Annotated in this window: 56 protein-coding genes (1 of these 56 running past the window's edge); 37 read left to right on the top strand and 19 right to left on the bottom strand. The window is 69.1% G+C overall.

Translation table 11 applies throughout. The annotated features are described in order from the left end of the window. Positions 1 to 261: 261 nt before the first annotated feature. Positions 262 to 951 (bottom strand): class I SAM-dependent methyltransferase, encoded by a 690-nt coding sequence (locus MHA02_RS18380; protein ID WP_147081417.1) that lies wholly within the window; start codon positions 949 to 951, stop codon positions 262 to 264. Positions 952 to 1,135: 184 nt separating this feature from the next. Between MHA02_RS18380 and mutL the strand changes: the two genes are divergently transcribed. After that, positions 1,136 to 3,055 (top strand): DNA mismatch repair endonuclease MutL, encoded by a 1,920-nt coding sequence (mutL, locus tag MHA02_RS18385; RefSeq protein ID WP_147081419.1) that lies wholly within the window; start codon positions 1,136 to 1,138, stop codon positions 3,053 to 3,055. A gap of 148 nt (positions 3,056 to 3,203) precedes the next feature. Then, a complete protein-coding gene (gene thrS, locus MHA02_RS18390) occupies positions 3,204 to 5,231 on the top strand; it encodes a threonine--tRNA ligase (protein ID WP_147081421.1) in 2,028 nt (675 codons plus the stop codon). 24 nt (positions 5,232 to 5,255) lie between these two features. Here the strand turns inward: thrS and MHA02_RS18395 are convergent, their stop codons facing one another. Next, positions 5,256 to 6,665 carry an aminotransferase-like domain-containing protein gene (locus tag MHA02_RS18395; protein ID WP_147081423.1) on the bottom strand — a complete coding sequence of 470 codons (1,410 nt, stop codon included), beginning with the start codon at positions 6,663 to 6,665 and terminating at the stop codon, positions 5,256 to 5,258. A 141-nt stretch (positions 6,666 to 6,806) separates the two neighbouring features. Between MHA02_RS18395 and MHA02_RS22870 the strand changes: the two genes are divergently transcribed. Continuing rightward, entirely contained in the window at positions 6,807 to 6,929 is a 123-nt protein-coding gene (locus MHA02_RS22870; RefSeq protein ID WP_280178007.1) for a hypothetical protein, read from the top strand. A 171-nt stretch (positions 6,930 to 7,100) separates the two neighbouring features. Here the strand turns inward: MHA02_RS22870 and MHA02_RS18400 are convergent, their stop codons facing one another. From MHA02_RS18400 to MHA02_RS18410, 3 genes are all read right to left on the bottom strand, one after another. Further along, positions 7,101 to 7,487 (bottom strand): hypothetical protein, encoded by a 387-nt coding sequence (locus tag MHA02_RS18400; protein ID WP_147081425.1) that lies wholly within the window; start codon positions 7,485 to 7,487, stop codon positions 7,101 to 7,103. Beyond that, positions 7,484 to 8,404, bottom strand: coding sequence for an RgsD C-terminal domain-containing protein (locus MHA02_RS18405; protein ID WP_147081427.1), 921 nt, complete (start codon positions 8,402 to 8,404; stop codon positions 7,484 to 7,486). Before MHA02_RS18405 ends, MHA02_RS18400 begins: the two co-directional genes overlap by 4 nt. Before the next feature lie 105 nt (positions 8,405 to 8,509). Further along, the gene (locus MHA02_RS18410) at positions 8,510 to 8,893 is read right to left on the bottom strand and encodes a hypothetical protein (protein ID WP_147081429.1); all 384 of its coding nucleotides are present in this window, start codon (positions 8,891 to 8,893) and stop codon (positions 8,510 to 8,512) included. Positions 8,894 to 9,120: 227 nt separating this feature from the next. Here MHA02_RS18410 and MHA02_RS18415 point away from each other — a divergent pair, with 227 nt between their 5' ends. The 4 genes from MHA02_RS18415 to MHA02_RS18430 all read left to right on the top strand — a co-directional run bounded on the left by MHA02_RS18415 (position 9,121) and on the right by MHA02_RS18430 (position 12,511). Further along, a complete protein-coding gene (locus tag MHA02_RS18415; protein WP_147081431.1) occupies positions 9,121 to 9,684 on the top strand; it encodes a nitroreductase family protein in 564 nt (187 codons plus the stop codon). 106 nt (positions 9,685 to 9,790) lie between these two features. Further along, entirely contained in the window at positions 9,791 to 10,399 is a 609-nt protein-coding gene (locus MHA02_RS18420) for a flavin reductase family protein (protein ID WP_147081434.1), read from the top strand. 266 nt (positions 10,400 to 10,665) lie between these two features. Beyond that, positions 10,666 to 11,454 carry a DUF2189 domain-containing protein gene (locus MHA02_RS18425; protein ID WP_147081437.1) on the top strand — a complete coding sequence of 263 codons (789 nt, stop codon included), beginning with the start codon at positions 10,666 to 10,668 and terminating at the stop codon, positions 11,452 to 11,454. A gap of 64 nt (positions 11,455 to 11,518) precedes the next feature. After that, positions 11,519 to 12,511, top strand: coding sequence for a UDP-3-O-acyl-N-acetylglucosamine deacetylase (locus MHA02_RS18430; RefSeq protein ID WP_147081439.1), 993 nt, complete (start codon positions 11,519 to 11,521; stop codon positions 12,509 to 12,511). 3 nt (positions 12,512 to 12,514) lie between these two features. Here the strand turns inward: MHA02_RS18430 and MHA02_RS18435 are convergent, their stop codons facing one another. Continuing rightward, positions 12,515 to 13,417, bottom strand: coding sequence for an aldolase/citrate lyase/malate synthase family protein (locus tag MHA02_RS18435; RefSeq protein ID WP_147081441.1), 903 nt, complete (start codon positions 13,415 to 13,417; stop codon positions 12,515 to 12,517). Between the two features lie 126 nt (positions 13,418 to 13,543). Here MHA02_RS18435 and MHA02_RS18440 point away from each other — a divergent pair, with 126 nt between their 5' ends. After that, entirely contained in the window at positions 13,544 to 14,707 is a 1,164-nt protein-coding gene (locus tag MHA02_RS18440; protein ID WP_147081443.1) for a lysozyme family protein, read from the top strand. Continuing rightward, positions 14,704 to 16,290, top strand: coding sequence for a DUF2336 domain-containing protein (locus tag MHA02_RS18445; protein ID WP_147081445.1), 1,587 nt, complete (start codon positions 14,704 to 14,706; stop codon positions 16,288 to 16,290). Before MHA02_RS18440 ends, MHA02_RS18445 begins: the two co-directional genes overlap by 4 nt. Positions 16,291 to 16,775: 485 nt before the next feature. Here MHA02_RS18445 and MHA02_RS18450 read toward each other — a convergent pair whose 3' ends face one another. Continuing rightward, positions 16,776 to 17,546: an NAD kinase gene (locus MHA02_RS18450; RefSeq protein WP_147081447.1), complete on the bottom strand. Its 771-nt coding sequence runs from the start codon at positions 17,544 to 17,546 to the stop codon at positions 16,776 to 16,778. A 92-nt stretch (positions 17,547 to 17,638) separates the two neighbouring features. On the opposite strand from MHA02_RS18450, the gene cutA reads away from it, so the two are divergent. Then, on the top strand, positions 17,639 to 17,965 hold the full coding sequence (gene cutA / locus MHA02_RS18455) for a divalent-cation tolerance protein CutA (RefSeq protein WP_147081449.1): 327 nt from the start codon (positions 17,639 to 17,641) through the stop codon (positions 17,963 to 17,965). A 3-nt stretch (positions 17,966 to 17,968) separates the two neighbouring features. On the opposite strand, the gene MHA02_RS18460 is transcribed toward cutA, so the two are convergent. The 4 genes from MHA02_RS18460 to MHA02_RS18475 all read right to left on the bottom strand — a co-directional run bounded on the left by MHA02_RS18460 (position 17,969) and on the right by MHA02_RS18475 (position 22,296). Beyond that, positions 17,969 to 18,559: a DUF805 domain-containing protein gene (locus tag MHA02_RS18460; RefSeq protein WP_147081451.1), complete on the bottom strand. Its 591-nt coding sequence runs from the start codon at positions 18,557 to 18,559 to the stop codon at positions 17,969 to 17,971. Between the two features lie 116 nt (positions 18,560 to 18,675). Then, entirely contained in the window at positions 18,676 to 19,806 is a 1,131-nt protein-coding gene (locus MHA02_RS18465) for a glycosyltransferase family 2 protein (protein ID WP_147081453.1), read from the bottom strand. Then, positions 19,806 to 20,621: a lysophospholipid acyltransferase family protein gene (locus tag MHA02_RS18470; RefSeq protein ID WP_238180508.1), complete on the bottom strand. Its 816-nt coding sequence runs from the start codon at positions 20,619 to 20,621 to the stop codon at positions 19,806 to 19,808. The genes MHA02_RS18465 and MHA02_RS18470 overlap by 1 nt, the downstream gene beginning before the upstream one ends. Before the next feature lie 136 nt (positions 20,622 to 20,757). Next, on the bottom strand, positions 20,758 to 22,296 hold the full coding sequence (locus tag MHA02_RS18475) for a phytoene desaturase family protein (protein ID WP_147081455.1): 1,539 nt from the start codon (positions 22,294 to 22,296) through the stop codon (positions 20,758 to 20,760). A gap of 158 nt (positions 22,297 to 22,454) precedes the next feature. On the opposite strand from MHA02_RS18475, the gene MHA02_RS18480 reads away from it, so the two are divergent. Further along, positions 22,455 to 22,709 carry a hypothetical protein gene (locus MHA02_RS18480; protein WP_147081457.1) on the top strand — a complete coding sequence of 85 codons (255 nt, stop codon included), beginning with the start codon at positions 22,455 to 22,457 and terminating at the stop codon, positions 22,707 to 22,709. Between the two features lie 14 nt (positions 22,710 to 22,723). On the opposite strand, the gene crtI is transcribed toward MHA02_RS18480, so the two are convergent. The 3 genes from crtI to croR all read right to left on the bottom strand — a co-directional run bounded on the left by crtI (position 22,724) and on the right by croR (position 25,718). Further along, positions 22,724 to 24,313 (bottom strand): phytoene desaturase family protein, encoded by a 1,590-nt coding sequence (crtI, locus tag MHA02_RS18485; protein WP_147081459.1) that lies wholly within the window; start codon positions 24,311 to 24,313, stop codon positions 22,724 to 22,726. Positions 24,314 to 24,415: 102 nt separating this feature from the next. Continuing rightward, the gene (locus tag MHA02_RS18490) at positions 24,416 to 25,237 is read right to left on the bottom strand and encodes a TrmH family RNA methyltransferase (RefSeq protein WP_238180507.1); all 822 of its coding nucleotides are present in this window, start codon (positions 25,235 to 25,237) and stop codon (positions 24,416 to 24,418) included. A gap of 7 nt (positions 25,238 to 25,244) precedes the next feature. Beyond that, positions 25,245 to 25,718 (bottom strand): 3-hydroxybutyryl-CoA dehydratase, encoded by a 474-nt coding sequence (gene croR, locus MHA02_RS18495; protein WP_147081461.1) that lies wholly within the window; start codon positions 25,716 to 25,718, stop codon positions 25,245 to 25,247. A gap of 326 nt (positions 25,719 to 26,044) precedes the next feature. On the opposite strand from croR, the gene MHA02_RS18500 reads away from it, so the two are divergent. From MHA02_RS18500 to MHA02_RS18530, 7 genes are all read left to right on the top strand, one after another. Further along, positions 26,045 to 26,278 carry a GCG_CRPN prefix-to-repeats domain-containing protein gene (locus MHA02_RS18500; RefSeq protein ID WP_147081463.1) on the top strand — a complete coding sequence of 78 codons (234 nt, stop codon included), beginning with the start codon at positions 26,045 to 26,047 and terminating at the stop codon, positions 26,276 to 26,278. Positions 26,279 to 26,381: 103 nt separating this feature from the next. Beyond that, the gene (locus MHA02_RS18505) at positions 26,382 to 26,987 is read left to right on the top strand and encodes a cation efflux transmembrane domain-containing protein (RefSeq protein WP_147081465.1); all 606 of its coding nucleotides are present in this window, start codon (positions 26,382 to 26,384) and stop codon (positions 26,985 to 26,987) included. Between the two features lie 7 nt (positions 26,988 to 26,994). Then, positions 26,995 to 27,840 carry a metallophosphoesterase gene (locus MHA02_RS18510; protein WP_147081560.1) on the top strand — a complete coding sequence of 282 codons (846 nt, stop codon included), beginning with the start codon at positions 26,995 to 26,997 and terminating at the stop codon, positions 27,838 to 27,840. A gap of 64 nt (positions 27,841 to 27,904) precedes the next feature. Then, the gene (locus MHA02_RS18515; protein WP_147081467.1) at positions 27,905 to 28,234 is read left to right on the top strand and encodes a hypothetical protein; all 330 of its coding nucleotides are present in this window, start codon (positions 27,905 to 27,907) and stop codon (positions 28,232 to 28,234) included. 444 nt (positions 28,235 to 28,678) lie between these two features. Next, entirely contained in the window at positions 28,679 to 29,029 is a 351-nt protein-coding gene (locus MHA02_RS18520) for a hypothetical protein (protein WP_147081469.1), read from the top strand. Positions 29,030 to 29,031: 2 nt separating this feature from the next. After that, positions 29,032 to 29,787 carry a precorrin-6A synthase (deacetylating) gene (gene cobF, locus MHA02_RS18525; protein ID WP_147081471.1) on the top strand — a complete coding sequence of 252 codons (756 nt, stop codon included), beginning with the start codon at positions 29,032 to 29,034 and terminating at the stop codon, positions 29,785 to 29,787. A gap of 201 nt (positions 29,788 to 29,988) precedes the next feature. Continuing rightward, positions 29,989 to 31,314, top strand: a complete 1,326-nt coding sequence (locus MHA02_RS18530) for a COG3904 family protein (protein WP_147081473.1) — start codon at positions 29,989 to 29,991, stop codon at positions 31,312 to 31,314. Here MHA02_RS18530 and MHA02_RS18535 read toward each other — a convergent pair. After that, entirely contained in the window at positions 31,311 to 31,895 is a 585-nt protein-coding gene (locus MHA02_RS18535; RefSeq protein ID WP_147081475.1) for a PAS domain-containing protein, read from the bottom strand. The genes MHA02_RS18530 and MHA02_RS18535 overlap by 4 nt on opposite strands. A gap of 433 nt (positions 31,896 to 32,328) precedes the next feature. On the opposite strand from MHA02_RS18535, the gene MHA02_RS18540 reads away from it, so the two are divergent. From MHA02_RS18540 to MHA02_RS18590, 11 genes are all read left to right on the top strand, one after another. Beyond that, positions 32,329 to 32,991 (top strand): division plane positioning ATPase MipZ, encoded by a 663-nt coding sequence (locus MHA02_RS18540; RefSeq protein ID WP_147081477.1) that lies wholly within the window; start codon positions 32,329 to 32,331, stop codon positions 32,989 to 32,991. Then, a complete protein-coding gene (locus MHA02_RS18545) occupies positions 32,975 to 33,280 on the top strand; it encodes a ribbon-helix-helix domain-containing protein (RefSeq protein WP_147081479.1) in 306 nt (101 codons plus the stop codon). The genes MHA02_RS18540 and MHA02_RS18545 overlap by 17 nt, the downstream gene beginning before the upstream one ends. Positions 33,281 to 33,619: 339 nt before the next feature. Continuing rightward, positions 33,620 to 34,930, top strand: coding sequence for a septal ring lytic transglycosylase RlpA family protein (locus MHA02_RS18550; RefSeq protein ID WP_147081481.1), 1,311 nt, complete (start codon positions 33,620 to 33,622; stop codon positions 34,928 to 34,930). A 112-nt stretch (positions 34,931 to 35,042) separates the two neighbouring features. Next, positions 35,043 to 38,273: an efflux RND transporter permease subunit gene (locus MHA02_RS18555; RefSeq protein ID WP_147081482.1), complete on the top strand. Its 3,231-nt coding sequence runs from the start codon at positions 35,043 to 35,045 to the stop codon at positions 38,271 to 38,273. 46 nt (positions 38,274 to 38,319) lie between these two features. Continuing rightward, positions 38,320 to 39,606 (top strand): efflux RND transporter periplasmic adaptor subunit, encoded by a 1,287-nt coding sequence (locus tag MHA02_RS18560; protein WP_147081484.1) that lies wholly within the window; start codon positions 38,320 to 38,322, stop codon positions 39,604 to 39,606. Positions 39,607 to 39,781: 175 nt separating this feature from the next. Further along, positions 39,782 to 41,017, top strand: coding sequence for a D-alanyl-D-alanine carboxypeptidase family protein (locus MHA02_RS18565; RefSeq protein WP_147081486.1), 1,236 nt, complete (start codon positions 39,782 to 39,784; stop codon positions 41,015 to 41,017). Positions 41,018 to 41,058: 41 nt separating this feature from the next. Continuing rightward, positions 41,059 to 41,775, top strand: a complete 717-nt coding sequence (gene tmk / locus MHA02_RS18570; protein ID WP_147081488.1) for a dTMP kinase — start codon at positions 41,059 to 41,061, stop codon at positions 41,773 to 41,775. Continuing rightward, positions 41,765 to 42,832 (top strand): DNA polymerase III subunit delta', encoded by a 1,068-nt coding sequence (locus tag MHA02_RS18575; protein WP_147081490.1) that lies wholly within the window; start codon positions 41,765 to 41,767, stop codon positions 42,830 to 42,832. Before tmk ends, MHA02_RS18575 begins: the two co-directional genes overlap by 11 nt. Positions 42,833 to 42,934: 102 nt before the next feature. Continuing rightward, a complete protein-coding gene (metG, locus tag MHA02_RS18580) occupies positions 42,935 to 44,500 on the top strand; it encodes a methionine--tRNA ligase (protein ID WP_147081492.1) in 1,566 nt (521 codons plus the stop codon). 33 nt (positions 44,501 to 44,533) lie between these two features. Continuing rightward, the gene (locus MHA02_RS18585) at positions 44,534 to 45,331 is read left to right on the top strand and encodes a TatD family hydrolase (RefSeq protein ID WP_147081494.1); all 798 of its coding nucleotides are present in this window, start codon (positions 44,534 to 44,536) and stop codon (positions 45,329 to 45,331) included. A 16-nt stretch (positions 45,332 to 45,347) separates the two neighbouring features. Next, on the top strand, positions 45,348 to 46,151 hold the full coding sequence (locus tag MHA02_RS18590) for an MBL fold metallo-hydrolase (RefSeq protein ID WP_147081496.1): 804 nt from the start codon (positions 45,348 to 45,350) through the stop codon (positions 46,149 to 46,151). Between the two features lie 93 nt (positions 46,152 to 46,244). Here MHA02_RS18590 and MHA02_RS18595 read toward each other — a convergent pair whose 3' ends face one another. The 4 genes from MHA02_RS18595 to MHA02_RS18605 form a co-directional block, all read right to left on the bottom strand. Further along, complete coding sequence (locus MHA02_RS18595; protein ID WP_147081498.1) at positions 46,245 to 46,652, bottom strand: group III truncated hemoglobin; 408 nt, start codon at positions 46,650 to 46,652, stop codon at positions 46,245 to 46,247. Between the two features lie 18 nt (positions 46,653 to 46,670). After that, positions 46,671 to 47,477, bottom strand: a complete 807-nt coding sequence (locus tag MHA02_RS18600; RefSeq protein ID WP_147081500.1) for an SGNH/GDSL hydrolase family protein — start codon at positions 47,475 to 47,477, stop codon at positions 46,671 to 46,673. A 279-nt stretch (positions 47,478 to 47,756) separates the two neighbouring features. Then, positions 47,757 to 47,909, bottom strand: coding sequence for a hypothetical protein (locus MHA02_RS22275; protein WP_210245089.1), 153 nt, complete (start codon positions 47,907 to 47,909; stop codon positions 47,757 to 47,759). Positions 47,910 to 47,988: 79 nt separating this feature from the next. Then, positions 47,989 to 48,339 carry a hypothetical protein gene (locus tag MHA02_RS18605; protein WP_147081502.1) on the bottom strand — a complete coding sequence of 117 codons (351 nt, stop codon included), beginning with the start codon at positions 48,337 to 48,339 and terminating at the stop codon, positions 47,989 to 47,991. Between the two features lie 96 nt (positions 48,340 to 48,435). Between MHA02_RS18605 and MHA02_RS18610 the strand changes: the two genes are divergently transcribed. The 8 genes from MHA02_RS18610 to MHA02_RS18645 all read left to right on the top strand — a co-directional run. Next, positions 48,436 to 49,869 carry a protein adenylyltransferase SelO gene (locus MHA02_RS18610; RefSeq protein WP_147081504.1) on the top strand — a complete coding sequence of 478 codons (1,434 nt, stop codon included), beginning with the start codon at positions 48,436 to 48,438 and terminating at the stop codon, positions 49,867 to 49,869. A 5-nt stretch (positions 49,870 to 49,874) separates the two neighbouring features. Beyond that, positions 49,875 to 50,696: an SDR family NAD(P)-dependent oxidoreductase gene (locus MHA02_RS18615; RefSeq protein ID WP_147081506.1), complete on the top strand. Its 822-nt coding sequence runs from the start codon at positions 49,875 to 49,877 to the stop codon at positions 50,694 to 50,696. A gap of 10 nt (positions 50,697 to 50,706) precedes the next feature. Next, positions 50,707 to 51,627: an alpha/beta hydrolase gene (locus MHA02_RS18620; protein WP_147081508.1), complete on the top strand. Its 921-nt coding sequence runs from the start codon at positions 50,707 to 50,709 to the stop codon at positions 51,625 to 51,627. Beyond that, a complete protein-coding gene (locus MHA02_RS18625; protein ID WP_147081510.1) occupies positions 51,624 to 53,102 on the top strand; it encodes a flavin-containing monooxygenase in 1,479 nt (492 codons plus the stop codon). The genes MHA02_RS18620 and MHA02_RS18625 overlap by 4 nt, the downstream gene beginning before the upstream one ends. A 61-nt stretch (positions 53,103 to 53,163) precedes the next feature. Further along, positions 53,164 to 53,448: a hypothetical protein gene (locus MHA02_RS18630; RefSeq protein ID WP_147081512.1), complete on the top strand. Its 285-nt coding sequence runs from the start codon at positions 53,164 to 53,166 to the stop codon at positions 53,446 to 53,448. 235 nt (positions 53,449 to 53,683) lie between these two features. Further along, a complete protein-coding gene (locus tag MHA02_RS18635) occupies positions 53,684 to 54,607 on the top strand; it encodes an aldo/keto reductase (RefSeq protein WP_147081514.1) in 924 nt (307 codons plus the stop codon). Further along, positions 54,597 to 55,331 (top strand): NADPH-dependent F420 reductase, encoded by a 735-nt coding sequence (locus MHA02_RS18640; RefSeq protein ID WP_147081516.1) that lies wholly within the window; start codon positions 54,597 to 54,599, stop codon positions 55,329 to 55,331. Before MHA02_RS18635 ends, MHA02_RS18640 begins: the two co-directional genes overlap by 11 nt. Next, positions 55,328 to 55,892 carry the beginning of an NTP/NDP exchange transporter gene (locus tag MHA02_RS18645; RefSeq protein ID WP_147081518.1) on the top strand. 740 nt of this gene lie beyond the right edge of the window, so 565 of the gene's 1,305 nt are visible here — the first part of the coding sequence; the start codon lies at positions 55,328 to 55,330; its stop codon lies beyond the right edge, outside the window. The genes MHA02_RS18640 and MHA02_RS18645 overlap by 4 nt, the downstream gene beginning before the upstream one ends.

Below are 55,892 nucleotides of genomic sequence, written 5' to 3' on the forward strand. Positions count from 1 at the left end.
ACCTAGCGACCATCCGCCCAAGCCCCCCGCCTGACGAGGGATCTGGACCTTGGCAGCGCGTTGCGGGATCAATGTGGAACTGACGGCCTTCCGCAACCGCTTCTCACGACCCGCGTCGCGGACCTCGCCGAGGCGGGCGCCTTCCGGTAGGCAGCGCGTGGCCATGATGGTCTGGTTCCTGTGCCCGGATCGGTTTGGGATCAGGCCGGCGCGGCTCCGAGAGGCGTTTGTCCCGCTACGTCCGACTAGCCGGGGGCGCGTTCAAGCCTTCCGCAACAGGGCAATGGACTGGCCCAGCACCTCCCCGGACGGCCAGGGTGCGGCAGAGCCGTCAATGAACGCGACCGAGGCGTAGCCGAGCCGCTCCGCCCAGAGCGTGATCTGGTTGCGCTCCGTGAACTGGTTGATGTGCGGCGTCGTGCTGGTGCGCTGCTGCTCCACCGTTTGGGTGAAGACCTCCCAGTGCGACCCCATGGCGAATTCGAGGAACGAGCACACCACCATCCCGCCGGGCTTGAGGCAGCGCAGCATCTCTTCGAGGTAGAGATAGGTCTCGGTGTGCAGGAGGTGTGTGAAGATGCTGAAGGCCGCAACGTAGTCGATCGAAGCGGTGTCCACCGGCAGCGTCAGCGTCGGGTTCAGCGCGAAGCGGTACGCGGCCGGGCAGCGCGTGCGGGCATAGTCGATCAGCGGCTTCACCACGTCGAGGCCGAGATAGTCGATCTGAACCTCGCGGGCGAGGCTCACGGCGAGGCGTCCGCTGCCGCAGCCGAAATCGACTAGACGGTGCCCGTCCCGCAAGCCCGCATGGCGCATGATCGCGCACTCGACGCGGCCGATCTCCTCGTATTTGCCGCCGACGGCGATGCTCATCGCCTCGTCGATGGGATGGTGCCGCATGAGCAGTTGGACGTAGCGCTCGTAATCTTCGACGAAGTGGAATTTCGCCATTGCTGGCGCGCCTCTCGGAATGTCGATCCGCGCCCGGCGCAGGCCTGACGGGTCTCGGGGATCGGTTCCTCTCGCATGATGGGGACGGTGTGTCAGCATGGCGGTGGCAGCAGCGTTGTACCCGGTCCAGCCTCGTCCTTGTCCTTTGAGGCCGCGCGGGGAGGGGCTATGGTCGTCGCCGATCATGTCAGCCCCCCTCGACCTCCTGCCTTCGCATGCATCCGTGCGCCGCCTCGACTCCATCCTCGTCGACCGGATCGCGGCGGGCGAGGTGGTCGAGCGGCCGGCCTCCGTCGTCAAGGAGCTCGTCGAGAATGCCATCGATGCCGGTGCCGTGAGCATCGAGGTGGCGATCGAAGCGGGTGGCCGGCGGCTGATCCGGGTGATCGACGACGGCCACGGCATGGGACCCGAGGACCTCGACTTAGCCGTCGAGCGCCACGCCACCTCGAAGTTGCCCGACGGCGATCTCGGCCGGATCGTCTCGCTCGGGTTCCGCGGCGAGGCGCTGCCCTCGATCGGCGCGGTGGCGCGTCTCGCGATCACCTCGCGCCGGGCCGAGGACCGCGCGGGCACGAACCTCGTAGTCGATGCCGGGATCAAGGCCACCCTGCGCCCGGCCTCCGGCCCGCGCGGCACCCGCATCGAGGTCACCGACCTGTTCTCTGCCACCCCGGCGCGGCTCAAGTTCCTCAAATCCGACCGGGCCGAGACGGCCGCCATCTCGGAGATCTTGCGGCGGCTGGCGGTGGCGCAGCCTGGCATCCGCTTCACGCTCCGCACCGAGAACGGCAACCCCACGGTGTTTCCCGCCGAGAGCGAGCCGGGGCCGGCGGCTTTCCTGCGCCGGCTCGGTGCGGTGCTCGGGGTCGATTTCCCACCGAACGCCGTGCCCCTCGCGCTCGCCCGCGAAGGCTTCTCGCTCGAGGGCCATATCGGCCTGCCGACCTTCCACCGGGGGACTGCGAGCCACATCCATTTCTGCGTCAACGGCCGCCCGGTGCGCGACCGGCTGCTGCTCGGCGCGGTGCGCGGGGCCTATGCCGACACCATGAGCGCCGACCGTCATCCGGTGCTGGCGCTCGCCCTCGCCTGTGCGCCGGACCTCGTCGACGTCAACGTGCATCCGGCGAAGACCGAAGTGCGCTTCCGCGATCCGGGACTGGTGCGCGCCCTCGTCGTCAGCGCGATCCACGAGAGCCTGCGCCGGGTCGGCGCGCGATCGAGCACCACCGGCGCGGCCCGCACCCTCGACGCCCTGCGGCCCGGCGGGGCAGGGGGCTTCTCGCTGCATTCGGGCGCCGCGGCCTATCCCCGCCCGGCCGGTGCCGACACGTACCGCGTCGCGACGCCCTCTTTCGCCGCGCCGGCGGGCTGGCGCGCGCCGGATCGGGACCGGAGCGGCTTCTCGGACACGCCGCAGGCGTCCTTCGCCGCCGAGTTCGTTCCGCCCGGCGCCGATTCGCGCGCGAGTGCGGAGCCGCAGGAGCCGGTCTCCGACCACCCGCTCGGTGCCGCCCGCGCCCAGCTCCACGAGACCTATATCGTCGCCCAGACGACGGACGGCATCGTCATCGTCGACCAGCACGCGGCACATGAGCGGCTGGTCTACGAGCGGCTGAAGCGCGAGCGCGCGGAGGGCGGTGTCGCGCGCCAGGGGCTGCTGATCCCGGACGTCGTCGAGATGGCACCGGCCGAGGCCGACCGGCTGATCGCGGCGGCGGAGGATCTGGAACGCCTCGGCCTGACGCTGGAGGCGTTCGGGCCGGGCGCAGTGCTGGTGCGGGCGGTCCCCTCCGCCCTCAGCGGCGGCTCGGTGAAGAACCTCGTCCTCGACGTCCTCGACGCGCTGGACGCGAGCGGCGTGGAGGAGGGCGGTCTCGTCGGCACCGGCGACCCGCTGTCCCGGCGCCTCGACGCGATCCTCTCGCGCATGAGCTGCCACGGCTCGATCCGGGCCGGGCGGCGCCTGCGCGCCGAGGAGATGAACGCGCTGCTGCGCGAGATGGAGGCCACCGAGAATTCCGGCCAGTGCAACCACGGCCGCCCGACCTTCGTGACGCTGAAGCTCTCCGACATCGAGCGCCTGTTCGGCCGCCGCTAGACGGGCCGTGCCTCCGGCCCGTGCCGCAGCGCGGGCGTTTTCCTCGGGCGCGAATTCGGTCTAAACCCCGCCCCCGCACCGCGACACGAAACTCCGGAAAACCGCTTACCTGCCGCGTTCGCAGGAGTGAGCAAGGATCTCGAAAACAATGCCCATCCTGACATTCCCCGACGGCAACACGCGCGCTTTCGAAGAGGCCGTGACCGGGCGCGCCGTGGTCGAAGGCATCGCCAAGTCGCTGGCGAAGCGCACCGTCGCCATGGCGCTCGATGGCGTCGTCACCGATCTCGGCGACACGATCGAGCGGGATGCCGCCATCGAGTTCCTGGGCCGCGACGACCCGCGCGCGCTGGAGCTGATCCGCCACGACACCGCGCACGTGCTGGCCGAGGCGGTGCAGGCCCTGTGGCCGGGCACGCAGGTCACGATCGGCCCGGTGATCGAGAACGGCTTCTACTACGACTTCGCCAAGGACGAGCCGTTCACGCCCGAGGACTTTCCGACGATCGAAGCGAAGATGCGCGAGATCATTTCGCGCGACGCCCCATTCACTCGCGAAATCTGGAAGCGCGACGACGTCAGACAGCTCTTCGCCGACCGGGGCGAGGCCTACAAGGTCGAGCTGGTCGATGCGATCGCAGTCGGCGAGGACCTGAAGATCTACCGCCAGGGCGAGTGGTTCGATCTCTGCCGCGGCCCTCACATGACCTCGACGGGCAAGATCGGCACGGCCTTCAAGCTGATGAAGGTTGCGGGCGCCTATTGGCGGGGCGATTCCAACAACCCGATGCTGACGCGCATCTACGGCACGGCCTGGGCCACCAAGGAAGACCTAGACGCCTATCTCCACCGCCTGGAGGAGGCCGAGCGCCGCGACCACCGTCGCCTGGGACGCGAGATGGATCTGTTCCACTTCCAGGAGGAGGGACCGGGCGTCGTGTTCTGGCACGCCAAGGGCTGGACGATCTTCCAGGAGCTCATCGCCTACATGCGCCGCCGCCTGAAGGGTGAGTACCAGGAGGTCAACGCCCCGCAGATCCTCGACAAGGCGCTTTGGGAGACCTCTGGCCACTGGGACTGGTACCGCGAGAACATGTTCGCGGCCCAATCCGCCGGGGATGAGGCCGAGGACAAGCGTTGGTTCGCGTTAAAGCCCATGAACTGCCCGGGACACGTGCAGATCTTCAAGCACGGCCTGAAATCCTACCGGGACTTGCCGCTGCGCATGGCCGAGTTCGGCGTGGTCCACCGCTACGAACCGTCCGGCGCCATGCACGGACTGATGCGCGTGCGCGGGTTCACGCAGGACGACGCGCACGTGTTCTGCACCGAGGACCAGCTCGCCGACGAGTGCCTGAAGATCAACGACCTGATCCTCTCGACCTACGCGGATTTCGGCTTCGACCGCATCGTCGTGAAGCTCTCGACGCGGCCGGAGAAGCGCGTCGGCTCGGACGCGCTCTGGGATCATGCCGAGGCGGTGATGACACGCGTGCTCGCGCAGATCGAGGAGCAGTCGAATGGGCGCATCACCACGGCGGTGAACCCGGGGGAGGGCGCCTTCTACGGCCCGAAATTCGAGTACGTGCTGCGCGACGCCATCGGCCGCGACTGGCAATGCGGCACGACGCAGGTCGATTTCAACCTGCCGGAGCGCTTCGGCGCCTTCTACATCGACGGCGAGAGCAACAAGATTCCGCCGGTCATGGTCCACCGCGCCATCTGCGGCTCGATGGAGCGGTTCACGGGCATCCTGATCGAGCATTTCGCGGGACATTTCCCGCTCTGGCTCTCGCCGGTACAGGTGGTCGTCGCCACGATCACGCAGGAGGCCGACGCCTATGCCCACGAGGTGATCCGCATGCTGCAGCGGGCGGGTCTCCGGGTCGAGGCGGACCTCAGAAACGAAAAGATCAACTACAAGGTCCGCGAGCACTCGCTCGCTAAGGTGCCGGTGCTGCTGGCGCTCGGCCGCCGCGAGGCCGAGGAGCGCACCGTCTCGATCCGCCGTCTCGGCAGCCAGCAGACACGGACGCTTTCATTGGCCGAGGCCGTCGCCTCCTTCGTGGACGAGGCGACGTCTCCCGATCTGCGTCGGGCGGAGGCCGTGATGGACTCGGTGCCGAGCGAGAATGTGACGCTCGACGGGCACCACGAGGAGCGGGCGGCGCCATAGGAACGGACTGGCGATGGTGGGGCTTCACCCCGCCATCGCCTGCTCCAACACGTCGAAAACCCGCTTCTCCGCGCATTGCGCCACGTTGAAGCGCAGATGGTCGGCGGCGTTCTGGCCGAGGCTGAAGACGTTGCCGGGCGCGAGCACGACGCCCTTGGCGAGCGCCCGGCGCGAGACTTCCGCCGCGTCGAGGCCGTTCGGCAAGCGAGCCCACAGGAACATCCCGGCGGTCGGCACGAAGGGGACGCTCAGCCCTGCCGCGGCAAGGCGCTTCAGCGTGGTCCCCCGGCATTCCGCCAGCCGGGTGCGGACCGATTCGAGGTGGTGCCGGTAGCTGCCGTCAACGAGGAAGCGGTGGATCAGGGCAGCCGAGAGGTGACTGTTGCTGAGGCAAACCGCGAGCTTGAGGTCGACGAGGCGCTCGACCCAGTCCGAGCGGATCGCGATCACCCCAATGCGGGCGGCGGCCGAGAGCGTCTTCGAGAAGCCGCCGATATGGATCACGCGATCGAGACCGTCGAAGCCGGCGAGACGCGGGCCGGGCTCGGCCTCGAAGTCGGCATAGATGTCGTCCTCGACGATCAGCGTGTCGTGGGCCTCGGCGAGCCGCAGGATCCGATGCACTGCGGCCGGGCCGAGCGAGGCGCCGTTCGGATTGTGGAGCCCGGAATTCGTCAGGTAGAAGCGCGGCTTGTGCTCCCGCAGCGCCTGCTCGAAGGCGGCGAGATCCGGCCCGGCATCGCCGAACGGCACGCCGGCCACCTTGACCCGATGCGCCCGCAGCAGGGCGTGAAAGTTGAAGTAGCAGGGGTCGTCGACGAGCACCGTGTCACCGGGCTCCACCAGGAACCGGCAGATCAGATCGAGGGCGTGCGTCGCCGAATCGGTCAGCACGATCTGGTCGGGATGGGCGAGGATGCCGTGCTCGGTGAGTCTTCGGGCGAGTTGCTGGCGGAGCGGCGGGAGGCCCAGCGGCGTGTCGTAGCAGGTCAGGCTGGTTCCGCGGTCGCGGGCGATTTGGCGTGAGGCCCGGCGCAGGCCCTCCTCCGGCATCCAGTCGGGCGGCAGCCAGCCGCAGCCGGGCTTCAGCACGTCGTCGCCCGTCTCCAGCGATTGCCGGGCGATCCAGAGCGGATCGACCTCACGGTCCAGACGCGGACCGATTGCGGCGAGGCTGAGCGGCTGCGGCTTGCCGGCGACGTAGAAGCCGGAGCCCGGCCGCGAGACGATCGAGCCCTGGGCCAGCAGCCGGTCGTAGGCCTCCACCACCGTGGATTTCGAGACCTGCATGGTCTCGGCAAAAGACCGCACCGAGGGCAGCCGAGCACCGGCCGCCATGGCGCGCCCGTCGATGCGCCGCTCGATCGCCGCCATCACGGCCTCGACGCGGGTCAGCCCCGGCTCGGCGAGAGTGGCCAGTGCACCGTCCGCCATCGCCGTCATTCCCACATCGCGTCGACGACTGTACGGACATTTGTCCCGTACAGTTTGGTCGAATCGTACTGCAACCGTGCCTGTCGGGAAAGGTGCAGTAGCGGCATGGTCCGGTCGTCGACGAACGACAGGAGATGAATCGTGACACCTACCGACGCCAATTCTGCCGGACGCAGCGCCTGGGTCGCCCGGCGCCTCGCCGACGTTCTGATCCTCGCCGCCGGCATCGCGCTGGCGCTGCCGCTGATCGTCCCGTTTTCGTAGGGTGAGCGCTGCGAGCGCCCGCGCCCTTCCGAACCCGAGTCTTACGGGGGCGGTCGAGCCCGAAGCGTCGGCCGCCTCTTCGATGTGGAACGTTCCAATCGAAGACCTCATCGAAATTTCGATCGTCGGCGCGTTACGGCCCGGCGGCAGCGCTCTCGTTTGCCTCGAACTCTACTCGGCCGCGCAATTAGCCCGGTGCAGGTCGAGCACCCGTTGCATCGCCTGATAACGCGCCGTGCTCGATGGATTTCGCAGCTCGGGCGCGTCCGGGAGGATGCCGCCGAAGCCCATCGACAGATCGGCCACGAAGGGGCGCGGACCCGTATGTGCGCCCATACGGTTGGTGGCGTCGACCGCACCGCAGAGCGCCCCGGACCGCCCCTGCCGCAACTGCGCATAGAGGGCCGAAGCGGGGTCCTTCATGCCCTTGCCGATGAGCGCGAAGACGGCCTTGGCGTCCTCCGCGCCGACGGCGGAGTCCGAGCCGTCGGTCACGGACTGGGCCAATGCGGGCGCAGCGCCGAGCAGGGCAGCCGTCAGAAGAAGGGGGGCTTTCACGACGCCTTCGCCACCACTTCGATGTCCCGGTCCATGCCGCTCTCGACCTTGAACTCGCGGGTGAACACCTGCCCCTCATGACGGGCGATCAGGACGTAGTCGCCCTCGGCCAACGTCACCGAGGGAAAGGCGCCGATCGCCTCGCGGATGGTGTCGCCGCCGGGCGTCAGCACGCTGAAGGCAGTGCCGGCGAAGGCCTCGGAGCCGGGGGCGGCGACGAGCTTCAGGGTCACGGTGGCGGCGCGGTGGTTCAGCGTCGCGTCGGTGACCTTGGCGTTCTCGACCTTGAGGTCGGCGCGCTGGATCGCGTTCGATTCCCCGTAGGTCGAGACCACGTGATAGGTGCCCTCCGGCAGCCGTACGACCTCACCCGCCTTGACGCCGCTCCGCACGAGACGGCCTTCCGAGTTGGTGCCGATGGGCACGAAGATCGAGAAGGCGAGCTGGGCCGGGGCGATCTTCTGGTCGCCGATCGCCCCCGAGAGCTTGAGTGCCCCGGCGCTCACCTTCAGGTCCTCGCTCGCCGGCGAGCCCGACATGGTCAGCCGCTTGGAGGCGCTGGCGAAACCGTAGGTGACGGTGGCGACGTAGCTGCCGGGCGCGAGCTTGAAGCTCGGCGTCGGATCGCTGGAGCGGGCGACGATCGCCGGCCTGCCGGCCATACCGCGATCCTCGTAGACCCGCCAGGCCAGCCCCGAACGCAGCGGCTGGCTGCTGCCGGCGAGGGTTGCGGAGAGGGACAGGTCGGCCTCGCTCTCGGCAGGCGCGGGCTGCGGCAGCATCGGGCTGGTGATGCCGGGCGAGGGAAGGGGGCCTCCGACGGGGTTGGCGAAGGGATCGGCTGTCTGTGCGCGACCGGCCCCCGGCAGCAGCGCCATGAGCAGCAGGAAAGCGCCCCTCGTTCCTCCGATCCTCATTCATGACTCCATAGGCCGCGACGGTCGGCCCAACCGTGTCATACCCCGAGGCTTCTGAGTTCGGACCATGGCGGCGAAATGGCGCTGCCGCGCCGAATCGCAGCCTCAACGAATCTCGACGAGTGCCCGACCGTTCCACCTATAGCGCGACGGACCGTGCCGGCCCGGCAAGACGAGCGTCACGCGCCCCTCGCGCTTGCTGATCGAGGATTGAAAACCCAATCGCTGAAGATTGGCGCTGCGATACGTCCCGGCCGGCGTCGAGAGATAGACTTCGACAGCGCATCCGCCCGAGCCGCAGTTGCGGTTGTAGCCACCTTTGCACTCCAGACCGTTGTCGTCGATGACATAGTCGGGCTTGCCGTCACCGTTGAAGTCGGCTGCGCGAATGAAACCTGCTCGAAAGATCGGAGGCTCGTTCTGACATCCGTCCTTGACGCTGATGTCCCGCAGCTTTGCTATCTCGGCAGGAAGCTCCAAGGCGGACACCACTGAAGGTCCCGTTACAAAAAGCAATCCGATCGTCGATAGCGCTATCCGCCTCACGGCTTTCTCCAATGATCGTCGATCCGGATCTGTCGATAAAGGATATGATATCAGAGTATCCGAAACTCGTACCATTGCCGAAAAGCTCGGGCGCCACGCGCGATACGACGGGATTCGGATCGGACCACGAGACGCTGGAGGCCGGCCGATCGATGGCATAAGTCACCGTCATGAACGCCACCCTCGACATGCTCCGCATCCGCCGCTCCGTACCGCCTGCGCGGCTCGAAGGGCCCGGCCCGTCGCGCGAGGAGCTCGACGATCTCCTGACCATCGCCGCACGGGTGCCAGACCACGGCAAGCTCGCGCCCTGGCGCTTCCTCGTGATCGAGGGCGAGGCGCGGCTGACTGTCGGCGAGACCATTGCCGCCGCCCACGCCGCCGATTTTCCCGATGCCGATGCCGGACGGCTCGACCTGGAGCGCAGGCGCCTCGCCTACGCGCCAGTCGTGGTCGGCGTCGTTTCCCGCGCCGGCCCGCACATCAAGATTCCGGAATGGGAGCAGGTGCTCTCGGCCGGCGCCGTCTGCACAAACCTCGTCATCGCGGCCAACGCCGCCGGCTACGCCACCTCCTGGCTGACGGAGTGGTACGCCTACGATCGCCGCGTGCTCGACGCCCTCGGCCTCGAGCCCTCGGAGAAGATCGCCGGCTTCATCCATATCGGCCGCCCGCAGGAGGTGCCGAGCGATCGCCCCCGCCCGGCGCTGGCCGACATCGTCACGCGGATCTGAGACCGGCCGACGGATGTCGGCCGCAAGCGCGACAGCGCACCGCCGCCGCTGCGGCGGACAGCGATGCTGCCAATCGGGAGCATCGCCAACCTGCAAGGGCCAAATAATGCATTACGATGCCGAGACGCGGACGCTGCCGCACAATCCGCTCAAGGCGATCGTCGCCCCGCGGCCGATCGGCTGGATCAGCGCGATGGACAAGGCCGGCCGGCTCAACCTCGCGCCGTACTCGTTCTTCAACGCCGTCTCGGGCGAGCCCGACATGGTGATGTTCTCCTCCACCGGCCGCAAGGATGCGATGACCTTCGCGGAGGCGGGCGGGGAATTCGTCTGCAGCCTCGCGACCTACGATCTGCGCGAGGCGGTCAACGCCACCTCGGCGCCGCTGGAGCGCGGCGTGAGCGAGTTCGACCATGCCGGGTTGGCTACGACCCCATCGCGAAAGGTGCGACCGCCGCGCGTGGCCGCGTCGCCGGCCGCGCTCGAATGCAAATGGCTGCAGACGGTGCCGCTGGTCCCCCTGGGCGGGGGCAAGGCGACCAGCTTCCTGGTGATCGGCCAGGTGGTCTCGATCTACATCGACGATCGCTTCGTCCGCGACGGCCGCGTCGACACCGCCGCCATGCGCCCGATCCTGCGCGGCGGCTATTTCGACTACTTCACCGTCGAGGCCGAAACGCGGTTCGAGCTGAAGCGGCCGAAGGGCGGCGCTTAGAGCCGTCGCGCGGGTCACCCTCGCGAGCCATGCCTGCACCGCGTGCGGCGATCGGAACCGCTCTCTCGCAGCCTCTGTTTTTACAGAATGGCGCGTTCCCGGGTGAAACCGCACGGCTTTCCGCGACGAACACGATCAGGCGCACCGGCGCTCCGCCGGACGAGACGACGAGGACCACGACCATTCGGACGATCGATCCCACCCGCTCCTGACGGGCGATGTCCCGAAATGCCCGTCCCGAGCGCAGCCCTCCCGGAGGATTTGCGATGACGACGGCGACCGCCTTGTTTTCCAGCCATTCTCACCCGCTGCCACGGATACGCCGGCTCGGCCTGCCCGACCTCAGGGCGGCGCTCGCCGCCGGCATCGACGATTTCCGAGCGATGCCGACGCACGTGCTGTTCGTCATCCTGATCTATCCGGTCGCCGGCCTGGTGATCGGCGCTGCGACCTTCAACAGCGGCCTGATCCCGCTGCTGTTTCCGCTGGCGTCGGGCTTCGCGCTGGTCGGCCCCTTCGCGGCGCTCGGCCTCTACGAGATGAGCCGGCGGCGGGAGCAGGGTCTCGACCCGTCCTGGATGCGCGCCTACGGGGCACTGCACACGCCCTCGGCCGGAGCGATCTTCCTGATCGGCCTGCTTCTGGCGGCGATTTTCCTCGCGTGGCTGGTGACGGCGATGGGGCTGTATTGGGCACTCTACGGAGGTCAGGCCCAGGACTCGATCCCCGCCTTCGCGCGCGAGGTTCTGACGACCGGGCGCGGCTGGACCATGATCCTGATCGGCAACCTCGCCGGCTTCGCCTTCTCGCTGCTGGCGCTGGCGGTCAGCGTGGTCTCACTGCCGATGCTGGCCGACAGAACGGTCGACGCACGCATGGCAGTCCGGACTTCGATCGCGGTCGTGCAGGAGAATCCGCTGACGATGCTGATGTGGGGCGTGATCGTGGCGAGCCTCCTCGTCGTCGGCATGCTGCCGCTCTTCGTCGGGCTGGCCATCGTGATGCCGATCCTCGGCCACGCGACCTGGCACCTCTACCGGCGCGCTGTGCCCTGACCGCCACCGGACTTCCGCCGCAATCCACGGGTCTCAGACGCCCTTTCTCCCGAGAGGGCGCGGCGTGGCCGTCGAGCAGCGTTTCGAGACCACCCTGGCGGCGCCGTTTTCGGTTTCCGGGCGCGGCCTGCACACGAACCGGCTCGCCCGCGTCTCCGTCGAGCCGGCAGGGCCGGGGCACCGCATCCGCTTCGATGTCGAAGGCGCGGGCATAGTCGCCCTATCCCACGAGAACCGCGCGCCAAGCCGGCTGAACACGGCGCTGGCGCTGCCCAGCGGCGGTACGCTGCGCACCATCGAACATCTCTGCGCCAGCCTCTCGGCCTTCGGCATCGATAACGCGCTGGTGCGGCTCGAGGGCCGCGAACTGCCGATTCTCGACGGTAGCGCGCGGGGCTGGTGCGCGGGGATCGAACGGGCCGGCATCGCCCGGCAGGCCGCGCCGCGCCGCGTCATCCGGATCACCCGGCCGATCCAGGTCGCGATCGGCCAGCGCTTCGTGCGGGCCGAGCCGGCGGACCGGCTCGAACTCGACGTGACCTGCGAGGCCTATTACGCGGGCGGGGTCCAGGCTTGGCGCGGCTATGCCGACAGGACGACGTTCGTTGCCGAACTGGCCTCGAGCCGCTCGTCGGGACAGGTCAGCCGGCTGTGGCGCTTCGGTCCGGTGGCGGACCGCCTTCTTGCGCCGCTGCTGCGGCCCTTGCGCGCCCGGTCCGAGCCGGCGGGGATCCAGGCGCCGAACACGCCGCGATCCGACCTGCCGACGGTCCTGGCGCAAGATGTCCGGGCCGGCATGGTGCATCCGGATGGCGAGCCGATCCTGCGCGGTGTCCGGCCCGGACGCGTGGCGATCCAGCTCGGACCGTGGGTGCTCGGTGGCGCGCGCTTCCCCGACGAGCGGGTACGCCACAACGCCCTCGACCTCCTCGGCGACCTCATGCTGGCCGGTCATCCCCTCGTCGGTCGCATCGTCGCCCACAGGCCGACCCACAAACTCACCTACGCCCTCGTGGCCACGCTGATGCGGAGCCCGGACGCCTGGGAGTTTTCTTGAGATTTAGGTTTCGGCGCGAATGATTGGGACCTGGGCGGGATCGCGAACAAACATCCCCCCAAAACCGTCGCGCCTCGCCGCGGCGACGTGTGCGGCGAAGCTCGCCGCATCATCCCCCGGATAGGCGGCCTCGATCGCTTCGACACCGGCCGCGGCGGCCGTGAGCCGGACGACAGCACGGGCATGGGCGAGGACGGGGCTCCATCCCCACGGATCGCTCCCCATGCCTCTCGTCCTCCCCGCGCCTTCATCCTGAGATGCAAGGCGAAGCCGAGCCTCGGAAGAGGGCTTCAGTCGTCTCGCGGCTGGCTGGAGCCCTCCTCCGAGGCCTCCGCTTCGCTGCGGAACCTCGGGATGAGGGGGAGGGGGCGACACAATATCAGCTGATCTCACCGATCCCCCCGGCATGCCGAGTTGCCGCGCCAGCGCCGCCGCATCCCAGGCGAGGCCGCGGAGACGCCGGCTCGCTCCGACGAAGCTCGCGGCCGCGAGCACGCCGGCGGCGCACGAGACGAGCGCGACGATGCCCATGCCGCCGTCGGGCAGGCCGTGCTCCGCCTCGTGAACGGCGAGCAAGCTCCCGAGATGTGCGACGTCGCTTCCATCGCGCGCCGGCAGCACGATCGCATCCAGCTGGAAAACCACCGTCGCGGCAAGGCAGGCGTCGAGATCCGACATATCGATCCCGTCGACGCGCAGCAGACGCCGCACGGCACCGCCTCGCTCCGTCAGTGCGAGCGTCGCGAAGCAACCAGGGGCCACATCCCGGACGTCGCGGGTTCGACCCCGGGTCGCGTCGCTTCCGGCTCGCGATGACGGAAAGACGTCGCTGCTGTCGATGACCACCGCATCGGGGGTGCCGATGCCCGGCTCCGCCTCGACCTGCGCGATCAGATACGCCCGCACGCCGCCTCCTGAACGCTGTGTCCGAACCGGGACGCCGGGCGGCCCGCCGCCTTCAAGCTTCCTTTACCATAACAGCACGAAAGTCCGTTGTGCGGCGCCGAGTTAGGCCGCCCAGCCCGGTCAAGCATGTTCCTGTTCACCAACGCCCCCGTCGGCACCCGCGAGACCGGCTCGAACACCGGCGGCGGACGCACGGTCACGGGGACGGCGAGCACGGCGAACGGATCGGTGGTCGATGCGATCCGCAGCGGAGCCGAGTCCTCCGGCGTCGGCTTCGATTACCTTTTGGCCACCGCCAAGCGTGAATCGGGTCTCGATCCGACCGCCAAGGCCTCGACCTCGTCGGCGAGCGGCCTGTTCCAGTTCATCGAGCAGACCTGGCTCGGCACAATGAAGGCGACCGGAGCGAAGTTCGGTCTGTCCTCCTATGCCGACGCCATCACCGCACGCTCGGACGGCACCTACGGCGTCGCCGACGCGGCGACGAAGCAGGCCATCCTCGATCTGCGCCGCGATCCGCGCGTCGCCTCGGCGATGGCCGGTGCCTTGACCCAGCGCAACCGCGAGGCGCTGGGCGGTACGCTCGGACGCGAGCCGACCAGCGGCGACCTTTACGCCGCCCACGTGCTGGGGGCGAAGGGCGCGACCACCCTGATCAACTCGGCCCAGACCAGCCCGGCACGCACCGCGGCCAGCGATCTACCGGAGGCGGCATCCTCCAACCGCAACCTGTTCTACGACAAGGCGGGCCGGGCGCGGGGCTCGGCCGAACTCTACGCGATGCTCTCCACCAGCACGGCCGGCGGCCAGACGGCTATGTCGGGAACCGCGAACGTCCCGGAGACGGCCACCACCTACGCCTCCCTAGACGACGGACTGCGGAGCCTGTTCCAGACCGACAGGCGTCAGGGCGCGGTTTCGGCCGGCGTCGCCAAGCTCTGGCAGAACCGCGGATCGAGCGCCGAGGCGCGCAGTGCACCGAGCTATTTCCCGCGCTCCGAGGGCGCCCAGGAGACCGCGTCGGCCGATCCAGAAACCACGGGCTCGATTGCGGCCACGGACTCCACGAACGCCTCGGTCACCGGAACGACCGCGCCGATCCTCGTGCCGCTGCCGCCGCGCCGTCCGGCCTCGTTCCGGGTGATCGAGGTTGTCACGACGCAGGCACCCGCCGCCGCGACGATCGAAGCAGCCACAGTCGCCACACCGGCCGAGACGGCGCCCGCACCCAAGACGCGCTCCGGACTGCTCGACCTGTTCTCCTCCCTCGGATTTCGGAACGGCCCATGACCCTTCGCCAGTTCCTCCTCGCGACCCAGACCGCCCCGGCCGAGCGCCGGGCCGAAGCAGCCGCTGCCCTGGCGCGGGCCTATTGCCACGGTAGTCTCGCCCCGGAAGCTGCCTGGGAGGCCAAGACCGCGCTGCTGGGTCTCCTCGATGACGGCTCGGCCCTGGTGCGCCGGGCGCTCGCCGAAGCCTGCGCTTCCGCCGACACGGCGCCGCGCCCGCTGATCGTGGCGCTCGCCTCCGACCAGCCCGACATCGCCTGCCTCGTGCTCGCCCGCTCGCCCGTGCTGATGGATGCCGACCTCGTCGATTGCGCCGCGATCGGTTGCGAGACGACCCGCTCGGCCGTCGCCGGCCGCGCCGACGTCTCGAAGCCCGTGGCGGCGGCACTCGCCGAGGTGGCGGGCGCGCCGTCCCTCACTGTGCTCGCGCGCAACCGCCATGCCGAGATCGGCACCGCCGCCCTGCTGCGCATGGTCGAACGTCACGGACACGATGCGCTGCTGCGGGAGGCGCTGCTGGCGCGACCCGGCCTCGGCCTCGAGGTGCGCCACGCCATCGCCGCCCGCGTCGCCGAGGCGCTCTCGTCCTTCGGGCTCGCCAGCGGATGGCTCAATCGCGAGCGCGGCGAGCGGGTCAACCGCGAGGCGCGCGACTGCGCCGCCCTCTCGCTGAGCGACGAAGCCGGGGAAAGCGGGCTGGCGCGGCTGGTCTCGCATCTGCGGGCGCAGGGCCAGCTCAATGCCGGGCTGATCCTGCGCGCTATCCTGTCGCTGCGCATGCCCTTCGCCGAAGCGGCGCTGGCCGACCTGTCGGGTCTCAGCCGGGCGCGGGTCGCCGGGCTGATGTTCGAGCCGCGCGGCGCCGGCTTCGCCGCACTCCACCGCCGGGCCGGCCTTCCGGTCCTGCTGCTGCCGGCGATCCAGGCGGCGCTCTCGGCCTGGCGCGAGGCGGCGACGGGCGGCGCGGACATCGAGGGTCCGCGTCTGGCCCGCCGGATGATCGAGCGCGCGCTCACCGCCTGCGAGGACATGCCCTTCGCCGAGAGCCGCAGCCTGATGGCGCTGCTCGCGCGCTTCGAGGCCGAAGCCGCCAGGGAGGAAGCCCGCGAGCACGCCCGGGCAGTCGCCGCCGAAACCGAACGGGAAGCCATCCTGCGCATCGAGGCCGCCCAGCGCGAGGCCGCGAATGTCCTGCCGGAGGCCTTGCCGCCTCCGTCGCCCGAGCCCCTGCACTGCATTGCGGCCGAGGTCGTCCAGTCGGACCGGCTCTCCCGGGTTCTCGACGAATTGCCCGACGCGATCATCGCGAGCTACCACGCCGAGCGGGAACGCCGTCAGGCCGAGGAAGCGAGCGCCGTCCTCGACGGCCTCTCCGACGCGTTGATGACCAGCTTTCTGGCCAGCCGCGAAGTGCCGAGCGTCGTGACCGTCACCGCGGACGAGCCGACGCGCCCGGCACCCATGCTGGTGGCGGTCCAGACACGGGCGGCGCAGGACGCTCCGGACCTCGTGGCCAGTCTGATCTCCGAGAGTATCCTGGCGAGCTACCGCGGCGACCGCGAGCGCGTCCGCATCGCCGCCTGATCTGCCGCCAACGTCAGCCAAGCCGGATCCAAGGTCCGACGCGTAAGCGTTGCGACGCATCCGCTGCCTGCGTCACGCTCATGCAACCCGAACCCGGCTTGACCGTTGGCATCCGGGTCGAGCGCGGCACCGATTGTGCATCGCAGCGAACTCGTCGCCGCATCGCACGTTGGAATGTGTGCCAGCGCGCATCGCAGGCGCCACGGCCTCGGTACTCAAGGGGCAACGCAACACATCAGGGACATTCGTATTTCATGACGGGAGCAAACATGGTTTTTTCGAAGATCATCACCTTCGGTGTCACCGTTGCCTTTGCCGGCATGCTGGTGATTGCCGCCGTGGGTTCGTCTGGCCTGCTCCTCGACTATTGAACGTCGCGCGAGCGGTGAGGCGCCTGGCGCCCCCCGCTGCCGACCCTTCGGTTCATCGCGCCGTCCGACGCTTTCGTCGGGCGGCGTTTTCGTCTGGCGGGGGGGCGCCTCCCGTCAGCCGAACTGCTCGCGAAGAATCCGCTCGTCGAGGCTGTGGCCGGGATCGTGCAGCAGCACGAGGTCGGTCGCGTGGTCGAGCCAGGTCTCGACGGTGCGGACCCGGCGGAATTCCGTGTGATCGGCCACGGCTGCCACCGGCCGATGGGCGGCATCCAACACCTCGATATGGATGCGGGCGAAGTTCGGCAGCAGCGCGCCGTTCCAGCGCCGCGGACGGAACGACGAGATCGGCGTGAGCGCCAGCAAATGCGCATTGAGCGGCAGGATCGGACCACCCACGGAAAAGTTGTAGGCGGTGGAGCCGGCGGGCGTCGCCACCAGGATGCCGTCGGCGATCAGTTCCGGCAACCGCACGTTCCCGTCGATCGAGATCTTCAGCTTCGCCGTCTGGTGGGTCTGGCGCAGCATGTAGACTTCGTTGATCGCCGGCGCCTCGTGGATACGCCCCTCGGTGTCGGTGACGACCATGGCGAGGGGATGGATCACGCTGCGCTGCGCCGTCTCAAGCCGCTCGATCAGCCCGTCCTCCCGAAACTCGTTCATGAGGAAGCCAACGGTGCCGCGGTTCATGCCATAGATCGGCTTCGAGCCGTCCATGAAGCGGTGGAGCACCTGCAGCATCAAGCCGTCGCCGCCGAGCGCCACGACGACGTCCGCTTCTTCCGGAGCGACATGATCGTAGCGGCGCATCAGCGCCTCGGCCGCCTCGCGGGCGTCGGGCGTCGGGCTCGCGACGAAGGCGATCCGTGGGAAGCGCGCCGCCATCGAATCCGACAATCCGCGTTCGAGCCGTGTTGACGCCGGGACGGGACGAGGTCTCACTCGCGCCGGGACGCATCTGCGACGAGAGGCATAGCATGGAGCGCCCGCTCCTCGTCTACACCACGCTGCCGGACACCGAGACGGCGCTCGCCATCGGCGAGGATCTGGTACGGGAAAAGCTCGCCGCCTGCGTGAACGTCCTGCCCGGAATGGCCTCGGTCTACGCCTGGAAGGGCGTGGTGGAGCGAGGCCACGAGGTCGTCGCGATCCTGAAGACCCGCGAGGAACTCGCCGACGCCCTGAGCGCCGCGCTGAAGGCCCGCCATCCCTACGAGACGCCGATCATCCTGCACCTGCCGGTCAGCGGGGCCGATCCGGACACGGCGGCGTGGATCATGGCGGAGACGGGTGGGGCCGGCTGACGATCAGGCCGTACGCCGCCCGAAGGTGCGGGGCTGGCCCCGTAACGGAATCTGCGACGGATAGGACCCGGCCTCATGCTGCACCGGCACGCTGGAGGCGAGGGTGAGCGCACGCTCGTGCCACGGCACGTCGCCCGTGTGCCGTGCCTCGCCGTCGTCGCTGCGCCCCTTGGTTCCGGCGCTCGGCCAGAACAGAAGCACCAAGCCGTAGGCAAGGTTGACGCAGAGACCGACCGGGCTGTTGTGGACGAAGCCGGCGAGCGGCTGGCCCCCGGTCTGGCGCGATAGCACCAGCACGTCGAAGACCGAGAAGGCCGCCACCGCGGGCACGACGAGGAGCGGAGGGATGCCGGCGTCGCGCAACCGCTTGGTGGCGAGCGCAAGACCCATCCAGACCAGCGGGATCAGGCTGAGCAGCAGGGTGAGCGAGGCCCCGACGAGGGCGCCGATCGAGCCGTTGGCGAGGCTCGTCGCGAAAGCCCCGCCCACCAGCAGGAACACCCCGAACGCCCAGAGGAGACCGCCGCCGCAGATCCAACCGAAATAGGCGAGCCGGCCCAAACGGTCGCGAAAACCGAACAACTGCCCGAGCATGCCACGCCTCCCCTCCGTCGATTGCAACCGTGGCGGGCAGAAGTGAGAGGTTACTTAATCCGATCGCTGAAAGACGTAGCCGAAATTGTATTCAACGGAAATTCCGCGGCGAAGTCTCAACTCGGCCCAACCGGATAGCTCCGCCCCTTCCAGGCGGCCGGCGCTCGGCCCCGTGCCTCGCGCACCAGCGCCGTCCACTGGATCGCCAGCGCTGTTGCGATCGTCAGCGGATGCAGGGGAATGGTCGAAAGTGGCTCGCCGCTCGCGTGCGTGATCGCCGCCCGCGTGCCGAGGGAAACGAGCCCGGCGGCGAACGCCAACAGCGCGACCCGTGGAAGCCCGGCGCCAAGAGCTGTAGCCAGGAGAAGCCACGGCAAAATCTGCCCGCCAAACAGCAAGAACGTCCAGACGGGGAGGGCGCGGCGCGTCGCCATGCCCTCGCGGGCGTTCTTCGAAAAGCCCGCCCAGGCCTGCGCGAAGCCCGAATACATCCGGCAGGAGGCGAGGGTGCTCCCGGCGACGAGATCCGTTCGGAAGCCCGCCGTCCTCAGGGCCCGGGGCAGGGTGACGCCGTCATGCATCGAGGTCCGCACCGCGCCGTGGCCGCCGGTCTGGCGATAGGCGTCCGCCGCGATCATCATGAGCTGGCCGCAGCCGGCGGCCAGCGACACGTCGGGGCGCCGCCGCATCAGCGGCACGGGCAGGAAGCCGAGGAGCAGGAACGTGATGGTCGGCACGGTGAGACGCTCGCCGAGGCTCGCCATCACCTGACGCGGCACGCCGCTGACGAGCGTCGCACCGGTCCGCTCGGCGTGGACCGAGAGAGCGGCGGCGGCGTTCGGCCCGAGCGTCACATCGGCATCGATGAAGAGCAAGCGCGCGCCTTCGGCGGCTTTCGCGAGGGTGACGCAGCCGTTGTTCTTGCCGGTCCAGCCCTCTGGCAGCGTCGGGACCTCGACGAGGCGCAGGCGAGGATCGCCCCTTGCGATCGCGGAGACGATCGCCGCGGTGGCGTCGGTGGAATGGTCGTCGCCGACCAGCACCTCGACGGCGACGCCCTCGCTCGCCAGCGCCGCGCGCACCGTGCCGGCGATGATCGCGGCCTCGTTGCGGGCCGGGATCAGGATCGAGACGAGGCCCGTCGCCTGCGGAGCCGGCGCGGGGGGCGCGAGCGCCCTCAGGTTCACGGCCGCGAGGACCGCCGGCAGCAGGGCGAGCGCCAGGGACAGCAGAGCGAGGGCCAGCATCACGGGATCCGCTCGGCCTCGTCCGATCCATGCGCCGGATCGAAGCGGCGGCCGCGGGCCAGGGCGCCGAGCCGCCGCCAGAGATCGTAGACGCCGCCGACGCCCCGCGCACCCTCGATCACCGGGACGAATCGGGCGGAATCGCGGGTCATCACGTCGGCGGAGAGGTAGTCGAGTGTCGCGGTGAGTGCCGCCTCAAGATGGGCGAGACGCTCGGGACGGGTCAGGGCTAGAAGGTCGGCGGCGGCGATCGGCTCGCCGAAGGCACAGCAGGCCTCGGCCCCGCGCTCGTCCCAGAAGGCGTAGTCGAGGGCCAGCGGCACGAACAGGGCGTCCGGCGCAATCTCGGCGAGATGCGCGATGCCGGGGCGCAGATCCAGCGGCCGGGTCCGCACGTCGGAAAACCGGCCCTGCGCGGTGAGCCAGAGCATGTGGTCCGGCTTGGCCAGCACGGTGCGCGCCGAGGCCAGGAACTGCGCGGCCCCGCGGCGCGAGCTGAGATCCACCGGGAAGGCACCGAGCCGGCGGAAGACGCCGTATCTTTCGAGCATCCGCGCATCGAAGGGCGCAAACATCGCGCGGCCCGGAAACAGCCGGTCGGCTAGCAGGATGGTCGTCGCCGCATCCCACCAGGAGGGGTGGTTGCAATAGACCACCAGTGGCCCCGGATGATCCAGTCGCCGGGGCGTCCCCCAGCGGGCGAGCCGCAGAGCCGTCATGTGCCGGCGCAGGAACCGCGAAAAATAGGCCGCCATGAAGCGCCAGACATGGGCCGAGCGCGCCGGCTCAGCCGGTGATCCTCCCCGGGCCCTCATTCTGAAGTGCCCACGCCAGCGAGCCTCGAAGGAGGGGGCCAAAATGAGCACGAGCCCTCGAGGGCTCCGCTACGCTTCGACACCGCAGGATGAGGGTGTAAGAAGGGGTCTACCCTGCAAGCGGCCACGACGGGACTCACGCGCTCTTGCGCAAAACCGGCTGCGCGCCCGTCCTCATGTCCGTATCGAGGGCGTCGGCGGCGATCCAGCCGGACATCATCACCATCGGCATGCCCGGGCCGGGATGGGCGGCGCCGCCGGCGAGATAGAGCCCCTTCACCTCCCGTGAGCGGTTGCCGGGCTTGAAAGCCCCCGTCATGCGGCCGTGGGAGGCCAGCCCGTAGATCGCGCCGTTGAGCACGTGATAGCGGTCGTGGATGTCCTGCGGCGTCAGGTGCCGCTCGAACACGATCCGCTCCTCGAGGTCCGGCATGCCGCCGGTGCGCTTGAGCTTGTCCAGGATGATCTGGCGATAAGCCGGAAACATCCTCTGCCAGTCGTGGTGCGGCCGCAGATACGGCGTGTGCACCAGGACATAGAGCGCCTCGCCACCCTCGGGCGCCACGGACGGATCGGTGGCGGAGGGTGCTGCGAGATAGGCGGTCGGGTCCGGCGCCGGCTCGCCCTTCCGATAGATGAAGTCGAACTCCTCCTCCGGGTCGCGCGAGAACACGAAGTCGTGGTGGCCGAGATGCTCGTAGCGCCGGTTCAGGCCGAGATAGAGCACCACGCCCGAACAGGCCGGCTCGAATTTCTTGGTTTCGTACGCCTTGCCGACCGCGCCGCCGACGAGCTCGCGATAGGTGCGCACGGAATCCATGTTGGAGATGACGGCGTCGTAGGCCGTGGTGCCGCTTGCGGTGCGAATGCCGCGAAGCACGCCGTCGCGGATGTCGAGCCCCTTCACCTCGTCGGCCGGCCGCATCACGGCCCCGAGATCGGTGGCGAGCTTGGCGAGGCCCTCGGCCACGGCGCGAGTGCCGCCCATGGGATACCAGACGCCCTCGGCGGTCTGCATGTGGGCGATGGCGCAGAGCACCGCCGGTGCGCCGTACGGCGAGGAGCCGACGTATTGTACGAAATGGTCGAGCATCTGCGCGAGCCGCGCATCCTTGACCTTGCCGCGGATGGTGCCGGCGACGGTGGAATGCATTCGCAGCGAGAGCACGTCGCGCAACGTCGACGGGTTCATGTTGGCACGGATGTCGATCGTGTCGAACAGGTCCTGCACCGCCTTCCAAAAGAAGAAGCGTTCGCTGACGCCGTGCAGGTTCTCGGAAATCGCCAGGAACTTCCTGTAGCCCTCGCCGGCGCCCTCGCCCGGGGCGAAGCGGTCCATGGAGGCCGCCATGGCCTCGACATTCTCGACGAGGTCGATACGGGCGCCGTCGTCGAAAAAGCAGCGCCATTGCGGGTCGAGCCGGCGCAGGTCGAGTGCGTCGTGCACGCTGCGTCCGGCCTCGGAAAAGATCCGCTCCAACACGCGTGGCACGGTGAGGATGGTCGGCCCCATGTCGAAGCGGAAGCCGCCCTCGTTCAGGACCGCCGCCTTGCCGCCGAGCCAGGCGTTCTTGTCGTAGAGCGTGACCCGGTGCCCACGCGCCGCCGCGACACAGGCCGCCGCCAGACCACCCAACCCGCCGCCGACCACCGCGACCGAGGAACCGCTACTCATGGTCGACACGACTCCCCCGGGCGCGGCTCGCAGCCGTCCCTTGCCGAAAAGCTAGACCCGATCCGGTCGCGGTCAACGCGATACCCCGTCGCGCGATCGGAGATTCCCGGAACTTTCGAGGCGCATCTGGACGTTAATCGGGAAACTAGGAGTTTGTCATGCTGACGCGATCCGCCTTCGCAACCGTTCTGATGTTCGCGGTCACGCCCGCCTTCGCGCAGGCCGAAACCGGCACCGGCGGCGGTCCGGCCTCCACCGTCACCGCCCCCCACACCACCTCCGTCGGCCAGACCAAGCCGCCCGGCGCCGCCGCCGGACCCGGTCCGTCCGAGGGCCGCGAAGCCCGTACGGAGCAGATGAGGAAGGACGACCAGATCATGAAGGGCATCTGCATCGGCTGCGGAACGAAGTAGCCTCGCCGGTTCCGTCACCGCGCTTCGCCCTGCGTCGCCAGCGGTGAGGTCGCGGGCAGCTCCTTCAGGGCAGGGGCCTTGGCACCGGCCAGATCCTGGATCAGCAGACGCGCCGAGATCCGGGCGCCCTCGTAGATCACCGGCAGGCCGGAGCCGGGATGCGTGCCGCCGCCGACGAGGTAGAGGCCTGGGCCAAAGCGGTTGTGCGGGCGAAACCACAGCATCTGCCCGAGATCGTGGGCGAGGTTGAAGGTCGCGCCTTCGTGCACCGTGAATTCGTCGCGCCAATCGCGCGGGTCGAGGACGCGCTCGTAGCGGATGCGGCTCTCGATGTCGGTGATGCCGAGCAACTTCAAGCGCTCGAGCACCAGCCGGCGATAGGCCGGGCGCACACTTTCCCAGTCGATCCCGGATTTGAGGTTCGGCACCGGCACCAGAACATAAAGCGCCGTGTGGCCGGGGGGCGCCATGCCGCCATCTGTGAAGCCGGCATGCTGCACGTAGAGCGAGGGTGTCATCGGCAGGGTGCCGCCGGTGATCTCGGCGATGTTCCGCTCGTAATCCTTCGAGAGCAGGATCGAGTGGTGCCCGAGGCCGTCCGGCAGTTTTCCCTCGATGCCGAGATACATCATGAAGGTCGAGCAGGAGAGGCGAGCCTTGTCGACCTTCCGGTCGCGCCAGCGCGGCCGGTGCGTCTCCGGAACGAGATCGCGGATGGTGCCGGCGAAATCGCCGTTCAGCACAACCGCGTCGGCGTTGAAGGTCTCGCCGTTCACGACGACGCCCGAGGCGCGCCGGCCCTCATAGACCACGCGCTCGACCTTGGTATCGAGACGGATGTCCACGCCCATCCGGCGGGCCAGGCCCGCCATCGCCTCCGAGACCGCGCCGCAGCCGCCGACCGGGTGATAGACCCCATGCTCGTATTCGAGGAACGACAGGATCGTGAACAGGCTCGGGCAGCGGAACGGCGACATCCCGAGATATTTGGTCTGAAACGAGAAGGCGAGGCGCACCCGAGGGTCGGCGAAGTAGCGCTTGAGATCCTTGTCGACGCTGCGGCTGGGATGGAGATGGGGAAGCGCCGCGAGCATCGCCGGGCTCATCATCGAGAAGAAGCGGTCGAAGGACTGCTCCAGGACCGGCTTGAAGGTGTGCAGCTTGGTCCGGTTCTCGGTGAAGAAGGCGTGCAGGTTCTTCGCATCCTCCGGCGCGATGCGTGCGATCTCGGCCCTCAGCCGGTCCTCGTCGCCGGTGGCCCGGATCTCGGCCGCAACGCCATCCTCACCCTCGAAGAGCAGGTGATACATCGGGTCGAGCCGCTTCAGCGCGACGTGATCCTCCAGCCGCTCGCCGCAGCTTTCGAAGATGTCGGCGAGGATCTGCGGATACAGGAAGAAGGTCGGGCCGATGTCGAACCGGTAGCCGCCGGGCGCCTCGACGGTCTTCGTGCGGCCGCCGACCGCCGGGTCGCGCTCGAACAGCGTGACATGGATACCGGCCTTGGCGAGCAGGAGCGCCGTGGCAAGGCCCCCGGGCCCGGCACCGACGACCGCAACGCGCCGGCCGGAAAGGCTCCGCAACCCATCGCGTGACTGAAGCAACGCCGTCCGCTCCCCCTCGAAACCCATGACCTCAAGCCGCGCTATGTCGGCCTTTGCGCGTTGTGCGGCAATTGCCACGGAATGTCGCGCGTAAAGCCACGCTTACACCCCGCGCCGTCGCCGCAGCAGGTGATGCAGTGCGATGGCGCCGGCAGTGGCGACGTTCAGCGAGTCGAATCCCGCCGCCATTCCGATCCGGATTTTTTTGCATTCGGCCATCAGTTGCGGCGGAAGGCCGGGGCCTTCGCTGCCGAGCAGCACCAGGGAGCGGGAGGGTAGGGCGGCGTCGGCGATGTCGCCCTCGGCCCCCGGCGTCATCGCCAGCCGCACGAGGTCGTGGCGCGCGGCGAGGCCGAGCAGCGCCTGCGGGCTCGCGGTGCGCGCGAAGGGCATGGTCAGCGCCGCGCCGGCCGAGACCCGGATCGCCTTGCGGTAGAGCGGATCGCAGGTGGCGTCGTCGAGGAGCACCGCATCGGCCCCGAAGGCGGCGGCGTTGCGAAACAGGCCGCCGACATTGTCATGGTTGGTCAAGCCGACGAGGCCGAGGACGACCGCTGGAGCCGGGGCAGGGGGGATCAGCGAACCGGGCGCGGGCGGCTCGCCGCTCAGGCCCAGAGCCAGCACGCCGCGATGCATCGGAAAACCCGCCACCGCGCCCATCACCGCCTTCGACGCGCAATAGACCGGTGGCGGTTCGGGCAGGGCGGCGATGAGATCCGTGAAGCCGGGCAGGCGTTCCGGCGCCAGCAGGATCGACCCGGCCCGGAAACGGGAGGCCGGCGACAGCATCAGGCGAAGCGTGACCTCGCCCTCCACGATGAAGCGCCCCTGGCGGCCGACGAGATCCCGCTCGCGGATCGACGCGTAAGGCGCGAGCCGCGGATCGGCGGGGTCTTCGATGGAGATCGCGTTCTCGAACCTCACAAAAGGATCAGGCGCGGCCGCCGCCCATGCGCATGCTGAGGGGGTCGGCCTCTTCCTTCTTCGGCACCTTCACCAGGGCCTCGCCGTCGAGCACGACCTCGTCGCCGACCTTGCAGGTGCAGGTGAGCCGCGCGCGGCGGCGCTCGGCGATCAGTTCGGCCACCTCGACGATGACCTCGACGGTGTCTCCTATGCGCACCGGCGCGCGGAAGTTCAGGGTCTGGCTGATGTAGACCGCACCCGGGCCGGGCAGGCGGGTGCCGAGCACCGCCGAAATCAGCCCAGCCGTGTAGAGGCCGTGGGCGATGCGGGTGCCGAAGGGGGTGCGCGCCGCGAAGTGTTCGGACAGGTGGATCGGATTGCGGTCGCCCGTGATCTCGGCGAAGCCCACCACGTCGGAAGAGGAGATTTCTTTCTTCCAGATCTCGGTGAGGCCGACCTCCAGATCCTCGAAATACAGAATACGAAGCTCGGGCAACATTGCTGGGTGTCTCCGGTACCGTCGCGATGAACGCGAGCGCGGCAAAGCTTTGGCCTCGCACAAGACGGTGCGCAAATCCAGTGCGCGGCGCGAGCGGGCTGGACACCCTGGTACAGCCCGTTCCGGCGAGGAACATCCCCACGAAAGGCGAAGGCGCCGACGCCCTCGGCGGCGAAGCGCGACCCTCGACATCGGGCCGGCCCGAACCAGATGCCCGTTCAGCGGCCCCGGCCTCACAGGGGACCGCGTTCAGGACGGACCGGGCGGATCGACCCTGCCAGCGCGCCAAGCCGCCGGCTTCCCCCGGCCAGATCAAGGAGAGTCGAATGACGTGGAAACATGCGGGCGCGGGGCTGATCGCCCTCGGAACCATGTTGGCTGCCGGCAACGCCGCCGAGGCCAGAGGCGGTTGCGGCCCCGGATTCCATCCGAACCCCTATGGCATCTGCCGGCCGAACGGCCCGCGCTTCTTCGGGCCGCGACCCGGACCGCGCTATTACGGCGGCTACGGTCCGCGCCGCTTCGACGGTCCTCGGCCGTTCCGCCGCGACTTCTACTGACGCGCGAAGCCGAGCCGCCTCGGGCTCGGCAATTGCCGCTGCCGGGTCAGTCGTCTAGTGGCCTCCCGGCGGCGCAACGCTGCCGGGACGAGGCGACCCTGTCATGGACGAACACGGCTCCGGCCCGAGCCTGCGCCCGGTGGTCGTCCGCGTCGCCGGCCTGAACCTCGCCTATTTCGGGATCGAGATCGCGGTCGCGCTGGCCATCGGTTCGGTCGCGCTCCTCGCCGACAGCCTCGATTTCCTCGAGGACGCGGCGATCAACTTGCTGATCTTCGCCGGCCTCGGCTGGAGCCTGCGCAACCGGGCGCGGCTCGGCACGGCGCTCGCCTTCATCCTGCTGGTGCCGGCGATCGGCGCGGCCTGGGCAGCCTACGAGAAGGTCGCGGACATGACGCCGCCTGCGCCGCTCCCGTTGACGCTCACCGGCATCGGCGCGCTTCTCGTGAACCTCGCCTGCGCGCTGATGCTCGCCCGGCATCGTGAGGGCAGTGGCAGCCTGACCCGCGCGGCCTACCTCTCGGCCCGCAACGACGTGGCGGCGAACATCGCGATCATCCTGGCGGGGCTTGCCACAGCGGTGACGTTGTCGCCCTGGCCGGACCTCGTCGTCGGCCTCGGCATTGCGGTCCTGAACGCCGATTCGGCCGTCGATATCCTCAAGGCCGCGCATGCCGAGCGCCGGGCTGCCGCCGAAGCTCGGGCCTGACCTGACGATGCGCCTGTTCCCGATCTCAGACCTGCATCTCGAGCGCCGCCGCCTCGACCTCATCCCGAGGCCCGCGGCGCCCTTCGACGTCATGGTCTGCGCCGGCGACCTGTCCGAGGGACGCCCGGAAGACGGACTCGCCGCCGTGCTCGCGCTGGCCGAAGGCCAGCCCGTGGTTCTTGTGCCGGGCAATCACGAGCATTACGCCCCCACCGGCGACGGCCGCACTGCGCCGGAGTTGTTGGCCATCCTGCGCAGGGAGGTCGCGCGCCTGAACGGGGAGGGCGCCCGTCTCCACCTGCTGGAGAACGGGATGGGCACGGTGATCGACGGCGTGCGCTTCGTCGGTACGACGCTCTGGAGCGACTGGTCGCTGGCGGGCCGCTGGCTCACGGCGGACACGCCCGAGCGCCCGGAGGACCCGATCGCCTTCGCGGCGGCGCGCATGACGGACCCGGTGACGGGCTCGCGCGAGTTTCGCGGTTCGATCCGAAACGCCGACGGCACGGCCTGGTCGCCGGCCGACGCCATGGCGGCGCATCGCTCCGAGAGGGCCGCGCTGCTGGCGGCGCTGGCCCAGCCCCATCCCGGCCCGACCGTCGCGGTCACGCACCACCCGCCGAGCCCGCGCGCAGCCGACGCGTTCCGTGGAAAGCCCGGCGTGCCCTGGTGGGTGCCGGCCTTCTACGCGACCACCGTGCTCGAAGACCTGCCCGACGCGCAGCGACCGGTCGCCTGGGTCTCCGGACATTTCCATGCCGGGCACGACATGCACATCGGCCGCACCCGCTGGGTCGCCAACCCGGTCGAGGGTGGGACCTTCGCGCCGGACCTGCGCATCGAGATCGGCTGAGCGGAAACACTCAGGCGACGCATGTGTTGTCCCGAAACGATCATCCTCGAACCGGGAGCCCATCATGATGTCCAAGACGGCTGCTGCGCTGAGCGTGCCGCTTCTGATCCTTTCGGGCGCCGCGTTGGCGCAATCGGGGGGCGGCAACAAGCCGGCCGAGATCCGTCAGCCCGGTCCAGCTCGGGTCACGACGCCGGGCGAGCCGCAGGCCGGCTTCGTGAAGCCCGACGCCGGAGCCAAGAGCGGCCCCGGCGCGGTCGAGACGCAGGTGCGCGGTGGCACCGGTGCGGATAGCCGATCGAACAATTCCGGCGCGGAAGGAAATGCGGAGAAGCCCGAGCTTCCCGTCGGCAATACGGGCGGTGGTGGCGGCAGCGGGGCCGGCGGAAGCTGACGCCGTTTCCCGGCCTGGGCGCGCCTCGGCGGACCGGAGGCGCGCGGTCCATGGGCTCGTTCGGAATTCGGCAACCATGTTTTGCAGATGCCGCCGTGGGACTGCGTGGTTTCCGGTGACGAAGCACACAGAGGCATTCTCGTGAAACCGCTAAATGTTCATTGAGCCTAATGCGCGGTGTTCAATCTACCGCCGAGGGAGACGGCCATGAGCCAGCGGATCGAAGATCTGAAATTCATCATGACCATCGGCATGGTGACGCTGTTCGGCACCTGTCTGACGGCGCTGGTCGGCTGAACCGCGCGGCCCATCTCGGGGCCGCGTGACGCATCCGGGTTACAGCCATCCGTGCGCAAATCACGTAGAGGCTGCTCGCAGGCCAGAGAACAAGCCGGGAACACCGGCAGGCTCTCCGTGGTAGCTGCCGGATCGTAGGAGGCTTGGGTGGTGCGAGGCTCGAACCTGTCCGTCCTCATCGCCTCTGCTTGGCTCGCGGGCGGCACTGTGCAGGCGCAGGAGGCCGATCTCGACGGTCTGCGCCGGGATTGGCACCGTTGCGTCCGCCAGACCTTTTCCGGCCAGCCGGCCAGTATCGAGAAGCGCGCGGCCGAACGCGCGACACTCGCCGCCTGCAAGCCCTCCGAAGACGCGTACGTCGCCGCCGAGTTCGCCGCGCGCATTGCAAAGTCCGATGACGGCCCACGCAAGGACGGTCTGACCACGCGTGCCCGCGCCTGGATCTCGTCGGTTGCGGCCTATGTGGTCGACCCGGTCGCGTCCTGGTTCGGGCGCTGAACGTGCGAAGACTCCTCCTGATCGGCATCGGCACGGGCAATCCCGAGCATGTCACCATCCAGGCGGTGCGCGCACTGAATGCGGCCGAGGTCGTCTTCCTGATCGGCAAGGGCGACGCCAAGGCCGATCTCGTCCGGGTCCGCCGGGAGATCTGCGAGCGATACATCGAAGGTCCGCAGCCGCGCTTCGTCGCGGCCGCCGATCCGGCGCGCGACCGGACGCCGGCGGATTACGGCGTGGCGGTCGACGACTGGCACGCAGCGCGAGCCGAGCTCTACGAAGACCTCGTCGCCAAGAACCTCGGCGACAATGGCTGCGGCGCCTTCCTGGTCTGGGGTGACCCCGCGCTCTACGACAGCACGATCCGGATCATCGACCGCATCCACGCGCGCGGCCGTCTCGCCTTCGATGTCGAGGTCATCCCCGGTATCACCAGTGTGCAGGCGCTCGCCGCCGGCCACCGCATCGCGCTCAACGGCATCGGCGAACCGGTGACCATCACTACGGGCCGGCGCCTTGCCGCAGATCTGTCGGCGGATGGCGCCACGGTGGTGATGCTCGACGGAAAAGTCGACTTCGCCGGCCTCGACCCGAACCTGACCATCCACTGGGGCGCCTATCTCGGCACCAGCGACGAACTCCTGATCGCCGGCCGCCTGGGCGACGTCGCAGAGCTGATTCGCGAGACCCGGCGCACGGCGCGGGCGCGCCACGGCTGGATCATGGACATCTACCGCCTAGCGCGGCCTGCGACATAATGACAGGCCGTCGAAACATTCATCTTCCGGACCGTACGACGAACGGATCGTTCGTTTTATAAGACGTCTCTCGTTCGACACAGTCGCTCCCCGGCGCGCATCCGACCCCGAGACTCCCCCGGCGCAGCCCTTGCTTAGCTGCGGCGGGACTTGAAGATTGGCCTCGGTCTTGACGATCATCGAGCCATCTGGGGGCAGGTCATGGCGGGAGCCTGGCGCGTCGTACGTGGGATCGGACTGGCTGGACTGGCGCTCGCCTGTCTCGGCGCCGGCACCGTGGTCCAGGCTCATCTGCGCAGCGGCGCCGAACCTGCCGAGACCGGCCTGTTCGGCATTTATGCCCGCCTCTCCCTCGAACTCGAGTCGCGCCTCGGCACCGACCTTCCCGGGCCCGAGACACGGATCGTCCTCGGCCCCGGCGGCCGGGACGTGCGGCTCTACGGAGAGCTGACCGAGGGGGCCGGCGCGAGGCTCGAACGCCTGCTCGCCGAGAACCCCCGCGCCGAACGCATCCACCTCACCAGCGAGGGCGGCCTCGTCGACGAGGGCGAGGCGATCGGTGCGGCGATCGCGCGGCACCGGCTCGCCACCTACGTGCCCGATTTCTGCGTCTCGGCCTGCACCCTCGCCTTCGTGCGCGGCCGCGAGCGCTACGTCATGGCGGCGACGCGGCTCGGCTTCCACGCGCCCTACGAGGCCGGCCTGTTCGGTCAGGTGTTTCGAGCCGACGGTGCGCCCGAACGCGCCGCCTACATCGCGGCCGGGGTCTCCGCCGAGTTCGCCGATGCCGCGCTCCGGGTGGACTCGCAGGACATGTGGTTCCCGGATGCCGGCCGGCTGCTGGATGCCGGCGTCGCCACGAGCATCGTCGAACCGTCGCGCTTCCCCGATTCCACCCTCGACGACGGGGACGACTTGGCGCACGCCCGCGCCACGGTGCTGCGCAACCTCGACCTGCTGCACGCCTTCGAGGCGCGGGCGCCGCGGGTCGTCGATGGCATCGCCGCCTGGTATCTCGACAGCTACCGCAGCGGCCTGTCCGAGGCCGACGCCTTCGAGGGCCTGAAGCGGCTCGCCGCCCGCAGCCTGTCGCGGGCCATGCGCGGCGCCGACGACCGCAGCCTCGTCGCCCTGGGACGCCATCTCCTGAGAGCGATGGAGCGGTCGCGGACGACACCCGCCACCTGCGCCGCCATCGGCGCCGACGGGAACCTCGTCCTCGCCCGGCAGGCGCTGCGGCAGGAAGAAGGCCGCAAGGGCGAGACCGAGGACCTTGCCGCCCGCGCTCTGGTCGGGCGCGCCCTCGCCCAGGCGGATCGCCCCACGCCCGAACCGGATGCGCTCACTCTCGCCGACGACGCCCTGCGGCCCCTATCCTCGCCGCCGCCATCCGAATGCACGGGCTTGCGAGCCGCGTATGCCGAGGCCCTGGCGCGACCTCAGCGCGAGGCGGCGGCGACGCTCCGCGGCCTGATCAATCCGACCGCTGCCCCGCGCCCGCAGCTGGAGGCCTCGGCCCGACCCTAGTGGAAGGCATCACCCGTCGCCGCCTGCGTGACGCGGCGGGCGAGTTCGAAGCCGATCTCCACGGCAAGCCGGTCGACAAGCCGGGCCAGGGACGGGTTGTCGAGGGGCGGGACGAGGCCCTTCATCGCGATCACGTGGTCGGCGAGCTGGTTGGCCTGCCACTGTGCCTGCCGGGCCGGGCTGCCCCGGCCGAGCCGTCCCTCGGTGAGGTCGAAGGCGAGGCCGCGGGCACGAGCGGTGCGACGTCCCGCGTCGATGTCGGTGCGGCCCATCAGGCGCAGCCAACGGGCGCCGCCGCGTCCCTCCCCGATGCGGAACTCCACCTCGAACGGGCTGCCCTCCTCCTGCGAGGCGGCGAACAAGCCTGCGATCCGCGGCCGGTCCTCGGCATGGATGAGCGACAGCACGCGGGCGAGCGGCACTCCGGCGCTTTCCCCGGGGGCGAGGTCGAGGGCGCAACCGAGGGGCGCGGTGACGCTGAAGAGGTCGGCCGATACGTCGTGGGTCCAGGCGCCGAGGCACGCCGACCCGTCGAGGGCGGCCACGAGCTCTGCATCGGGCAGGAGAGGGGAAACCGCCATCCGGGCAAGCGCTCCAAGGGCAATGAGAGGCTGGCCGCATCGGCACGCCCATAATCTACTTCAAGTTTATTTTTTGGCGCTACCCGCCATACACAAAACCTAACGTCAGCGACAATGCCCTGTAAAGTACGCTCTTGGAAATCACGATTCACTGATCACGCGGCCTCGGTCGTTTTGGCAACCTCAGGTTAATTCAGTGAAACTTCGCTTACGAGAAGTGGTCTCGCCGCCGCGCCGGACCCGGTCCCGGATCACAGGATGCCATGATCGCGTCATCCGCCGATCCGATGCTCTTAACCCCCGGTTAACCATGATCGGCGACATTTGGGTTCAGGGATATCCGGGATCAGGTCATCCCGGGATCAAAGGACGCCGTGACGGGATCCGGAAGGATCGCGGCGGCAGACCGGCTGGCTTGAGAGGTTTCACGGCGATGAAGGCCATCACATTCGTCACGCAGAAGGGAGGCAGCGGCAAGAGCACGCTCTGCATCTCGCTCGCTGTCGCAGCCCAGGAGGCCGGTCATACGGTCTGCATCCTCGAGATGGATCGCCAAGCCACGATTTCCGACTGGCTCGACCATCGCACGGCCGAAGGCCCGGAGGTCGCTCAGATCGACGCGACGCAGATCGAGGCCGTCATGGAGCGCCTGCGTGAATCCGCCTACGACTACGTCTTTATCGACACGCCCGGCGTCGATTCGAACGGCACGCTCTCGGCGATCCGCGCGGCCGATCTCTGCATCATCCCATGCCGCCCGACCCCGGCGGACCTGCGCGCCTTCAAGCCGACCCTCGCCGCCGTCTACCGGCTCGAAAAGAAGTTCGCCTTCGTGCTGAACCAGACGCCGCCGCGCTCCTACCGGATCCGCGACGCCGCCGACGGCCTCGCGGTGCTCGGTATCCTACCGGACGTGAACATCGTCGCACGCACCGATCACCAGGACGCCATCGGCGTCGGCCAGGGCGTCACCGAGTTCAACCCGAAGGGCCAGGCCGCGGGCGAAGTCCGGCGTCTCTGGTCCTGGATCGAGCGCCGGATGCAGGCGGGCAGGGGCACGACCGCCGGGGTGGGCAAGCATGTCAAGGCCGCCTAAGCTCGATCTGGCGGCGATCGTCGCCGCGGCGACGCCGCCGGCCCGCAGGAGCGCCGAGATCGTCCAGCTCGACGTTCCCGCACCTCGCGCGAAGCCGGCCGCGACGCTGAAGCAGCGCGCCCGGCAGATGTCGGTCTATCTGGAGCCGCCGGTCTACGACCAGCTCCGCGATCTGGCGCATACCGAACGCACCAAGATGCACGGCTTGATGCTGGAGGCCCTCGACCTGCTGTTCAAGCAGCGCGGCGCCCGCTCCATCGAGCAGATCAACGACGCCGAGAGCCGCTGAGTTCTCGCCGTCATCGTCGAGTGTTTACAGGTACTTGCCAGCCGCTATTCGCGCGCTGCATGAGCGAGCGTCCGGTACTGGATGATGTCGATTATCGGCTGCAAATAAACTGTTTCGAGACAGGTTGTTAGCGGCGCTTTCTTATCCACTATCTCAACGGGCCTGTACCGAGTTGCGCCGGCCCGGCCGCACCGTTCAGCCTTCGTTTACGCCGTCCGGACAATTCTATGCGCCGTGAAGGGGTGACTCCCCGATCGTCACGACAGCGTATCGAGCGGCCGCGCCTCCTGCGTTCCTGGGAGGCGAAGAGCGGTCGCCATAGACCCGGGCGAGTTGCGTATGGCGCGGATCACGACGGCCGGAACCCCTCCGGCGATGGACGCACGGCCGCGCGTCTGGCCGGTCTGGCGCTTGATCGGGGTCTGCGCGGTGGCACTCACGGCTGCCAACTGCGCCGGCAACAACCCGCAAAGGCTCGCCGGCACCGCCGCCTCCGGCAGCGAGATCGACCCGAAATACGGGGTCAAGGCCAGCCGTCGCCTCTACAACGAGGGCGACGTGATCCCGAAGGGCGGCGGACGCCGCTTCTCGGGCAAGCCCTACGTGGTCGCCGGCAAGACCTATGTGCCGCGCGACGACGCCAAGGGCTATGTCCGCGAGGGTCTGGCCTCCTGGTACGGCTCGGCCTTCCACGGCCGCATGACCGCCAACGGTGAGGTCTTCGACCGGCATTCGATCGCCGCCGCACATCCGACGCTACCGCTGCCGAGCTATGCCCGCGTCACCAACCTCTCGAACGGCTACTCGATGGTGGTGCGCGTCAACGACCGCGGCCCCTATCACGCCAACCGCGTCATGGATCTCTCGGAGGAGGCAGCCCGGGCGCTCGCCTTCCACAACAAGGGCACCGAGCGGGTCCGGGTCGAGTATGTCGGCAAGGCCTCCGTCGCCGGCAGCGACGACCGCCGGCTGCTGGCCAGCCTGCGCACCGACGGCCGGCCAGCCTCGACCGGCTCGGGTTCGCCGGTGATGGTCGCCGATCTCGGGCCGGACCGCGAGGAGCCCGCGCCCGAGCGCTTCGCCCGGACCGCACGGCCGACGCTGGCCTACAAGCCGGCAGGGTCGGAGGAAGATGCGTCCGAGGCCGCACCCGTGCTGCGTCCGCAGCGTGCCCCGATCGTGCTGGCGAGCGCGGCGACCGTCGCCGTGCCGGCGGCCGTCCAGCCGACGGCCGCCCGCGCCGGCGCCTTCCGCCCGATGCCGGTGGCCGGCCTCAACCCATCCGGCCCCGCCGCCCGCAGCGCTCTCGCCTCGGCCGGGCGCAACGCCGCGCCGCTCAGCCTCGCTCCGCCGCCGATCCGCCTCGCCGCCGCCATGCGAGACCCCGCTCCGACCACCTCGGCCGGCAAGCGGACCGCTCAGAGCGCCTTCGGGGGAGGGGCTCAGCGCATGGTCGTCGCATCGGCGGCCAAGGCCCCCGTGGTAACGGGTAAGGCAGTGCCGACGCACCGCATCGCCGCCGCGATGCCGTCGAACGACAAGCTCGCCATGGCCCGCCTTATGGCCTCCTCGACGGCCAAGCCCGTTTCGGCGACGAAGTCCGCTTCCGGCCCAGCCGGGCGGCGCTCGCACCTCGCGGGCGCCTACTGAAGACCTGCGACATGGGGGCGCGTTCGCCTCGCGAGTCGTGCGCAGACATTTGCCCGAAACATTCGACCTGCCCTAGATCAGCTTTCGAGGCGCGAAGGCGGGGGCAGGGCGGATGGGACTTGTCCAGTACGCGCTGAAGTTCCGCATCACGACCTATGTGCTCGCCGTGCTGATGCTGCTCGGCGGAGCCGGCGCCGTCATCGTGACCCCGAAGGACGTTCTGCCGACCGTCGACATCCCCGTCGTCGTGGTCGTCTGGACCTATACGGGCCTGTCCGCGCCGGAGATGGAAAAGCGGATCACGACCTATTCCGAGTTCGGAATCTCGAACAACGTCAACAACATCGCCCGCATGGAATCGACGACGCTCCAGGGCTCGGCGGTGCTCAAGATCTATTTCGACCCGAGCGTCAGCATCGACCTCGCCATCGCCCAGGTGGTCTCCTCGACGAACTCGATCCGCGCGCTGATGCCGCCGGGGGTGCAGCCGCCGGTTATCGTGCGGTTCTCGGCCTCGTCGGTGCCGGTGATCCAGCTCGCCCTGACATCGACCAAGGACAGCCTCAACAAGGTCTACGACTACGCCCAGTACCGCATCCGCCAGCGCCTGACCCAGGTGCCGGGCTCGACGCTGCCCTCGCCTTTCGGCGGCGCGCCGCGGCAGGTGATGGTCGATCTCGACCTCCACGCACTCCAGGCGCTCGGGCTGACGCCGCTGGAGGTGACCAACGCGATGACCGCAGGGAATCTGACCCTGCCCTCGGGCCTCGCCAAGTTCGGCGAGCAGCAATACCCGATCCAGCTCAACGCCACGCCCGAGACCATCGCGGCGCTGAACGAGATCCCGATCAAGGTGGTGGCCGGCCAGCCGGTGCTGGTGCGCGACGTGGCGCATGTGCGCGACGGCGGTCCGCCTCAGGTCAACGTGGTGCGCAGCGACGGCGCCCCCTCCGTGCTGATGAAGGTGCTCAAGAACGGCACCGCCTCGACGCTCGACGTCGTCAACAACCTCAAGAAGGCGCTGCCGGACATCCGCGCGGCGGCGCCGGAGGGCATGAGCGTCAAGGCGCTGTTCGATCAGTCGGTCTTCGTCTCGGCGGCGATCGAGGGCGTGCTGGAGGAGGCGCTGATCGCCTCCTGCCTCACCGGCCTCACGATCCTGTTGTTTCTCGGCTCGTGGCGTTCGACGCTGATCGTGCTGATCTCGATCCCGCTCTGCATCCTGACATCGCTGGCCGTGCTCGCCGCGCTCGGCCAGACCATCAACGTGATGACGCTCGGCGGCCTCGCGCTCGCGGTCGGTATCCTCGTCGACGACGGCACGGTGGCGATCGAGAACACCTACCGACTGTTCGAGGAGGGCAAGCCGTTTCGTGAAAGCGTCGTCCACGGGGCGGCCGGCATCGCCAAGCCGGCGCTGATCTCGACTCTCTCGATCTGCGCCGCCTTCGTCTCGGTCTTCGCGCTGACCGACATCCCGAAGTATCTGTTCACGCCGCAGGCGCTGGCGGTCGTGTTCGCGATGCTGACCTCCTACCTGCTCTCGCGCACCCTGGTGCCCCTGCTCATCGACGTGCTGGTCGCGCGCGAGTACGCGCAGCACCACGGCGAGGACCATGAGAAGCCGAAGAGCGGGCGGCTGCGCCGCGCGTTGTCATGGCCGATGAAGCCGGTGTTTCGCCTCGCCGGTGCCTTTCGCCGTGGCTTCGAGGCACGCTTCGACAGATTCCACCGCGGCTATGTCGGGTTGCTCCACGTCGTGCTCGCCCGGCGCGTGGCGACGTTGGCCGTGGTCGGCCTCGTCTTCGTGGGGGCTGGCGGACTCTTCGTCTTCACCGGCCAGGATTACTTCCCGCAGGTCGAATCGAGTCAGATCACCCTGCATCTGCGCACCCGCACCGGCATGCGCATCGAGACCGCGGAGCAAGTCTTCGGGAACGTCGAGAAGACGGTGAGGGAGGTGATCCCGCCGGACGAGATCGAGCTGATTCTCGACAACATCGGCATCCCCTCGAACAACTACAACTTCGCCTTCTCCGACGGCTCGTTCGTCTCCTATAACGACGGCCAGATGCTGATCAGCCTGAAGGAGGGCCACGGACCGGTCGCCGACTACGTCAAGCGCCTGCGCGAGACCCTGCGCGAGCGTTTCCCCGACCTCACGGTCTATCTGCAGCCCTCCGACATCATCACCCAGATCCTGAATTTCGGCGTGATCGCGCAGATCGACGTTCAGATCTCGGGCCGCAACACCGAGAAAGACCTCGAGGTCGCGCAGCGGATCGTCGCCCGGCTGAAGGAGACCAAGGGGCTCGCCGACGTCCATCTCCACCAGATCGTGAACGAGCCGCAATTCTACGTCGACGTCGATCGGCGCCAGGCCTCGGAACTCGGGCTGACCCAGCAGCAGGTGGCGCAGAGCCTCAACGTCTCGCTGTCGGGCTCCTTCCAGGTGACGCCGAACTTCTGGACCGACCCGAAATCCGGCATCCCCTATCAGCTCTGGGTGCAGACGCCGGAATACCGCAACGCCTCGCTCACCGACCTGCAGAACACGCCGCTGCTCGTACAGGGCGGCGGCCGCGACGGCCCCGGCGTGCTGACGCTACTCTCCAGCGTCTCCTCCATGCGGCGGATGCCGACGCAGACCGTGATCAACCACGTCAACACGCAGCCGACCTTCAACGTCTACGCCGCCGTGCAGGACCGCGACCTCGGCTCGGTGGCCTCCGAGATCGACCGGATCGTGCAGGAGGAGCAGAAGAACCTCTCGGCCCCCGACAAGATCGTCGTGCGCGGCCAGATCGAGAACATGCGCTCGGCGTTCTTCCGGCTGGAGGTCGGCCTCGGCATCGCGCTGATCGCGGTCTACCTGCTGATGGCGGTGAACTATCAGAGCTGGGGCGATCCGTTCGTTGTGCTCGCCGCCTTGCCACTCGCCTTCTGCGGCATCACCGCGAGCCTGTTCATCACTGGTACGAGTTTCTCGATCCCCTCGCTGTTCGGGGCGATCATGTCGGTGGGCATCGCGAGCGCCAACTCGATCCTGCTCGTCACCTTCGCCAAGGAGCATCGCGAGGCCACCGGCTGCAGCGCTTTCGAAGCGGCCATCGCCGCCGGCGAGACTCGCCTGCGGCCGGTGCTGATGACGGCGGGCGCGATGTTCCTGGGCCTGATCCCGATGGCGATCGGCAACGGAGAGGGCGGCGAACAGAACGCGGCATTGGCCCGCGCGGTGATGGGCGGCATTGCACTCGGCACGCCCGCGACGCTGCTGTTCGTACCGTTTCTCTACAGCCTGCTACGCCGCGGCGCGCTCAAGCCGATCGAGGATTACGTATGATCCGGAACGAGTCCCGTTCAGCGACCGTTCGCCTGCGAGGGTCACGGTGAGCCACCCCGAACGATCAAGCTCCGACAAGGACATCCCCCCGCCGCCGGGCAAGGGGCCGTTTCTGCTCGCTGCGCTGGTGGCGCTGGGGCTCCTCAGCTGGGGCGGCTACGGCCACTGGCAGCGTGATGCGGCCGCCACCGAGAGCCGGCGCAAGGTGATTGAGCAGGTGCCGAAGCTGCGCGCCGTCGCCGCCGAGAAGATCGACACCCCCGTCGAACTGACACTGCCCGGTCAGACCGAGGCCTTCGCCACCGCCCGCATCTTCGCCCGCGCCACCGGCTACATCGCAGAGCGCAACGTCGACATCGGCTCTCGGGTGAAGGCGGGCGAACGCCTGCTGCGCCTCGCCGCCCCCGACCTCGACCAGCAGCTTGCGCAGCAGGAAGCGCAACTCGGTCAGCTCCGGGCGCAGCTGCTTCGGGCCAAGGCCCAGGTCGATCAGGCGAAGGCCAATGTCAGCCTCGCCCAGGTCACCAACTCGCGCACCTCGACGCTGGCAGGTCAGGGCTGGGCCTCGAAGCAGAATGCCGACAACAGCCAGGCGAGCGTGCTCAGCCAGAACGCCAACCTGGCCTCGGCCGAGGCCGACGTGAAGGTGGCCGAGGCCAACATCAAGGCGCAGCAGGCCACCGTCGACCGGCTCAAGGCCCTCACCGGCTTCGAGATCGTGACCGCCCCCTTCGACGGCGTCGTGACCACCCGCAGCGTCGATGTCGGCGACCTCGTGACGGCGGATGCCGGCAGCGGCACGCCGCTGCTCGGCATGGTTCAGGACGACGTGCTGCGCATCTCGGTCAACGTGCCCCAGAACGCCTCGGTCGGGGTCAAGCCCGGTATCTCCGCGACCATCAAGGCCCCGCAGATGCCGGACCGCACCTTCTCCGGCACGGTCGAGCGCAGCTCGGTGGCCCTGCTCTCGGCCTCGCGCACGCTGACCACGCAGGTCGACGTGCCGAACAAGGATTTCGCCCTGCAGGCCGGCCTCTACGTCTACGTGACGCTGAAGATCCCGCGCGCGATTCCGGTCATCCGCATCCCCGCCGAGGCGATGGTGTTCAACCAGCGCGGCACCCAGGTCGCCGTCGCCAATCCCGACGGCAGCGCCTCCTGGCGCAATATCCACATCCGCCGCGATCTCGGCGCGAGCCTCGAACTCGACCAAGGCCTGGAGGGCTCCGAGCGCCTCGTCCTCAGCCCGCCTCCGGACCTCAGGGACGGCCAGAAGATCGAGCTCCAACCGGAGAAGTACGACGGCAAGCCGATGCAGGCGGCTCAGCGTTAGAACTTGCTCGGTCGAACGGGACGTCGGTCCGCCGGGCGAGTGCTTTGCCCAAGAAGCGGGAGCGAGCGCTGCGCCGAAGGCGTTACCATCTCGACGGCTTGGATTCGATCCAAGCGGGAATTCACTGTATGGTCAAGCTTCACAGGGGCCTGCAGCGGCAGGCGACGCGCGAGAGATGACGATGCGTGCCGGACCGGCTTCCAGAGCGTTCCTTTTTCGCGCGGCCGCAGCGCTCGCCGCCGTTCTCACCCTGTCCGTCGCGCCTCTGCGGGCCCAGACATTCCAGACCGCCGCGCCGCACGCGATCCTGATCGACGCCGAATCCGGCGCAGTGCTGTTCGAGAAGGCGCCCGACGAGCTGTTCGCCCCGGCCAGCATGGCCAAGCTGATGACCACGGAATTGGTCTTCGGCGCCCTCAAGGAGGGCCGGCTCACCATGGATTCCGAGTTCACGGTGACGGAGGACGCCTGGAAGCGGGGCGGGGCGGGCGGCGGCGGTTCGTCGATGTTCGCGCAGGTCAACAGCCGCATCAAGCTGTCCGATCTGCTGCGCGGCCTCATCGTGCAGTCGGGCAACGACGCCGCCATCACCATCGCCGAGAACATGGCCGGCACGGAGGAGGCCTTCGCCGGGCTGATGAATCAGAAGGCGAAGGAGATCGGGCTGACGCGCTCGACCTTCCGCAACGCCACCGGCTATTCCGCCCCCGACCAGAAGGTGACGGCGCGCGACATGGCGCGGATCGCCACACACATCATCGACACCTACCCGGATCTCTACAAGATCTTCGCCGAGCGCGAGTTCACCTGGAACAAGATCAAGCAGCAGAACCGCAACCCGCTGCTCACCCTCGACATCGGCGCCGACGGGCTCAAGACCGGCTTCCTCGACGAATCGGGCTACGCCCTGACCGGCTCGGCGGTGCAGAACGGCCAGCGGCTGATCATGGTGCTGTCGGGCCTCAAGACCGCCCGCGACCGCGCGTCGGAAGCGCGCAAGCTCATGGAATGGGGGTTCCGCGCCTTCGAGAACCGTCAGGTGTTCCAGCCCGGCGAGACCGTGGCCGAAGTGCCGGTGTTCGGCGGCGAGAAGGGCGCGGTGGCCGTCGTCGCCAAGAAGCCCGTGCGCCTGTTGCAACCACGCGGCTCCTCCGAGCGCATGAGCGCCCGCGTCATTTACCAGGGGCCGCTCGTCGCGCCGATCGAGCAGGGCAAGCGCGTCGGTACGCTCCGCGTCATGCGCGGGGAGACCATCGCCCTCGACCAGCCGCTCTTCGCGGCCGAGACGGTAGCCCAGGGGACGCTGACCCAGCGCGCCTTCGACTCGGCGCTGGAGGTCGGCGGCGATCTCGTCCGCAAGGCTTTCGAGAAGGCCAAGGGGGGAGACAAGGGCGGCAGCGGCGCCTCGTAAGGCGTCGCACTCCGACTTGGGTCATGCTAGGGCCGCAAGGCATGACAACCAACGCGTCCGAAGCCGCTCCGACGGGCGTCTTCATCACCTTCGAGGGCGGGGAGGGAGCGGGGAAGTCCACGCAGGTTCTCCGGCTCGCCGCGCATCTGCGCGAGCAGACCGGCCGGGAGGTGGTAACGACCCGCGAGCCGGGCGGTACGCCGCGAGCCGAAGCGATCCGCGAGGCCGTGCTGGCCGGCGCAGCCAAGCCCTACGGCGCCTTCGCCGAGGCGCTGATGTTCTCCGCCGCCCGCATCGACCATCTCGACCACCTGATCCGGCCGGCGCTGGCGCAGGGCGCCATCGTCCTCTGCGACCGCTTTTCGGATTCTACGCGCGCCTATCAGGGGGCGGCCGGCGGCGTCGATGGGAGCGTTCTGCGCGCGCTGGAACGCGTGGTCGTCGGCGAGACTCGGCCTCACCTGACGCTGATCCTCGACCTGCCTCCGGAGACCGGTCTCGCCCGCGCCCGCAGGCGCGCCGCCAGCGCCGCGCCGGACGGGGAGGGGGAGGCCGACCGTTTCGAGGCCGAGGCCCTCGGCTTCCACGAGCGCCTGCGCGCAGCGTTTCAGGGGATCGCCGAAGCCGAGCCGGAGCGTTGTGCCGTGATCGATGCGACGGCCGAGCCCGACGCCGTGGAGGCCGCGATTCGCAAGGCGGTTGCTACCCGCCTGCCCACGCTGTCCAAGGGCGAGAAGGCTCACGAAAATGCCGCCTGAGCTCACGCGTGAGACCGCGGAGGCGGGCGATCTCCCTAACATTCCACGCCCCCGCGAGCAGAACCGGCTCATCGGGCACGCGGCGGCGGAGGCGGCGTTTGGTGAAGCCCTGCGCTCCGGGCGGCTGCATCACGCCTGGCTGATCGGCGGCCCGCGCGGCATCGGCAAGGCGACCCTGGCCTATCGGGTCGCGCGCCGCCTCGTCGCCGACCCGCGCACGCTGTCTGCGCCCGACAGCCTCGACGTGCCGCCGGGGCACCCTGCCGCGCGCGGGGTCGCGGCCCTGTCGCATCCGAACCTCGTGGCGCTGCGCCGCGTGCAGGCCCCCAACGCCAAGACGCTGCCGACGAAGATTCCCGTCGAGGCGGCGCGCAAGGCCCTCGACCTCTTCGCCGAGACGGCGGGCGGGGAGGGGGGCTACCGCGTCTGCATCGTCGACAGCGCCGAAGACCTCAACGCCAACAGCGCCAACGCCCTGCTGAAGATGGTCGAGGAGCCGCCACCGCGCGCACTCTTCCTCATCGTCAGCCATGCGCCGGGCCGCCTGCTGCCGACGATCCGCTCGCGCTGCCGCAAGCTCAGTCTGCGGCCGCTGGAACAGGATCAGGTCGAGGCGGTGATTGCCGGGTTTCCACCGCCCTTCGCCCAGCCGGAGCTCGACGCGATCTCGCGGGCCGCGGCGCTCGGCGAGGGCTCGGTCTCGCGCGCCGTGGCGCTGCTCGACCCAGCGACGGCGGGCGTGGTGCGCGAGGTTCGCATGTTGCTCTCGAGCCCGCACGACCCGGACTGGCGCCGTATCCTCAAGCTCGCCGACACGCTCTCGGGCCGCGACGCGGACGAACTGTTCGCGACGGCCCTCGACACGCTACAGCGCTTCCTCTCCGGTGAGATCGACCGGCGCAAGGGGGAGGGGGCGGCGCCCCTCCTCGGACTCGTCGAGGCGGCCGAGCGGATGACGGCGAAGGCGCGGGACGCCGCCATCTACAATCTCGACCGCCGGCCGCTGGTGCTGTCGCTGTTCGGCGAGGTGACCGGGGCGATGCGCCACGTCGGATGACGACGTCCATACCCCCGGAGGCCACATGACTCGTCGGTTGCGTCGGCCGTCGCGCCGCGCGACAAGGCGCCTTCCCGATAGCGATCCCGAAAGCCCCTCGACGTGACGGCCAGCGACACGGCGCAGCGCACCTTCAGTATCACCACGGCGATCTCGTATCCCAACGGGATGCCGCATATCGGCCATGCCTACGAGGTGATCGCCACGGACGCGATCGCGCGCTTCAAGCGCCTCGACGGCTACGACGTCTTGTTCACCACGGGCACCGACGAGCACGGCCTCAAGATCCAGCAGGCCGCCACCAAGGCCGGAACCACGCCGCGCGCCTTCGTCGACGACATGGCCGCCCGCTTCAAGGGCATGGCCGACGCGCTGAACTGCTCCTACGACCGCTTCATCCGCACCACCGAGCCCGAGCACTATGCCGCCGTCCAAGAGATCTGGCGGCGGATGGAGGCCAACGGCGACATCTACCTCGCCAAGTATTCCGGCTGGTACTCGGTCCGCGACGAAGCCTATTTCGACGAAGCCGAGACGGTGCTGCAGCCGGACGGAGCGCGCCGCACGATCAAGACCGACACGCCGGTCGAGTGGATGGAGGAGGAGAACTTCCTGTTCCGGCTCTCGGCCTACGAGGACAGGCTGCTGAAGCTCTACGCCGAGCAGCCGGACTTCGTCGGTCCCGATACCCGCATGAACGAGGTCGCGAGCTTCGTGCGCTCGGGTCTGAAGGACCTCTCGATCAGCCGCACCACCTTCGATTGGGGCGTGCCGGTACCCGGCCATCCGGCGCATGTGATGTATGTCTGGATCGACGCGCTGACGAATTATCTGTCGGTCACAGGCTTCCCGGACGAGACCGATCCCCGAAAAAAATACTGGCCGGCGGACCTGCACGTCATCGGCAAGGACATCGTCCGCTTCCACGCGGTCTACTGGCCGGCCTTCCTGATGTCGGCGGGCCTGCCGCTGCCGCGGCGCGTCTTCGGCCACGGCTTCCTGCTCTCCAAGGGCGAGAAGATGTCGAAGTCGCTCGGCAACGTCGTCGACCCGATGGACCTCGTCTCGACCTACGGGGTCGATCCGGTGCGCTATTTCTGCCTGCGCGAAGTGCCGTTCGGCGGCGACGGCAGCTACAGCCACGAGGCCATCATCAACCGCATCAACGCGGACCTCGCCAACGACCTCGGCAACCTCGCCCAGCGCTCGCTGAGCATGATCGCGAAGAACTGCGAGGGGACGGTTCCCGAGGCGGGTGCGCTCACGCAGGCGGACGAGACCCTCCTCGCCGCCGCCGCAGCGCTGCCCGAGACGGCGCGGGGGCTGATGAAGGACCTCGCCCTTCACCAGATCCTCTCCGAGATCTGGACGGTGGTGGCCGACGCCAACCGCTACTTCGCGTCGGAAGAGCCCTGGAAGCTCAAGAAGTCCGATCCGGCACGCATGAACACCGTGCTCTACGTCACGATCGAGACCCTGCGCCGCGTCGGCATCCTGGTGCAGCCCTTCGTGCCGACGGCGGCCGGGGTGTTGCTCGACCTTCTGGCCGTGCCGGCGTTGGAGCGCCGGTTCGCGCAGGTCGGCGACGCCCACCGCTTGCAGGCCGGCACCCCGTTGCCGGCACCGAGCCCGATCTTCCCCCGCTTCGAGAAGCCCGAGGCGGCCTGAGGCCGCCCCCAGAGGATGTGAAACAGCCGATCCATGCTGGTCGACAGTCACTGCCATCTCGATTTTCCCAACTTCGCCGCGGACATCCCTGGCGTGATCGCCCGGGCCGAGGCCGCGGGCGTCATGCGGATGCTCACCATCTCGACGCGGGTCGCCAAGGCCGAGGCCTATCGCGCCATCGCCGAGGCCCACCCGCAGGTCTGGTGCACGGTCGGCACCCACCCTCATGGCGCGGCTGAGGAGCCGGACGTGCCGGCCGAGACCATCGCCGCCCTGACGCAGCATCCGCGCTGCATCGGCATCGGGGAGGCCGGGCTCGACTACCACTACGAGGACGCGGCACCGCAGGCGGTGCAGGAGCGCGTGTTTCGCGCCCACATCAGCGCCGCCCGCGCCACCGGCCTGCCGCTGGTGATCCACTCGCGCGATGCCGACGCGCATATGGAGGCGGTGCTCTCGGACGAGGTCCGGCGCGGCCCCTTCAAGGCGATCCTGCACTGCTTCTCCTCCGGCGCCCGGCTGGCGCGGGTCGGGGTCGAACTCGGCCTCTACGTGTCGTTCTCCGGCATCGTCACCTTCCGCCGCTCGCACGAGCTGCGCGAGATCGCGCTCGCCGTGCCGCACGACCGGGTGCTGGTGGAGACCGACGCGCCGTTCCTCGCCCCCGAGCCGCATCGCGGCCGGACGTGCGAGCCCGCCTACACCGCCGACACCGCCCGCTCGCTGGCCAAGACCCTCGATCTGCCCTTCGAGGCGCTGGCCACGCAGACGACGCAGAATTTCTACAGGCTGTTCGACAAGGCGGCGGCTCTGGAGGGCAGGGCGGCATGAGGAGCGGGCGGCGCAGATGCCATCCCTGACCCTGCGCATTCTCGGCTGCGGCTCGTCGGGCGGCGTCCCACGGGTCGGATACGGTTGGGGCGCCTGCGACCCGAACGACCCAAAAAACCGGCGCCGCCGCTGCTCGCTCCTCGTCGAGCGGCAAAAGGCTGAGGGTACGACCACCCTCCTCGTCGACACGTCGCCCGATCTGCGCGAGCAGTTGCTCGACGCGGGCGTGAGCCGACTCGATGCGGTGCTGTTCACCCATGCGCATGCCGACCACACCCACGGCATCGACGACTTGCGGCCGCTGGTGCTGACCATGCGCCGGCGCATCCCGGTCCATGCCGACGCCTTCACCCAATCGCTGCTGCGGACCCGCTTCGGCTACGCTTTCGAGACGCCGCCGGGCAGCCTGTACCCGCCGATCCTCGACCTGCATGCCTTCAGCGAGGCAGCCGTGGTGACGGTGGACGGGGAGGGCGGTGCGATCGAGGCCCTGCCCTTCGCCATGGAGCACGGCAACGAGGCGGCGCACGGCTTCCGCTTCGGCCCGGCCGCCTATGCACCCGACGTCAGCCTGATGCCCGAGCCCGCCAAACGGCAGCTGCACGGCCTCGACCTGCTGATCATCGATGCCCTGCGCGAGACCCCTCACCCGTCGCACTACTCGGTCTCGGATGCGCTCGCGCTGATCGAGGAGGTTGCGCCGCGCCGCGCCATCCTGACGAACCTGCACACCGATCTCGACTACGAGACGCTGGCGAAGAAGCTGCCGCCGGGGGTGGTGCCGGCGCATGACGGGCTTAGTGTCGGCGTCGATCTCTGATCCCGAGGGCCATGGCCCTCGGCGAGCGCGGCTGCGCGCCGCCGCTCGTGCGGCGGACGCCCCCGATGCCGCGCATCGCGGGCACTGGACACATCAAGGCGTGCTCCGCAGCACCGCGGGCTGAAAGAGCAGCCCGGTCTTGAGGCTGTCGCCGATCCGGTTCGCGCGCTCCGACAGCATCGCAGCGGTCTCCGGCGGGAAGGACTCGGCCGCGGTCTGCGAAAACAAGCCGAGCCATCGCTCGAAATGCGCCATCCCGAGACCGCCGATCGCCTGATGCTTGCCGAACGGGTTGCCCTTGTAGCGTCCCGACTTGAGCAGCACCGACGACCAGAAATCGCGGATCGTAGCGAGGTGGCGCGGCCAGTCGTCGTCGGCGATCCGGGCCGCGAAGACGGGGCCGATCACGGCGTCGCGCCGGACCTTGGAATAGAAGGCGTCGAGGAAGAGGCCGAGCGTCTCCTCGGTCAGCGCCGCGTACGGCGCGCGGGGAGGGGGCATTGGTGCCCTGCCCGGTCGTCAGTTGCGGGCGAGCGAGGGCTGGACGAGGCCGGCGCCGGCCAGGATCTGCACCGCGGCGGCCTTGGCGAGCTGGCGATAGCCGGCATCGGTCATGTGGAGGCCGTCCGGGCCGATCATCTGCTGCGGCGTCATCAGCCCGCGGGTGACCCAGGACCGCATCATGTCGTGGCGCGGGATCACCGGCACGCCGAGCTCGGTGGAGAGCTCGTGCAGGGCCTCGCCATACTCGGCGGCATTCGCGACCCCGCTCAGGCGCTGGCACCATTGCTGGTCCATGAGCACGACGTCGGCGCCGGCGGCGCGGATGGCTAGAATGCCCTCGCGGGTGAGTTCCTTGAAGCGCGCCACCGGAACGCCCTTGAGCGGGTCGTTGCTGCCGGTCTGCCAGACCACGAGGTCCGGACGCTCGGCGATGACGTCGCGCTCGAGACGGCCGGCCATATCGCGGGAATCGTCGCCGCCCTTGCCGCGGTTGATCACTGTGACCGACCGGCGGCTCGACGCGCCGATCTGCAGGCGCTCCTCGAGGTCGGTCTCCAGAAGGGCCGGGTAGGTGGAGGCCGGCGACGAGGCGCCCGCCCCCGCGGTCGAGGACGAGCCGAAGGCGACGATGCGGATGTCGCCGTCCTTGCCCAGCAGCGAGGCCAGCCGTGCCAGCTTGATCGAGACCCGCTCGGAGGCCACGCGCTGGTGTTCGACGACCCGCGGCGTCGCCGTCGGCGCGAGATCCGGCTGCGCCAGGGCAGGGAGCCCGGCACCGGTCGCGAGCAGGGCCAGACCGAAACACGAGAAGCGCAGGGACATCGGCATCGAATTCGAGGGCTGGGATCGCCGGGAAGCGTGTTGGGAGGCCATGACGCGCGATTGTGACATTAGCGCGAGCGCGGCCGAAGCGTGGCCGCGATTCAGTGTGAACGATTGCTTTGCGCGCGACCTGTGCCGATGGGGCGACACCGGCGATAGACGGGCATACAGGCCCCCTACCCCTGAAAATGGAGGCCAATGTTCCATAATATATCTTATGCGAATGATATCCTGGCTAGGATGAGGCCGTGGGCGCTTCTCGATCGACCCAATCTGAGATCAATCTCCAGGCCCGTCGTCGTAGGCGTCATGCCAGTCGGCGTCGCGGCCGTGGCCCGAGCCGGCCTGCCGATCGTAGAGGTCGCGCGAGATCCGCCTTCTGCACTTCTCGACCTCCCCGTAGAGGGCTTCCGCAGAGGCGATCAGGCCCATCCGCTGCCCCGCTTTGCGAACCACCGAACGAAGGCAACCTTGTCGAGCGCCAAATCCGGGCCGCGTTCCACCTCGATCCTCACCATGTCGGTGATGAGGATCGGGCATCTGAACCGATCGAGGAGGTCGAGACCTCGTCTTCCGCGATCAGCGCAGCCCTCAAGAGGGGCATCACTTCAGCGATCTGTGCCGCAACTTCGGTGGGCGCCGGACGTGGCAGCGGGTGCCCGGCATCCGACATCGCAGCGATGATTTCGATCTGGTCAGCGAGACCGAGCACCGACATCGCCTGATGCCTACCGAGTTCGCCGCGCGAGTAGGCCGACTGGATGTTGTGGGGTGACCTCAGCCGCACGAGCCCTCCTGCAGTGGCATCATAGCACGGGATCGAACCGCTGCAGGCGGGCTCGTACGGGCCGATATCGGACACGCCCTCACGAGAGGGTGGAGCGACGTCTTGACCGACGCCTCCCTCCGCCCGACCTCGTAGGCCAGCCGATCCCTGTCCGCACGGAGCACCAAGCCCCTGCCCTCCCCAAAACCCTCGCGCCGCCACGCCGATCTCGGCTCCGACTTCTTCGACGTGGTCGCGGCCGCCCGGTTTCCGAAGACCGTGCTGCGCTACCGCAACCGGCCCTGGGCGCAGCGCGTCGGGCTCGACGGAACTTCGGAGGCCGAGTGGATCGCCCATTTCGGCCGCTTCGAGCCGCTCCCCGGTAGCTTCCCGGCGCCGCTGGCGTTGCGCTACCACGGCCACCAGTTCCGCTCGTACAATCCCGATCTCGGCGACGGACGCGGGTTCCTGTTCGCGCAGCTGAAGGACCTCGGCGACGGCCGGCTGCTGGATCTCGGTACCAAGGGCAGCGGGCAGACGCCGTGGTCGCGGGCCGGCGACGGCCGGCTGACGCTGAAGGGCGGCGTACGCGAGGTGTTGGCGACCGCCATGCTGGAGGCGCTCGGCGTCTACACCTCGAAGTCGTTCAGCCTGATCGAGACCGGCGAGGAATTGGAGCGGGGCGACGAGCCCTCCCCGACCCGCTCCTCGGTGCTGGTCCGCTTGAGCCACACGCATATCCGCATCGGCACGTTCCAGCGCTTCCTGGCCCTCGACGAGATCCACAACATCGAGCGGCTCGTCGATCACGCCGTGACGACCTACTATCCGGAGATCCGCGAGGAGCATCTGGCCGACCGGGCCATCGCCTTCTTCGACGCCGTGATCGCGCGCGTGGCGCGGATGGGCGCGCAATGGATGGCGGCGGGCTTCGTGCACGGCGTGCTCAACACCGACAACATCGCGATCACCGGCGAGAGCTTCGATTACGGCCCCTGGCGCTTCGCGCCGACGCACGATGCCGGCTTCACAGCCGCCTATTTCGACCAGCACGGCCTCTACAGCTTCGGCCGCCAGCCGGAGGCGCTGTTCTGGAACCTCAGCCGGCTGGCCGAGTGCCTGATCCCGCTGACGGACCAGCCGCGGCTCGAGGCGAGCCTCAAGGCATTCGGGCCTGCGCTGCAGGATTCCTTCGCGGAGATGCTGTTGTTCCGCCTCGGGGTGGCGCCGCCTGTGGAGGAGGAGCGGGGGCATCGGCTCGTCGCGGCCTTCTGGGGCTTCCTGGCCAGGAGCCAGATGCCGTTCGAGCAGGCCTTCTTCGACTGGCGCGGCGGTCTCGCGAGCGAGGCGAGGGCGGCGGCGAGCCCTGCGGCCGCCTTCTATGCCAGCGACGATTTCCAGCCGGTCCATGCCGCCCTGCAGAGCCTGGAGACGGCCGCCGGCGCCCGGCTCGACCACCCGTATTTCGCGCGAGCGGAACCCTGCACGATGCTGATCGACGAGGTCGAGGCGATCTGGGCGCCCATCGCGGCGCAGGACGACTGGACGGCCTTCGAGCGCAAGCTCGCGGCGATCGAGGACATGGCCGACGCGTATGGTACCCGCCCCCTCCCCGCGCGGACTTGAGCGGAATGACGACACGATTCGAGCTGCGTGGCCGCATCGCGCTGGTCACGGGCGCCGCCGGCGGCATCGGCGCGGCGCTGAGCCTCGCCCTGGCCGACAGGGGCTGCAGCCTCGCCCTGGCCGACCGCGATCCCGCCGGCCTCGCCGCCACGGCGCGGTCGGCGGCGGCCCGGGGCGTCGCGGTCAGCGAACACGTGCTCGATCTCGCCGACCCGGGGGCTATCCTCGCCCTCCCCGAGGCGGTGAGCGCCCGGCACGGCGGGCTGCACGTGCTCGTCAATAATGCCGGCGTGGCGCTCGGCGGCCGCTTCGCGGAGGTCGACCTTTCCGATGTCGCGTGGCTCATCGACATAAACCTGCACGCGGTCATGCGCATGACCCACGCGTTCCTGCCGATGCTCACGGCGGCGGGGCCGGCGCAGATCGTCAACCTGTCGAGCATCTACGGCATCGTCGCGCCGGCGGGCCAGGCGGCCTACAGCGCGAGCAAGTTCGCGGTGCGCGGCTTCACCGAGGCCCTGCGCCACGAATATGCGGGCACACCGCTCGGAGTCACGCTGGTCCATCCCGGCGGCGTCGCCACGGGGATCGCCCGCAGCGCCCGTACGCCCCTGGGCGGCGACGCCGATCTGATCGCTGCAGGCATCGCCGCGCTCGAACGCAAGCTCACCATGAAGCCGGAGGAGGCGGCCCGGATCATCCGCGCCGGCATCGAAGCCCGCGCCCCGCGGGTCATCGTCGGCGCGGATGCCCGCCGCGTGGCGCTGATCCAGCGCCTGATGCCGGTACGGTACTGGTCGCTGCTTCGCCGCGCGATCGAGGGCTGAGCGGACGACCATGGCGAGCCTGCGTGCCCATCTCTTCGACCTCGTGGTGCGGTTCAGCGTGAAGCGGCGGCTGGGCCATGCCCCCGACATCGCCCGCATCCGCGCGGTGTTCGACCAGAACGGCCTGAAGCCGTCCCCCAGCGCCACCTTCGATGCCGGCAGCCTCGGCGGCGTCCCGGGCGAATGGGTGCGACCGCGAAAGCTCCCCGAAGCGCAGCGCCCGCGCCTGCTCTATCTGCACGGCGGCGGCTTCGTCGGCGGCTCGCCGTCGACCCACCGCACGATCACCGCCGCCCTCGCACGCGCGAACTTCTGCGTGTTCGCGCCAGAATATCGCCTCGCCCCGGAGCATCCGTTCCCGGCCGCCCTCGACGATGTCGTGGCCGCCTGGACGGCCCTTTCGCAGGACGGGCCGGCGGCGGTCGCCGGAGACTCGGCCGGGGGCAATCTCGCCCTCGCCCTAATCGTCGAGGCGCGTCGCCGCGGCCTGAAGCTGCCCACCGCTGCCGCCCTGTTCTCGCCCGCCTGCGACTTCTTGAGCCGCGGCGCCTCGTTCCAGACGAACATCCGCCGGGACGCGATGTTTCGACCGGATTGCCTCGCCAGCCTCGTCCCGGCCTATCTCGGCGACGCCGACCCGCGAGATCCGCGCATCTCGCCGGTCGAGGCCGACTTTGCCGGGTTCCCTCCCCTGCTCCTGCACGCCGCCGAGCGCGAGCTGATGCGCGACGATTGCGTGGCTCTGGCCGAGAAGGCACGCGCGGCGGGCGTCCGGGTCGAGCTCGCGCTCTGGCCGGTGGTGCCGCATGCTTGGCAGCTCGCCGACAACTACGTGCCGGAGGCGCGCCGCTCCATCGAGACGGCGGCCACCTTCCTGCACCGGGAGCTTACGGATGCTGCGGCCGAGGCGGCTCGGGAGCCCGTCCCGTGAGCGAGGCCCTCGACCTCCTGATCATCGGCGCCGGCTTCTCGGGGCTCGCCATGGCGATCCGCGCCGACCGGGACGGGTTCTCCCGCTTCCTGATTCTGGAAAAGTCCGCCGCCATCGGCGGCACTTGGCATGACAACACCTATCCGGGTGCGGCGAGCGACATCCCCTCGCACCTCTATTCGCTCTCCTTCGCGCCGAACGCGGATTGGTCACGGCTCTATCCGCGCCAGCCCGAGATCGAGGCCTATCTGCGTGACCTCGTCAGCGAGCACGGCCTGACCGGGCGCCTGCGCCTCGGCACCAAGGTGACGACCGCCCGCTGGGACGAGGAAGCCGGGCTCTGGCGCGTCGAGACGGATCGGGGCGACTACACGGCCCGGGTTCTCGTCTCGGGAGCCGGCGGCCTGCACCACCCTGCCCTGCCAAACATTCCCGGGCTCGACGGCTTCGCAGGGCCCGCCTTCCACTCGGCCCGATGGGACCATGGCTGCGACCTCACGGGCAGGCGCGTCGGCGTGATCGGCACGGGTGCCAGCGCGGTGCAGATCGTGCCGGAGATCGTCGCGCGCGTGGCGAGGCTGACGCTGTTCCAGCGTTCGGCGCCCTGGGTGCTCCCGCGGGGCGACCGCGCCTATACCGAGCGCGAGCGTAAAATCTTCGCCCGCGTGCCGCTGGCCCGGCAGCTCCATCGGGCCAAGCTCTACTGGCAGCACGAGATCGTCGCGCTGCTCGGCTTCGCAAAAATCTCGCGCGTCACGGCGATCGGCGAAACGCTCGGGCGGCGGCACATCGCGCGTGCCGTGAACGACGAAACGCTCCGACGGACGTTGACGCCCACATACCGCCTCGGCTGCAAGCGGGTGCTGGTCTCGGACGACTACTACCCGGCCCTCACCCGCGCCAACGTCGCGGTGGTGACCGAGCCGATCCGCGCGGTGGGCCCCCACGGCGTCGTCACCGCGGACGGCACCGAGCACCTCCTCGACGTGCTGATCCTCGCCACCGGCTTCGATGTCGAGGGCGGGTTCGCGCGTATCCGGATCGTCGGCCGCGGGGGCGTGGCGCTGAGCGAGGCTTGGCGTTCGGGGATGGACGCCTACCAGGGCCTCGCGGTGCACGGCTTCCCGAATTTCTTTCTGTTGCTGGGGCCGAACACGGCGCTCGGCCACAACTCCGTGCTGCTGATGATCGAGGCGCAGGTCGCCCACGTCCTCGACGCGCTACGCCACCTCTCACACCATCCCGGCCGCGTGCTGGAGGTCAACCTCGAGGCGCAAACGGCCTTCCGCGAAAAAGTCGACGCCCGCATGGCCGACAGCATCTGGATGCGCGGGGGCTGCGGCTCGTGGTATCTCGACGGCTCGGGCCGCAACCGCACGATCTGGCCAGGCTCGGTGCCGGCCTACCGGCGCGGGGCGCGACGGATGCGGCTGGCGGACTACGAGACGCGGCAGTTCGGGGATCGAAGCCCGTAAGCCCGCGCGCATCCCGAGCCTCCCTCGTGCGTTGCCATTCAAGATCCGGAGGAACACCGCCATGACGCACATCGACATCAGACCGTTGGCGAATGCGGCCCTCGCGGCCGGCCTGGTGCTCGGCCTGACCGGCTCGGCCCTCGCGTTCGGTGGCGGCGGAGGCGGCGGAGGCAACAGCGGCAGCGGGCTCTCGCCCTATGCCGCGGATAGCGGGAACGACCGCTCGGCCGGTGTGAACAACGGCAACTATCAGCAGCCGCGCTACAATTATTACCGCCGCGCCTACGGCCCGCGCGACGTGCCGTATCTGCCTCGCGGACGTTTCTACCAGGGCTATCCCTACTGATCGCCTTGGAGAAATTCCTGCAGAGGCGTCTCGGCTGCAGTTCGTCGAGCGCCCGACCGACGGGCACCCAATGATCCCAGCCGGCCGCGACGCCGCGCAAGCATGGCACCGGCCGATCGTGCACGGGTAGAGACTGCGCTTCCGACACTGCAGGGCTGCGCGCTTTCACCGCCCTCCCCTCCCGACAGCCGCCCTATCTCCTCCGCCGAGACGCCGAACGCGGAAGGAGACCATCATGCCCCTGTCCCGACGCTCGCTCATTGTCAGCGCCGCCGGCGCCGGGCTGGTGCCATTGGTCCGTGTCCCAGCCCATGCCGCGTCGGGCGAGACCGATCTGCTCATGCGAGCGATTCCCTCCTCCGGGGAGAGGCTTCCCGCCATCGGGATCGGTACCTCACGCCGTTACGAGGTCGAGCCGACACCGGACAAGATCGCGCCGTTGCGCGAGGCAGTGGAGCGCTTCGTCAGCCTCGGCGGCAGGGTGATCGACACCGCGCCGAGCTACGGCACCGCCGAGGACGTGCTCGGACAGATTCTGCCCGAGGGCGGACTTCGCGAAAAGGTGTTCCTCGCGAGCAAGGTCTCGGAGCGGGGACGTGAGGCCGGGCTCGCCCAGATCGAGCGCTCGTTCCAGCGCATGAAGACGAAGACGATCGACCTGATCGCGGTCCACAACCTCGTGGACACCGACACCAACCTCGCGACCCTGCGCGATCTCAAGAGACAGGGCCGTATCCGCTATGTCGGCGTCACGGTCTGGCGCGACGACCAGTTTCCCGATCTGGAAGCGGTGATGAAGCGCGAAATGCTCGACTTCATCCAGGTCAACTACGCCATCGACAGCCGCCTCGCCGCCGAGCGCGTCCTGCCCCTGGCACAGGACCGCGGCATGGCCGTGATGGTCAACGTGCCCTTCGGCCGCGACCGGCTCTTCGGGGCGGTCAAGGGCAAGCCGATCCCCGACTGGGCGGCTGCCTTCGGCTGCGCGAACTGGGCGCAGTTCTTCCTGAAATACGTGCTGGCCAACGAGGCGGTGACCTGCCCGATCCCCGGCATGGCCAAAGCCGCCTACGTCGAAGAGAACGTCGGCGCCGCCAAGGTCCGCCTGCCCGATGCCGGCGAGCGCAAGAAGATGGAGGCCTTCATCGATGCGGTTTGAGTTTTTTGGAATTGCCAAGCGGTTCGCCGCCCTCGCTGCGCTGGCGGCGATCGCGGCATCCCCTGCCCTGCCAGTAAAGGCTCAATCCGAAACACCAAAAAAAATCGGGATCATCGGGGCCGGCAACATCGGCAGCACATTCGGAACGTTCTGGATCAAGGCCGGCTACGACGTGCTGTTCGCCTCGCGCCACCCCGAGGCGTTGAAGCCGCTCGTCGAGAAGCTCGGCCCGAAGGCGCATGTCGGCAAGCCGGCCGAGGCGCTGACTTACGCCGACACCGTGTTCCTTGCGGTGCCCTACAAGGCCTATCCCGAGTTCGGGACGGAGTATGCTGCCGCGCTGAAGGGCAAGGTCGTGATCGATGCCGGCAACGCCACCGCCGCGCGTGATGGCGAGTTGCGGGCCGAGGTCGACCAGAACGGCATCGGCGTCACGTCGCAAAGATACCTGCCCGGCGCCCGCATCGTACGCGCCTTCAACGCGGCGAACTTCAAGGTCTTCGAAAAGAACGCGGGCCGGCCCGAACCGCGCATGGCGATCCCGATCGCCGGCGACGATCCGAAGGCGATCGAGACGGCGCGCGTGCTGGTGACCTATGCCGGCTTCGACCCCGTACTGGTCGGCGGCCTGGAGGCGGCGAAACAGTTCCAGATGGGCCAGCCCGGCTTCGGGCTCGAGCTCTCCGCGCCGGAGCTGAAGGAGACGCTCGGGGTCGCGCCTTGAGCGACGGCGCGGCGACGCGCCCTCCCCTCCTCGCCCGGCTGGTCGATCTGCGCGAAGGCGAAGGGCGGGCGCTGGCCTGGTCCTGGGCCTACATCTTCGCGATCCTGGCGAGCTATTACGTGCTGCGCCCGATCCGCGACCAGATGGGCATCGCCGGCGGACTGGAAAACCTGCCCTGGCTGTTCCTGGCGACGCTTCTCGGCATGCTGGCGCTGAACCTGCCATTCGCCTGGCTGGTGAAGAGCCTGCCCCGCGCCCGCTTCGTGCCGCTCACCTACCGGTTTTTTGCCGGCAACATTCTGCTGTTTGCCGTGGCGATCTATCTCTCGGGCCCCGACAGCGCGGTCTGGATCGGCCGCGTCTTCTTCGTCTGGCTGTCGATTTTCAACCTGTTCGTGGTCTCAATCTTCTGGGCCACCATCGTCGACGTCTTCTCGACCGAGCAGGGTAAGCGCCTGTTCGGCTTCATCGCCGCCGGCGCCACCCTCGGCGCCATCAGCGGTTCGGCGTTGACCGCGACGCTGGCGAGCCATGTACCGACCTGGGGGCTGCTGATCGCCG

The sequence above is a fragment of the Methylobacterium haplocladii genome (genome assembly GCF_007992175.1).
In the GTDB taxonomy this organism is placed as follows: domain Bacteria; phylum Pseudomonadota; class Alphaproteobacteria; order Rhizobiales; family Beijerinckiaceae; genus Methylobacterium; species Methylobacterium haplocladii.

Excerpts from the sequence above, each read along its gene's own strand:
- MHA02_RS18380 (WP_147081417.1), bottom strand. The coding sequence starts at position 951 with ATGGCGAAATTCCACTTCGTCGAAGATTACGAGCGCTACGTCCAACTG.
- mutL (WP_147081419.1), top strand. The coding sequence starts at position 1,136 with ATGTCAGCCCCCCTCGACCTCCTGCCTTCGCATGCATCCGTGCGCCGC.
- thrS (WP_147081421.1), top strand. The coding sequence starts at position 3,204 with ATGCCCATCCTGACATTCCCCGACGGCAACACGCGCGCTTTCGAAGAG.
- MHA02_RS18395 (WP_147081423.1), bottom strand. The coding sequence starts at position 6,665 with ATGGCGGACGGTGCACTGGCCACTCTCGCCGAGCCGGGGCTGACCCGC.
- MHA02_RS18405 (WP_147081427.1), bottom strand. The coding sequence starts at position 8,404 with ATGAGGATCGGAGGAACGAGGGGCGCTTTCCTGCTGCTCATGGCGCTG.
- MHA02_RS18415 (WP_147081431.1), top strand. The coding sequence starts at position 9,121 with ATGAACGCCACCCTCGACATGCTCCGCATCCGCCGCTCCGTACCGCCT.
- MHA02_RS18420 (WP_147081434.1), top strand. The coding sequence starts at position 9,791 with ATGCATTACGATGCCGAGACGCGGACGCTGCCGCACAATCCGCTCAAG.
- MHA02_RS18425 (WP_147081437.1), top strand. The coding sequence starts at position 10,666 with ATGACGACGGCGACCGCCTTGTTTTCCAGCCATTCTCACCCGCTGCCA.
- MHA02_RS18440 (WP_147081443.1), top strand. The coding sequence starts at position 13,544 with ATGTTCCTGTTCACCAACGCCCCCGTCGGCACCCGCGAGACCGGCTCG.
- MHA02_RS18445 (WP_147081445.1), top strand. The coding sequence starts at position 14,704 with ATGACCCTTCGCCAGTTCCTCCTCGCGACCCAGACCGCCCCGGCCGAG.
- MHA02_RS18450 (WP_147081447.1), bottom strand. The coding sequence starts at position 17,546 with ATGGCGGCGCGCTTCCCACGGATCGCCTTCGTCGCGAGCCCGACGCCC.
- cutA (WP_147081449.1), top strand. The coding sequence starts at position 17,639 with ATGGAGCGCCCGCTCCTCGTCTACACCACGCTGCCGGACACCGAGACG.
- MHA02_RS18460 (WP_147081451.1), bottom strand. The coding sequence starts at position 18,559 with ATGCTCGGGCAGTTGTTCGGTTTTCGCGACCGTTTGGGCCGGCTCGCC.
- MHA02_RS18465 (WP_147081453.1), bottom strand. The coding sequence starts at position 19,806 with ATGCTGGCCCTCGCTCTGCTGTCCCTGGCGCTCGCCCTGCTGCCGGCG.
- MHA02_RS18470 (WP_238180508.1), bottom strand. The coding sequence starts at position 20,621 with ATGAGGGCCCGGGGAGGATCACCGGCTGAGCCGGCGCGCTCGGCCCAT.
- MHA02_RS18475 (WP_147081455.1), bottom strand. The coding sequence starts at position 22,296 with ATGAGTAGCGGTTCCTCGGTCGCGGTGGTCGGCGGCGGGTTGGGTGGT.
- MHA02_RS18480 (WP_147081457.1), top strand. The coding sequence starts at position 22,455 with ATGCTGACGCGATCCGCCTTCGCAACCGTTCTGATGTTCGCGGTCACG.
- croR (WP_147081461.1), bottom strand. The coding sequence starts at position 25,718 with ATGTTGCCCGAGCTTCGTATTCTGTATTTCGAGGATCTGGAGGTCGGC.
- MHA02_RS18500 (WP_147081463.1), top strand. The coding sequence starts at position 26,045 with ATGACGTGGAAACATGCGGGCGCGGGGCTGATCGCCCTCGGAACCATG.
- MHA02_RS18505 (WP_147081465.1), top strand. The coding sequence starts at position 26,382 with ATGGACGAACACGGCTCCGGCCCGAGCCTGCGCCCGGTGGTCGTCCGC.
- MHA02_RS18510 (WP_147081560.1), top strand. The coding sequence starts at position 26,995 with ATGCGCCTGTTCCCGATCTCAGACCTGCATCTCGAGCGCCGCCGCCTC.
- MHA02_RS18515 (WP_147081467.1), top strand. The coding sequence starts at position 27,905 with ATGATGTCCAAGACGGCTGCTGCGCTGAGCGTGCCGCTTCTGATCCTT.
- MHA02_RS18530 (WP_147081473.1), top strand. The coding sequence starts at position 29,989 with ATGGCGGGAGCCTGGCGCGTCGTACGTGGGATCGGACTGGCTGGACTG.
- MHA02_RS18535 (WP_147081475.1), bottom strand. The coding sequence starts at position 31,895 with ATGGCGGTTTCCCCTCTCCTGCCCGATGCAGAGCTCGTGGCCGCCCTC.
- MHA02_RS18540 (WP_147081477.1), top strand. The coding sequence starts at position 32,329 with ATGAAGGCCATCACATTCGTCACGCAGAAGGGAGGCAGCGGCAAGAGC.
- MHA02_RS18545 (WP_147081479.1), top strand. The coding sequence starts at position 32,975 with ATGTCAAGGCCGCCTAAGCTCGATCTGGCGGCGATCGTCGCCGCGGCG.
- MHA02_RS18550 (WP_147081481.1), top strand. The coding sequence starts at position 33,620 with ATGGCGCGGATCACGACGGCCGGAACCCCTCCGGCGATGGACGCACGG.
- MHA02_RS18555 (WP_147081482.1), top strand. The coding sequence starts at position 35,043 with ATGGGACTTGTCCAGTACGCGCTGAAGTTCCGCATCACGACCTATGTG.
- MHA02_RS18565 (WP_147081486.1), top strand. The coding sequence starts at position 39,782 with ATGACGATGCGTGCCGGACCGGCTTCCAGAGCGTTCCTTTTTCGCGCG.
- tmk (WP_147081488.1), top strand. The coding sequence starts at position 41,059 with ATGACAACCAACGCGTCCGAAGCCGCTCCGACGGGCGTCTTCATCACC.
- MHA02_RS18575 (WP_147081490.1), top strand. The coding sequence starts at position 41,765 with ATGCCGCCTGAGCTCACGCGTGAGACCGCGGAGGCGGGCGATCTCCCT.
- MHA02_RS18585 (WP_147081494.1), top strand. The coding sequence starts at position 44,534 with ATGCTGGTCGACAGTCACTGCCATCTCGATTTTCCCAACTTCGCCGCG.
- MHA02_RS18590 (WP_147081496.1), top strand. The coding sequence starts at position 45,348 with ATGCCATCCCTGACCCTGCGCATTCTCGGCTGCGGCTCGTCGGGCGGC.
- MHA02_RS18595 (WP_147081498.1), bottom strand. The coding sequence starts at position 46,652 with ATGCCCCCTCCCCGCGCGCCGTACGCGGCGCTGACCGAGGAGACGCTC.
- MHA02_RS18600 (WP_147081500.1), bottom strand. The coding sequence starts at position 47,477 with ATGTCCCTGCGCTTCTCGTGTTTCGGTCTGGCCCTGCTCGCGACCGGT.
- MHA02_RS22275 (WP_210245089.1), bottom strand. The coding sequence starts at position 47,909 with ATGGGCCTGATCGCCTCTGCGGAAGCCCTCTACGGGGAGGTCGAGAAG.
- MHA02_RS18615 (WP_147081506.1), top strand. The coding sequence starts at position 49,875 with ATGACGACACGATTCGAGCTGCGTGGCCGCATCGCGCTGGTCACGGGC.
- MHA02_RS18620 (WP_147081508.1), top strand. The coding sequence starts at position 50,707 with ATGGCGAGCCTGCGTGCCCATCTCTTCGACCTCGTGGTGCGGTTCAGC.
- MHA02_RS18630 (WP_147081512.1), top strand. The coding sequence starts at position 53,164 with ATGACGCACATCGACATCAGACCGTTGGCGAATGCGGCCCTCGCGGCC.
- MHA02_RS18635 (WP_147081514.1), top strand. The coding sequence starts at position 53,684 with ATGCCCCTGTCCCGACGCTCGCTCATTGTCAGCGCCGCCGGCGCCGGG.
- MHA02_RS18640 (WP_147081516.1), top strand. The coding sequence starts at position 54,597 with ATGCGGTTTGAGTTTTTTGGAATTGCCAAGCGGTTCGCCGCCCTCGCT.